This is a genomic window from Gluconobacter sp. Dm-73, from assembly GCF_018256215.1.
Taxonomy (GTDB): Bacteria; Pseudomonadota; Alphaproteobacteria; order Acetobacterales; family Acetobacteraceae; genus Gluconobacter; species Gluconobacter cadivus.
The window spans coordinates 1-56,171 of record NZ_JAERLW010000014.1; the positions used below are offsets into that span (position 1 = coordinate 1).

55 protein-coding genes, 2 tRNA genes, 1 pseudogene and 1 riboswitch (1 of these 59 running past the window's edge) are annotated in these 56,171 nt (G+C 59.6%); of the genes and pseudogenes, 32 read left to right on the plus strand and 26 right to left on the minus strand.

Features of this window, described 5'->3' with window-relative positions; all coding sequences use genetic code 11:
• Nucleotides 1-194, plus strand: a pseudogene (locus JK176_RS13515) (hypothetical protein); the annotation flags it as partial.
• A gap of 68 nt (nt 195-262) precedes the next feature.
• On the opposite strand, the gene serB reads toward JK176_RS13515, so the two are convergent.
• Complete coding sequence (gene serB / locus JK176_RS13520) at nt 263-1,156, minus strand: phosphoserine phosphatase SerB (protein WP_211588226.1); 894 nt, start codon at nt 1,154-1,156, stop codon at nt 263-265.
• Nucleotides 1,157-1,197: 41 nt separating this feature from the next.
• Between serB and miaA the strand changes: the two genes are divergently transcribed.
• From miaA to speE, 6 genes are all read left to right on the plus strand, one after another.
• Nucleotides 1,198-2,190: a tRNA (adenosine(37)-N6)-dimethylallyltransferase MiaA gene (miaA, locus tag JK176_RS13525; RefSeq protein ID WP_211588227.1), complete on the plus strand. Its 993-nt coding sequence runs from the start codon at nt 1,198-1,200 to the stop codon at nt 2,188-2,190.
• 30 nt (nt 2,191-2,220) lie between these two features.
• The gene (gene ilvB, locus JK176_RS13530; protein WP_211588228.1) at nt 2,221-4,014 is read left to right on the plus strand and encodes a biosynthetic-type acetolactate synthase large subunit; all 1,794 of its coding nucleotides are present in this window, start codon (nt 2,221-2,223) and stop codon (nt 4,012-4,014) included.
• Nucleotides 4,014-4,541: an acetolactate synthase small subunit gene (gene ilvN, locus JK176_RS13535; RefSeq protein WP_099285904.1), complete on the plus strand. Its 528-nt coding sequence runs from the start codon at nt 4,014-4,016 to the stop codon at nt 4,539-4,541. Before ilvB ends, ilvN begins: the two co-directional genes overlap by 1 nt.
• Nucleotides 4,541-5,560 (plus strand): ketol-acid reductoisomerase, encoded by a 1,020-nt coding sequence (gene ilvC, locus JK176_RS13540; protein WP_086647929.1) that lies wholly within the window; start codon nt 4,541-4,543, stop codon nt 5,558-5,560. The genes ilvN and ilvC overlap by 1 nt, the downstream gene beginning before the upstream one ends.
• 341 nt (nt 5,561-5,901) lie before the next feature.
• Nucleotides 5,902-6,381 (plus strand): adenosylmethionine decarboxylase, encoded by a 480-nt coding sequence (speD, locus tag JK176_RS13545; RefSeq protein ID WP_086647928.1) that lies wholly within the window; start codon nt 5,902-5,904, stop codon nt 6,379-6,381.
• Between the two features lie 63 nt (nt 6,382-6,444).
• Nucleotides 6,445-7,317 (plus strand): polyamine aminopropyltransferase, encoded by an 873-nt coding sequence (speE, locus tag JK176_RS13550; protein WP_062030593.1) that lies wholly within the window; start codon nt 6,445-6,447, stop codon nt 7,315-7,317.
• A gap of 35 nt (nt 7,318-7,352) precedes the next feature.
• Here the strand turns inward: speE and JK176_RS13555 are convergent, their stop codons facing one another.
• The 3 genes from JK176_RS13555 to JK176_RS13565 all read right to left on the minus strand — a co-directional run bounded on the left by JK176_RS13555 (nt 7,353) and on the right by JK176_RS13565 (nt 8,483).
• Complete coding sequence (locus tag JK176_RS13555) at nt 7,353-7,781, minus strand: MarR family winged helix-turn-helix transcriptional regulator (protein WP_211588229.1); 429 nt, start codon at nt 7,779-7,781, stop codon at nt 7,353-7,355.
• A 114-nt stretch (nt 7,782-7,895) separates the two neighbouring features.
• Nucleotides 7,896-8,177 carry a DUF333 domain-containing protein gene (locus JK176_RS13560; protein ID WP_211588230.1) on the minus strand — a complete coding sequence of 94 codons (282 nt, stop codon included), beginning with the start codon at nt 8,175-8,177 and terminating at the stop codon, nt 7,896-7,898.
• A gap of 3 nt (nt 8,178-8,180) precedes the next feature.
• A complete protein-coding gene (locus JK176_RS13565; protein WP_194262974.1) occupies nt 8,181-8,483 on the minus strand; it encodes a putative quinol monooxygenase in 303 nt (100 codons plus the stop codon).
• Between the two features lie 90 nt (nt 8,484-8,573).
• Nucleotides 8,574-8,663, plus strand: a riboswitch (glycine riboswitch).
• A 158-nt stretch (nt 8,664-8,821) separates the two neighbouring features.
• On the opposite strand from JK176_RS13565, the gene gcvT reads away from it, so the two are divergent.
• The 5 genes from gcvT to JK176_RS13590 all read left to right on the plus strand — a co-directional run bounded on the left by gcvT (nt 8,822) and on the right by JK176_RS13590 (nt 14,095).
• Nucleotides 8,822-9,955, plus strand: coding sequence for a glycine cleavage system aminomethyltransferase GcvT (gene gcvT / locus JK176_RS13570; RefSeq protein WP_211588231.1), 1,134 nt, complete (start codon nt 8,822-8,824; stop codon nt 9,953-9,955).
• A 36-nt stretch (nt 9,956-9,991) separates the two neighbouring features.
• On the plus strand, nt 9,992-10,351 hold the full coding sequence (gene gcvH, locus JK176_RS13575) for a glycine cleavage system protein GcvH (RefSeq protein ID WP_211588232.1): 360 nt from the start codon (nt 9,992-9,994) through the stop codon (nt 10,349-10,351).
• Between the two features lie 76 nt (nt 10,352-10,427).
• Nucleotides 10,428-13,283: an aminomethyl-transferring glycine dehydrogenase gene (gene gcvP / locus JK176_RS13580; protein WP_211588233.1), complete on the plus strand. Its 2,856-nt coding sequence runs from the start codon at nt 10,428-10,430 to the stop codon at nt 13,281-13,283.
• A gap of 199 nt (nt 13,284-13,482) precedes the next feature.
• Entirely contained in the window at nt 13,483-13,794 is a 312-nt protein-coding gene (locus JK176_RS13585; RefSeq protein ID WP_099285894.1) for a putative quinol monooxygenase, read from the plus strand.
• 88 nt (nt 13,795-13,882) lie between these two features.
• Nucleotides 13,883-14,095 carry a heavy-metal-associated domain-containing protein gene (locus JK176_RS13590; protein ID WP_211588234.1) on the plus strand — a complete coding sequence of 71 codons (213 nt, stop codon included), beginning with the start codon at nt 13,883-13,885 and terminating at the stop codon, nt 14,093-14,095.
• 23 nt (nt 14,096-14,118) lie between these two features.
• On the opposite strand, the gene JK176_RS13595 is transcribed toward JK176_RS13590, so the two are convergent.
• Both JK176_RS13595 and glnA read right to left on the minus strand, forming a co-directional pair.
• Entirely contained in the window at nt 14,119-14,748 is a 630-nt protein-coding gene (locus tag JK176_RS13595; RefSeq protein ID WP_211588235.1) for a trimeric intracellular cation channel family protein, read from the minus strand.
• Nucleotides 14,749-14,833: 85 nt separating this feature from the next.
• Complete coding sequence (gene glnA / locus JK176_RS13600) at nt 14,834-16,216, minus strand: type I glutamate--ammonia ligase (RefSeq protein ID WP_194263006.1); 1,383 nt, start codon at nt 16,214-16,216, stop codon at nt 14,834-14,836.
• A 343-nt stretch (nt 16,217-16,559) separates the two neighbouring features.
• Here glnA and JK176_RS13605 point away from each other — a divergent pair, with 343 nt between their 5' ends.
• From JK176_RS13605 to JK176_RS13620, 4 genes are all read left to right on the plus strand, one after another.
• A complete protein-coding gene (locus JK176_RS13605) occupies nt 16,560-17,186 on the plus strand; it encodes an HAAS signaling domain-containing protein (protein WP_211588236.1) in 627 nt (208 codons plus the stop codon).
• Between the two features lie 72 nt (nt 17,187-17,258).
• Nucleotides 17,259-18,422 carry an aminotransferase gene (locus tag JK176_RS13610; protein WP_211588237.1) on the plus strand — a complete coding sequence of 388 codons (1,164 nt, stop codon included), beginning with the start codon at nt 17,259-17,261 and terminating at the stop codon, nt 18,420-18,422.
• A gap of 40 nt (nt 18,423-18,462) precedes the next feature.
• Nucleotides 18,463-19,926, plus strand: coding sequence for a metalloprotease TldD (tldD, locus tag JK176_RS13615; protein ID WP_211588238.1), 1,464 nt, complete (start codon nt 18,463-18,465; stop codon nt 19,924-19,926).
• Nucleotides 19,927-19,965: 39 nt separating this feature from the next.
• Nucleotides 19,966-20,175: a hypothetical protein gene (locus JK176_RS13620; protein WP_211588239.1), complete on the plus strand. Its 210-nt coding sequence runs from the start codon at nt 19,966-19,968 to the stop codon at nt 20,173-20,175.
• Nucleotides 20,176-20,180: 5 nt separating this feature from the next.
• Here JK176_RS13620 and JK176_RS13625 read toward each other — a convergent pair whose 3' ends face one another.
• Complete coding sequence (locus JK176_RS13625; RefSeq protein WP_211588240.1) at nt 20,181-20,486, minus strand: YggT family protein; 306 nt, start codon at nt 20,484-20,486, stop codon at nt 20,181-20,183.
• Between the two features lie 143 nt (nt 20,487-20,629).
• Between JK176_RS13625 and JK176_RS13630 the strand changes: the two genes are divergently transcribed.
• Nucleotides 20,630-20,705 (plus strand) — tRNA-Ala (locus JK176_RS13630).
• A 166-nt stretch (nt 20,706-20,871) separates the two neighbouring features.
• Here JK176_RS13630 and JK176_RS13635 read toward each other — a convergent pair.
• The 9 genes from JK176_RS13635 to JK176_RS13675 form a co-directional block, all read right to left on the minus strand.
• Nucleotides 20,872-23,502 carry a glycosyltransferase family 2 protein gene (locus JK176_RS13635; RefSeq protein WP_249194511.1) on the minus strand — a complete coding sequence of 877 codons (2,631 nt, stop codon included), beginning with the start codon at nt 23,500-23,502 and terminating at the stop codon, nt 20,872-20,874.
• Between the two features lie 216 nt (nt 23,503-23,718).
• Nucleotides 23,719-25,371 (minus strand): glycosyltransferase family 39 protein, encoded by a 1,653-nt coding sequence (locus tag JK176_RS13640; protein WP_211588241.1) that lies wholly within the window; start codon nt 25,369-25,371, stop codon nt 23,719-23,721.
• Between the two features lie 73 nt (nt 25,372-25,444).
• Entirely contained in the window at nt 25,445-26,200 is a 756-nt protein-coding gene (locus JK176_RS13645; protein ID WP_249194512.1) for a glycosyltransferase family 2 protein, read from the minus strand.
• Between the two features lie 16 nt (nt 26,201-26,216).
• Nucleotides 26,217-26,717 carry a F0F1 ATP synthase subunit B gene (locus JK176_RS13650; RefSeq protein WP_211588266.1) on the minus strand — a complete coding sequence of 167 codons (501 nt, stop codon included), beginning with the start codon at nt 26,715-26,717 and terminating at the stop codon, nt 26,217-26,219.
• Between the two features lie 10 nt (nt 26,718-26,727).
• A complete protein-coding gene (locus JK176_RS13655; RefSeq protein WP_194262961.1) occupies nt 26,728-27,288 on the minus strand; it encodes a hypothetical protein in 561 nt (186 codons plus the stop codon).
• Nucleotides 27,289-27,296: 8 nt separating this feature from the next.
• Nucleotides 27,297-27,524, minus strand: coding sequence for an ATP synthase subunit C family protein (locus JK176_RS13660; protein WP_024717170.1), 228 nt, complete (start codon nt 27,522-27,524; stop codon nt 27,297-27,299).
• An 82-nt stretch (nt 27,525-27,606) separates the two neighbouring features.
• The gene (locus JK176_RS13665) at nt 27,607-28,356 is read right to left on the minus strand and encodes a F0F1 ATP synthase subunit A (protein ID WP_141353213.1); all 750 of its coding nucleotides are present in this window, start codon (nt 28,354-28,356) and stop codon (nt 27,607-27,609) included.
• Nucleotides 28,334-28,702 (minus strand): AtpZ/AtpI family protein, encoded by a 369-nt coding sequence (locus tag JK176_RS13670; RefSeq protein ID WP_194267410.1) that lies wholly within the window; start codon nt 28,700-28,702, stop codon nt 28,334-28,336. The genes JK176_RS13665 and JK176_RS13670 overlap by 23 nt, the downstream gene beginning before the upstream one ends.
• Before the next feature lie 143 nt (nt 28,703-28,845).
• Entirely contained in the window at nt 28,846-30,369 is a 1,524-nt protein-coding gene (locus tag JK176_RS13675) for a vitamin B12-dependent ribonucleotide reductase (RefSeq protein ID WP_211588243.1), read from the minus strand.
• Between the two features lie 197 nt (nt 30,370-30,566).
• Here JK176_RS13675 and mlaD point away from each other — a divergent pair, with 197 nt between their 5' ends.
• The 6 genes from mlaD to JK176_RS13705 are packed head-to-tail and all read left to right on the plus strand — an operon-like array spanning nt 30,567 to nt 34,622.
• Nucleotides 30,567-31,091 (plus strand): outer membrane lipid asymmetry maintenance protein MlaD, encoded by a 525-nt coding sequence (mlaD, locus tag JK176_RS13680; RefSeq protein ID WP_062030554.1) that lies wholly within the window; start codon nt 30,567-30,569, stop codon nt 31,089-31,091.
• Nucleotides 31,092-31,094: 3 nt separating this feature from the next.
• Nucleotides 31,095-31,337 (plus strand): hypothetical protein, encoded by a 243-nt coding sequence (locus tag JK176_RS13685; RefSeq protein WP_211588244.1) that lies wholly within the window; start codon nt 31,095-31,097, stop codon nt 31,335-31,337.
• Complete coding sequence (locus JK176_RS13690) at nt 31,334-32,014, plus strand: DUF2155 domain-containing protein (RefSeq protein ID WP_211588245.1); 681 nt, start codon at nt 31,334-31,336, stop codon at nt 32,012-32,014. Before JK176_RS13685 ends, JK176_RS13690 begins: the two co-directional genes overlap by 4 nt.
• Before the next feature lie 48 nt (nt 32,015-32,062).
• Nucleotides 32,063-32,785 carry a trehalose-phosphatase gene (gene otsB / locus JK176_RS13695; RefSeq protein ID WP_211588246.1) on the plus strand — a complete coding sequence of 241 codons (723 nt, stop codon included), beginning with the start codon at nt 32,063-32,065 and terminating at the stop codon, nt 32,783-32,785.
• On the plus strand, nt 32,773-34,116 hold the full coding sequence (locus tag JK176_RS13700) for a trehalose-6-phosphate synthase (RefSeq protein ID WP_194262955.1): 1,344 nt from the start codon (nt 32,773-32,775) through the stop codon (nt 34,114-34,116). The genes otsB and JK176_RS13700 overlap by 13 nt, the downstream gene beginning before the upstream one ends.
• Nucleotides 34,113-34,622 (plus strand): disulfide bond formation protein B, encoded by a 510-nt coding sequence (locus JK176_RS13705; protein ID WP_211588247.1) that lies wholly within the window; start codon nt 34,113-34,115, stop codon nt 34,620-34,622. Before JK176_RS13700 ends, JK176_RS13705 begins: the two co-directional genes overlap by 4 nt.
• Nucleotides 34,623-34,631: 9 nt before the next feature.
• On the opposite strand, the gene JK176_RS13710 is transcribed toward JK176_RS13705, so the two are convergent.
• Complete coding sequence (locus tag JK176_RS13710; RefSeq protein WP_198945444.1) at nt 34,632-34,802, minus strand: DUF1328 domain-containing protein; 171 nt, start codon at nt 34,800-34,802, stop codon at nt 34,632-34,634.
• Nucleotides 34,803-34,967: 165 nt separating this feature from the next.
• Here JK176_RS13710 and JK176_RS13715 point away from each other — a divergent pair, with 165 nt between their 5' ends.
• Nucleotides 34,968-37,001 (plus strand): NAD(+) synthase, encoded by a 2,034-nt coding sequence (locus tag JK176_RS13715; protein WP_211588248.1) that lies wholly within the window; start codon nt 34,968-34,970, stop codon nt 36,999-37,001.
• A 93-nt stretch (nt 37,002-37,094) separates the two neighbouring features.
• On the plus strand, nt 37,095-38,486 hold the full coding sequence (locus JK176_RS13720) for an NAD-dependent succinate-semialdehyde dehydrogenase (protein WP_211588249.1): 1,392 nt from the start codon (nt 37,095-37,097) through the stop codon (nt 38,484-38,486).
• Between the two features lie 113 nt (nt 38,487-38,599).
• On the opposite strand, the gene JK176_RS13725 is transcribed toward JK176_RS13720, so the two are convergent.
• Nucleotides 38,600-41,467 carry a glycosyltransferase gene (locus JK176_RS13725; RefSeq protein WP_349291938.1) on the minus strand — a complete coding sequence of 956 codons (2,868 nt, stop codon included), beginning with the start codon at nt 41,465-41,467 and terminating at the stop codon, nt 38,600-38,602.
• A 383-nt stretch (nt 41,468-41,850) separates the two neighbouring features.
• On the opposite strand from JK176_RS13725, the gene JK176_RS13730 reads away from it, so the two are divergent.
• Both JK176_RS13730 and JK176_RS13735 read left to right on the plus strand, forming a co-directional pair.
• A complete protein-coding gene (locus JK176_RS13730) occupies nt 41,851-43,230 on the plus strand; it encodes a calcium-binding protein (RefSeq protein WP_194262950.1) in 1,380 nt (459 codons plus the stop codon).
• A gap of 100 nt (nt 43,231-43,330) precedes the next feature.
• Nucleotides 43,331-46,018, plus strand: coding sequence for a glycosyltransferase (locus JK176_RS13735; protein ID WP_211588251.1), 2,688 nt, complete (start codon nt 43,331-43,333; stop codon nt 46,016-46,018).
• Here the strand turns inward: JK176_RS13735 and JK176_RS13740 are convergent.
• Nucleotides 46,015-46,905: a rhamnan synthesis F family protein gene (locus JK176_RS13740; protein ID WP_211588267.1), complete on the minus strand. Its 891-nt coding sequence runs from the start codon at nt 46,903-46,905 to the stop codon at nt 46,015-46,017. The two genes, JK176_RS13735 and JK176_RS13740, sit on opposite strands and share 4 nt — an antisense overlap.
• Nucleotides 46,906-47,085: 180 nt before the next feature.
• Here JK176_RS13740 and JK176_RS13745 point away from each other — a divergent pair, with 180 nt between their 5' ends.
• Entirely contained in the window at nt 47,086-47,355 is a 270-nt protein-coding gene (locus tag JK176_RS13745; protein WP_211588252.1) for an HU family DNA-binding protein, read from the plus strand.
• 7 nt (nt 47,356-47,362) lie between these two features.
• On the opposite strand, the gene JK176_RS13750 is transcribed toward JK176_RS13745, so the two are convergent.
• From JK176_RS13750 to JK176_RS13770, 5 genes are all read right to left on the minus strand, one after another.
• Nucleotides 47,363-47,437, minus strand: a tRNA-Gln gene (locus JK176_RS13750).
• A gap of 73 nt (nt 47,438-47,510) precedes the next feature.
• A complete protein-coding gene (locus tag JK176_RS13755) occupies nt 47,511-48,200 on the minus strand; it encodes a TetR family transcriptional regulator (RefSeq protein ID WP_206034869.1) in 690 nt (229 codons plus the stop codon).
• Between the two features lie 80 nt (nt 48,201-48,280).
• Nucleotides 48,281-49,111 (minus strand): pyrroline-5-carboxylate reductase, encoded by an 831-nt coding sequence (gene proC, locus JK176_RS13760; protein WP_283091986.1) that lies wholly within the window; start codon nt 49,109-49,111, stop codon nt 48,281-48,283.
• A complete protein-coding gene (locus JK176_RS13765) occupies nt 49,108-49,614 on the minus strand; it encodes a YbjN domain-containing protein (RefSeq protein WP_194262945.1) in 507 nt (168 codons plus the stop codon). The genes proC and JK176_RS13765 overlap by 4 nt, the downstream gene beginning before the upstream one ends.
• Nucleotides 49,615-49,791: 177 nt before the next feature.
• Entirely contained in the window at nt 49,792-50,082 is a 291-nt protein-coding gene (locus JK176_RS13770) for an accessory factor UbiK family protein (protein WP_099287288.1), read from the minus strand.
• A gap of 81 nt (nt 50,083-50,163) precedes the next feature.
• Between JK176_RS13770 and rfaD the strand changes: the two genes are divergently transcribed.
• The 3 genes from rfaD to pgeF are packed head-to-tail and all read left to right on the plus strand — an operon-like array spanning nt 50,164 to nt 52,749.
• Nucleotides 50,164-51,144 carry an ADP-glyceromanno-heptose 6-epimerase gene (rfaD, locus tag JK176_RS13775; protein ID WP_211588254.1) on the plus strand — a complete coding sequence of 327 codons (981 nt, stop codon included), beginning with the start codon at nt 50,164-50,166 and terminating at the stop codon, nt 51,142-51,144.
• Between the two features lie 26 nt (nt 51,145-51,170).
• On the plus strand, nt 51,171-51,977 hold the full coding sequence (gene lgt / locus JK176_RS13780) for a prolipoprotein diacylglyceryl transferase (protein WP_408874196.1): 807 nt from the start codon (nt 51,171-51,173) through the stop codon (nt 51,975-51,977).
• Nucleotides 51,970-52,749, plus strand: coding sequence for a peptidoglycan editing factor PgeF (pgeF, locus tag JK176_RS13785; protein WP_211588256.1), 780 nt, complete (start codon nt 51,970-51,972; stop codon nt 52,747-52,749). Before lgt ends, pgeF begins: the two co-directional genes overlap by 8 nt.
• On the opposite strand, the gene JK176_RS13790 is transcribed toward pgeF, so the two are convergent.
• Nucleotides 52,707-53,900 (minus strand): acyltransferase, encoded by a 1,194-nt coding sequence (locus JK176_RS13790; protein ID WP_211588257.1) that lies wholly within the window; start codon nt 53,898-53,900, stop codon nt 52,707-52,709. The two genes, pgeF and JK176_RS13790, sit on opposite strands and share 43 nt — an antisense overlap.
• 206 nt (nt 53,901-54,106) lie before the next feature.
• On the opposite strand from JK176_RS13790, the gene JK176_RS13795 reads away from it, so the two are divergent.
• The gene (locus tag JK176_RS13795) at nt 54,107-54,982 is read left to right on the plus strand and encodes an SDR family oxidoreductase (RefSeq protein ID WP_211588258.1); all 876 of its coding nucleotides are present in this window, start codon (nt 54,107-54,109) and stop codon (nt 54,980-54,982) included.
• Between the two features lie 15 nt (nt 54,983-54,997).
• On the opposite strand, the gene JK176_RS13800 is transcribed toward JK176_RS13795, so the two are convergent.
• Nucleotides 54,998-56,171 carry the 3' portion of an MFS transporter gene (locus JK176_RS13800; protein ID WP_211588259.1) on the minus strand. The gene runs 158 nt beyond the window's last position, so the window shows 1,174 of its 1,332 coding nt (coding positions 159-1,332); its start codon lies off the right edge, out of view; its stop codon occupies nt 54,998-55,000.

The window sequence follows — 56,171 nt, forward strand, 5'->3', positions numbered from 1 at the left end:
GGGGCGGTGGCTGGGGCTGGGGTGGCTGGGGCCTTGGTGTCGGTCTTGGCGTCGCGACCGGCATGGCGATCGAGGCTTCGCCTTATGGCTATGGTGGTGGGTATGGCGGCTATGGATATGCGCCGGGTTATGCTCCCGGTTATTACGCCGCGCCGTCCTATTCGGGTGTGCCGCCTTACACCTGGGGATACTGATCGTAAAAAAAGCCGCCGGAGAATCTCTCTCCGGCGGCTTTTTCGTATTCTGCGGGTTTGAGGCCCGGTCAGTCCGTGACGAAATCTTTCGCATGATAGCCCTGTGCGAAGAGATGCGCACGCAGGCTGGCGAAGTTGACCTGCGTGGGAATGATGCGGCGGACATTGAGTTTGGCGTGGAAGGCCAGACCAAGGCCCGCGCTGGCGAGCATGGGAATGTCGTTGGCGCCGTCGCCGGTTGTCAGGGCCGCACGGAGCTGCACGCCGCGCTCTGAGGTTAGGCGTTCGAGATGGTCGCGCTTGGCATCAGGGCCGAGGATCGGGGCCGCGAGACGGCCAGTGATTTTGCCGTCCTCGATTTCCAGTTCATTGCCGTAATTCTCGTCGAATCCGCAAAGCTCGGCCACGCGCTGGGTGAACCATGTGAAGCCGCCCGAGACGAGAGCCGTTCGGCCATTATGCTTGCGCATGGTCTGCACGAGTTCCCGGGCCCCTTCCGTCAGGGTGACGGATTCCCAGACCTGTTCGAGAACCGAAGCGGGCTTTCCGGCCAGAAGGGCCACGCGCTGTTCGAGTGCGGTTTCGAAATCCAACTCGCCGTTCATGGAGGCGCGGGTGATGGCCGCGACGTCTTCCCCACAGCCCAGAAGGTCCGCCAGTTCGTCGAGCGTTTCGCCGGTGACGATCGTGCTGTCCATGTCCGCGACGAGGACGGCCCGGCGGCGACCACGCGTTTTGAGAAGCAGCGCATCGACACGATAGGGCGCGAGCGTTGCGCGGATCGTGGTGATGTTGGCCGAACCGGGGCGCGGCGGCGGGCAGGGAATGTCGACCGCTTCGCCCGGAGACAGGACGATCGGCGCGTTACCCTTGACGAGCGCGCGGGCCATGTCGATGGCCTCGGGTTTGAGGGGGCCGGATTTCCGGTCGGCGATGAGGGTCAGGACGGCAGGAAGGGACATGAGATCTCGTAACGGTCCGGCACGTGTGGCAGGAGGGGAGAATGAACGCCCCGAAGACAACAAAAACTGCGATCATTGTGGCCGGACCGACGTGCTCCGGCAAGTCGGCACTGGCGCTCGATCTTGCGCGACGCTTTGACGGTACGGTTATCAACGCGGATTCCATGCAGGTTTACCGTGACCTGCGGATTCTGACGGCCCGGCCTGACGACGCGGATGAGGCGCTCGTGCCGCACCGGCTTTACGGCGTTCTGGATGCCGCTGTGCCGGGCAGTGTGGCTTGGTGGCGCTCCGAAGCCCTGCGGGAAATGGACGAGGCGTGGGCCGTGGGGCGCATGCCGATCCTGTGCGGCGGGACGGGGATGTATCTGCGGGCGCTGAAGGATGGTCTGGTGGAGGTGCCAGACCCCGGAGAGGCTGCGCGGACCGAAGCGCGGGGGCTGGCCGAAGAGATCGGGCCGGAGGCGCTGCATGCGCGTCTGATGCAGGTTGATCCTGAAACGGCGTCTGGTCTGCGCCCGAACGATACGCAGCGGATTTCGCGGGCCTGGGAGGTTTGGGCTGGGACGGGGCATGGGCTGGCCTGGTGGCGGTCGCAGCCGGGTCTGCCGCCTGCGCCGTGCCGGTTTGTGTCCGTTCGGCTGGACCCGGAACGGGAGGGGTTGCGCCGGGCGATCGATTTCAGATTCGGGCAGATGCTGGAGGCCGGGGCTCTGGAGGAAGTGTCCCGTCTGTTGGAGCGGGGGCTTGATCCGGTTCTACCTGCCATGCGTGCTCATGGCGTGCCTGAACTGGCCTCTGTTCTGCGGGGAGAAGAATCGCTTGAGGAAGCGCGGAAATCCGCGGTCCTTGCCATTGGGCGCTACACGCGGCGGCAGGCGACGTGGTTCCGGCATCATGCGTTGGGAAAAGAGGGTGATGCGATGATTTCGTTGCGCAGATATACCCATTGTACGCAAGATTCGGAAAGTCATTATGAAAAAATAGAGAACTTTATATCGGAACGAGTTGACGCCGCCGCGTTGTCGTCCTAAATCCCGCCGCTCATACCTTGGGAGGAAACGGTGACGGCTGCTGAAAGAGACGCAGGAACAGGCAACGAGGCGCTGAATGGCGCGGAAGTGCTTCTGCGCGTTCTCGATGAAGAGGGTGTGGAGGTCATATTCGGATATCCGGGTGGGGCTGTCCTTCCGATTTACGATGCTCTTTTCAAGCAGGACCGGATTCGACACATTCTTGTGCGTCACGAGCAGGCCGCCGTTCATGCGGCAGAAGCCTATGCGCGCTCGACGGGCAAGGTTGGCGTGGTTCTGGTGACGTCGGGTCCGGGGGCGACCAATGCCGTGACCGGGCTTGTGGACGCGCTGATGGATTCCATTCCGCTCGTCTGTCTGGCGGGACAGGTGCCGACGAAGCTGATCGGCAATGATGCGTTTCAGGAAGCCGACACGACGGGCATCACGCGTCCTGCGACCAAGCACAATTATCTCGTGCGGGAGCCCGGAACGCTGGCGCAGATCGTGCGTGAGGCGTTCGAGGTTGCGCGCTCGGGACGTCCGGGGCCGGTTCTGGTGGATCTGCCCAAGGACATCACCGTTGGCAAGGCACCTCTGACGAAGCCTGCACTGTCGCGCCTTCAGCGACTGCGTCATCAGGGCGGGCCGGATGCGGAGGCGATTGCCCGCACCCTTGAAGCCATGAAGACGGCGAAGCGTCCGCTCTTCTATACGGGCGGTGGCATCATCAATTCCGGGCCGGAAGCGTCGGACCTGCTGCGTCGTCTGGCGCGCAAGACCGGTTTTCCGGTGACGTCCACGCTGATGGGGCTGGGTGCGTTTCCGTCTCCTGATCCTCAGTTTCTGGGCATGCTGGGGATGCACGGTTCGGTTGAGGCGAACATGGCCACGCATGGCTGTGATCTGCTGATCGCTCTGGGATCGCGTTTCGATGATCGCGTGACGGGGCGTGTGGATGCGTTCTCGCCCAATTCGTTCAAGGTTCATGCCGATATCGACCCGAGCCAGATCGACAAGATTGTGCCGGTGGATGTGCGGATCGAAGGCGATGTGCGCGATACGCTTGAAGCGCTGCTCGAAGGCTGGGGAGAGACGCCTGCGCCGGATCTGTCGACCTGGTGGAACCAGATCGCGTCCTGGCGGAGTGTGGACGGGTTCGGCTTTACGCAGGACATGACGCCGTCTGCCGTCATCCGTCCGCAGCACGCCGTTCGCCGTCTGTATGAGCTGGCGAAGGAAACGGGCCGCGATACGTTCGTGTCCACCGAAGTCGGGCAGCACCAGATGTGGGCGGCCCAGCACTTCCAGTTCGACAAGCCGAACCGCTGGCTGACCTCCGGTGGTCTGGGAACGATGGGCTATGGTCTGCCAGCCGCCGTGGGCGCGCAGGTGGCGCATCCGGATGCGCTGGTGATCGACATCGCCGGTGAGGCGTCCACGCTCATGAACATTCAGGAACTGGGAACGATCGCGCAGTATCGCCTGCCGGTGAAGATCTTCATCCTGAACAACCACTATATGGGCATGGTTCGTCAGTGGCAGGAACTGCTTCACGGCTCGCGCTATTCGCAGTCCTACAGCGAGGCGCTTCCGGATTTCGTGAAGCTGGCCGAGGCGTTCCATGCGACCGGGATGCGGGCGACGCATGTGGGCGAACTGGATGACGTGATCCGTCGGATGCTGGCGCATGATGGGCCGGTCGTGGCCGATATCTGCGTGGCCGAGGGCGAGAACTGCTATCCGATGATCCCATCGGGTGCGGCGCACAACCAGATGCTGCTGGGTCCGGATCAGGATTCCGAAGCGGCGGGACTGACCGAAGAAGGGAAGATGCTGGTCTGATGACGGAGACAATCCAGAATTCGGTCATTTCCGTCCTGATCGAGGACGAAAGTGGCGCGCTGGCCCGCGTGGTGGGCCTGTTTTCCGGCCGTGGCTACAACATCGAGAGCCTGACGGTGGCGCTGGTGGATGCTGAGCAGAAGCTCTCGCGTATTACGGTGCTGACGTCGGGCACGCCGATGGTGATCCAGCAGATCAAGGCACAGCTCAAGCGTCTGATTCCGGTGCATGACGTCTGCGACCTGACGGAAGAAGGTCCGTATGTGGGGCGTGAGCTTGCGCTGGTGAAGGTTGTCTCGTCCGGCGAGCGTCGGACGGAGGCCCTGCGCATTGCGGATTCGTTCCGCGCACGCCCAGTGGATACGACGGCCACGAGTTTCGTGTTTGAACTGACGGGATCGCCCGAAAAGATCGACGCGTTCATCGAGTTGATGCGCTCCCTTGGTCTGGCCGAGGTTTCGCGCACCGGGATTGCCGCCATTGGGCGCGGTCCTTCAGTCTTTCACCTTAACAAGGAGCCTGTCTGATGCGGGTATATTATGATCGCGATGCCGATCTGAATCTGATCAAGAGCAAGAAAGTCGCGATCATCGGCTATGGCAGCCAGGGTCACGCTCACGCCAACAACCTCAAGGACAGCGGCCTGACGGATATCGTCATTGGCCTGCGTCCGACGTCTTCTGCCGTCAAGAAGGCTGAAGAGGCAGGCTTCAAGGTCATGTCCCCGGAAGACGCAGCCGCGTGGGCCGATGTGGTCATGGTTCTGACGCCGGATGAAGGCCAGGGCGCCCTGTACAAGGACAGCCTTGAGAAGAACCTGAAGCAGGGTGCAGCCCTTGCCTTCGCACATGGTCTGTCCATTCATTTCCGCATCATTGAAGCCCGTCCGGATCTGGACGTGTTCCTGATCGCGCCGAAGGGCCCGGGTCATACGGTCCGTTCCGAATACCAGCGTGGCGGTGGCGTGCCGTCCCTCGTGGCCGTGGCGCAGAACGCTTCGGGCAATGCGCTCGAAATCGCTCTGTCCTATGCCAGCGCCAACGGTGGCGGCCGTGCAGGCATCATCGAGACGACCTTCAAGGAAGAAGTCGAAACCGATCTGTTCGGCGAGCAGGCTGTTCTGTGCGGTGGCGTCGTTGACCTCATCCGCGCCGGTTTCGAGACGCTGGTTGAAGGCGGCTATGCGCCTGAAATGGCCTATTTCGAATGCCTGCACGAAATGAAGCTGATCGTGGATCTGATCTACGAAGGCGGCATCTCCAACATGAACTACTCCATCTCCAACACTGCGGAATATGGTGAGTACGTGACGGGTCCGCGGATCATCACGCCGGAAACCAAGGCCGAGATGAAGCGCGTTCTGACGGACATTCAGGACGGCACGTTCGTTCGCAACTTCATCCTTGAGAACCAGTCCGGTGGCGTTGGCTTCAAGGCCATCCGCGCCCGCAACGACGCACACCAGATCGAGAAGACCGGTGAGAAGCTGCGTGCGATGATGCCGTGGATTGCCAAGGGCAAGCTGGTCGACAAGACCAAGAACTGATCAGGCGGGTCTGAGGGGCCGGATTCGGCCTCTCTGGATCGGGACGTATCAGCGTCTGTCGGGCGTCGGGATTTGGGGGATTCGTTTCCCGCAGATCCGGCGCCCGAACTGTTTCCGGGGCTCGGGGATTTGTGAAATTTTTGGTCTCAGCCCTGTGTGCAGGAAAGGGAAAACCTCTTTCTCATGCAACAGGGACATGGGGCGAAAAAGATATGTGACATATTGGGGAATCGCCCCATAAAGTGCTTGCATCAGGGGGGAGGGGCCGGTAACTAGCGCGCTTCCTGGCCCAAGGGGGCATTTTTTGCCCAACAGGCTGTCTACTGGTTTGGGGGTACGTGATGAACGCACTTGCTCAACTGGGGATGGTATCGGAACTCCCGAGAGATATCCAGAACAGCGCCGCTCACTTCGTCGAGGATGAGCGCAAAGATTACTTCATTGAGCGTGATGGCGAGCGTTTTGCTGGCAATCACCTGCTGATCGATTTCTGGGACGCCCGGAATCTCGATGATCCGATGCGGATCGATGAAACGCTGTGTGAAGCTGCGGTTGCAGCTGGCGCGACGATTCTGCACAGCCATTTTCACCACTTCACGCCCAATGGCGGCGTGTCGGGCGTAATCGTGCTGGCGGAAAGCCATATTTCGATCCATACGTGGCCGGAACGGAATTATGCCGCTGTGGACGTGTTCATGTGCGGTGTGTGTGATCCGAACCTGTCGATTCCGGTGATGCAGCGCCTGTTCCAGGCTGGCCGGATCGAGGTCGATGCCGTTCGGCGCGGCCGCGTGCAGGACAAGGCCGCAAAGGCGGTCTGAACTGATGAAAGGGCCGGGACACCGGCCCTTTTTCAATATACTCCGACAAGGAAACGATGATCCATGGCTGAAACATGGCTCAACGAGACACTGTACCCGGACTGGGGACAGCGTTTTCTCGTTACGCGCGAACTCGCACGGGTAAAATCCGACTTTCAGGATGTGGTGGTGTTCGAAAGTTCCAGCCACGGCCGCGTGCTGGTTCTGGACGGCGTTATCCAGATCACCGAGCGTGACGAGTTCGTCTATCAGGAAATGCTGACGCATGTGCCGCTGCTGGCGCATCCCTGTGCGAAGCGTGTTCTGATCATCGGTGCGGGTGATGGTGGCGTTCTGCGTCGCGTGTTGCAGCATGAGACGGTCGAGAAGGCTGTCATGGTCGAGATCGACGGTGCGGTGATCGAGCTGTCCAAGCAGTATCTGCCGAACATTGCCGGAGATGCCTGGAACGACCCGCGGGCCGAGGTCATTGTCGGCGACGGCATCGACTATGTTCTGAAGGCGGCTGATGGCGCGTTCGATGTGATCATCGTCGACAGCACCGATCCGATCGGTGTGGGCGAAGTGCTGTTCACGGACGAGTTCTACAGCAACTGCGCGCGCATCCTGTCGGACGAAGGTCTGATCGTGAACCAGTGTGGCGTTCCGTTCATGCAGGCGGACGAACTGCATGAGACGAGCCTGCGTCGTGCGAAGTTTTTCCCGCATGTCGGTGCGTATGTGGCGGCTGTTCCGACCTATGTCGGCGGGTTCATGACGCTGGGTGTGGCCTCCAAGGGGCAGGCACCGAACACGCAGACGGTCGAGCAGATCCGCGCCCGTGCGGATGCTGCGAAGATCGTGGGTACGACGCGCTACTGGACGCCGGAGATCCATGTCGGGGCGTTCAACCTGCCGCCTTATATTGCCGAGCATCTTCCCAAGACCGGAAAATGATCCCGCGCCTGCCTCTTCATTAAAGGGGCAGGCGGTTACAGCTGCTCTTTCAGGCTGCTGTTGATCCGTTCCAGAAGTGTTACGAGAATATCGCGTTCGAGGGGTGTAAACCCCTTGAGTGCTGTGTCGGTTAAATGTTCCATAACAGGAATGATATTCCGGCTTTTCCGCTGACCGTCCAGTGTCAGGGTGACCAGTGTGCTGCGGCGGTCTGTTGGGTCTGGTTCGCGCCGGATCAGGTCGTCGCGTTCCATCCGGGCGAGAAGTGTCGTCATGCCCGGCTGTTCGATATCCGCAAAATCCGCGAGCGCTTTCTGATTGAGGGTCTTTCCGTCCTGCAAAGCCTGCAACACGGGGAGCTGGCCGATCCGGAGGCCGGTCTTTTTGAGTTCGCGTTCCAGCAGGAGTGTGAAGAGCCTGGTGTTGCGGGTGGTCAGGGCGCTCAAGGGAGAGGGGGCGGTCATGCGGATTCCGTGGATCATGTGGATAGAATACATAACATGTTATGTATTGAGGTTATGAAAAAACCCGGCGGCTCTTTCGGGCCTGACCGGGCTTGATCTGACCAGGCTGAAAAATCAGGGTGTCATTTTGGCCAGCGGGGCGACGCAGCGGTGCTCGCGATAGAGCGTCCATTCGTCGCAGATCTGGTTGGGCGGGAAGGTGCAGGTGCCGGTTTCGCCGCCCGCAGTCCGCACGTCGCCATGTCGCCCGCCCTGCTGCGTGCAATAGACGCTGGCGGGGTTGGGGATGCCGATCAGGCGCGTGCGCGGATTATGCTGCGGATGGGACGCGCAGGCGGACACCGTGCCGCACAGGAGGGTGATGGCGAGGAGGCGTTTCGTGTTTGAAAGATGCATTGTTCAGGGAGCCCTTTTCTTCAGGAAGCGGACGCTGCGTTCCTTGATGTCCAGTTCTTTTACAGCGTTTGCGAAGACCTCGAAATGCGGGGTCTTGAGGTGCTCTTCGAAGGCCGCGCGGTCGGTATAGACTTCCACTAGGATGACGGTGTCGGCTTCCGTTTCGGGGGAGAGGACCGTGAAGCTGTGGCAACCGGATTCGTCGGCGACGGAGCGTTCGCTATCATAGGCGCAGACCTTAAGAAATCTGTCATAGGTTGCAGGTGTGGTCTCGAATTCGGCAATGACCGTCAGTTCTCCAGCCATGGAGGTCTCCTTTGTGCATTTAAGGTCTCGGGACACAACGCAGGAGCGATCGTAACGATTGCGGAGTTTTTCGGAAACTGGCAGATTGGGGCGACCGACACGGGAGAGACCGGCCGAGAGGCTGGCGCCGAAGGAGCAACCGCCCCGGAAACTCTCAGGCCAAAGGACCGAGGCGGTCAGGACATTCTGGAGAGAGGTGCGCTTGACGCATCCGCCGACGGGATAGCGATCTCAGGCGAAAGGACAGAAGGGGCGACGTTTTTCCGGCCGCGTTCTGCGGAGTGCCGGGGGCGTCTGCATCTTCACGTCTTTAGAGAGAATGGACCGGGCTTTTTCGTATGAGCGATTCCCTCCAGCGTACTCCCCTTTACGATCTGAATCTGAAACTTGGCGCGAAAATGGTGCCGTTCGCAGGCTTTGAGATGCCGATCCAGTTCCCCGCGGGGCTGATGGCGGAGCATCTGCATACGCGCGAGAAGGCCGGTCTGTTTGACGTGTCCCATATGGGACAGATCCGCATTGCTGCGAAAAGCGGGGACGTGAAGGACGCTGCTGCGGCTCTGGAGACGCTGGTTCCTGCCGATTATGTCGGGCTTGCCGCCGGGCGTCAGCGTTATGGACTGCTGACCAATGACGAGGGTGGCATTCTGGACGATCTGATGGTCGCCAATATGGGCCATGATCTGCTGGTGGTCGTGAATGCCGGATGTAAGGTCCAGGACGCGGACCGGATCGAGAAGGCGCTGTCTGATCGGTGTGTTGTGACGCGTCAGTTTGATCGTGGGCTTATGGCGCTTCAGGGGCCGGCTGCGGAAGCGGCTCTGGCGCCGCTCTGCCCGGCCGTGAAGGACATGCGCTTCATGGATGTGATCGAGACGGAACTCGCGGGCGTGAAGGTGACGGTGTCGCGGTCCGGCTATACGGGCGAGGACGGGTTCGAGATCGGCTGTGCGGGCGCGGATTCCGAGAAGGTCGCACGCGCGATTCTGGCGCAGCCGGATGTGTTGCCGATTGGCCTGGGCGCGCGGGATTCGCTGCGTCTTGAGGCCGGCCTGTGCCTGTATGGCAATGACATTGATGTCATGACCACGCCGGCTGAAGCCTCGCTGGGCTGGGCGATCCAGAAGGCGCGCCGTGAGGGCGGTTCCCGCGCTGGTGGCTATCCGGGGGCGGAAGTCGTGCTGAAGCAGGCGCGCGATGGCGTGTCGCGCAAGCGCGTCGGTCTGTTGGCGGAAGGTCGGGCTCCGGTGCGGGCGGGGGCGAAGCTCTTTGCCGATGCCGAGGGGCAGAAGGAAATCGGGGTGGTCACGTCCGGGGCATTTGGCCCGAGCGTGAAGGCTCCTGTTGCGATGGGTTATGTCGCGTCGGATCATGCGGCGCTGGACACACCCGTCTTTGCGGAACTGCGGGGCAAGTATGTGCCGCTGCATGTGCGGGCGATGCCTTTCGTGGCACCCGGCTTCAAGCGCTGACCTTACAGTAGACTTTCAGATCAGGAAAAAGCAGCAATGACGACCTATTACACCAAGTCCCATGAGTGGATCCGCGTCGATGGCGAGCAGGCGACTGTTGGCATCACGACGCATGCCTCTGAAGAGCTGGGCGAGCTGGTGTTCGTTGAAGCCAAGGACGAGGGCACGGAAGTTGCTGCCGGTGATGCGGCTGCGGTTGTCGAGTCCGTGAAGGCGGCGTCCGACATCTATGCACCGGTTGCTGGCACGCTGGCGGGCTTCAACGACGCGCTATCCGATGATCCGACGCTGGTGGGCCGCGATGCGGAAGGCGAGGGCTGGATCTTCCGCATGACGGTTTCCAACCCGGACGACCTCAAGAGCCTGCTGACGGCCGAGCAGTACAAGAGCCTCTAATGCTTGAGGGGTCTGCGCTGGCAGGCCCCGTTTTTCTTTCAGCCTGCCCCGAATTCCTGCCTCCGCTTTTCATGAAATGCCAGAGAACCTGCCTGTGACGACCTTGTGGCCTGCCCAGACCGAAGATTTCAGCTCCCGCCATATCGGCCCGCGTCCTTCCGAAATCGGGGAGATGCTGCGGGTCGTTGGCGCGTCCAGTCTCGATGACCTGATTGACCGGACCATTCCGGCCGCCATTCTCGATCGCGGGGATCACGGGATTGGTGCGGCCCTGACCGAGCAGGATGCGCTGGTGCGTCTGCGTCAGATTGCGTCGCGCAATCAGGTTCTGACCTCCATGATCGGGCAGGGTTATTACGATACGGTTCTGCCGCCGGTCATCCAGCGGAACATTCTTGAAAATCCGGCCTGGTACACGGCCTATACGCCGTATCAGCCCGAAATCAGTCAGGGCCGTCTTGAGGCGCTGCTGAACTTCCAGACGCTGGTGGCGGATCTGACGGGGCTCGACATCGCCAATGCGTCCCTGCTGGACGAGGGCACGGCCTGTGCGGAAGCCATGGCGCTGGCGCAGCGCGTGGGTAAGTCGAAAGCAACGGCGTTCTTCGTGGATGCGGATACGCACCCACAGACGGTTGCCGTGATCCGCACACGCGCTGAGCCGCTGGGCTGGGATGTCGTGGTCGGCGATCCGGAGACGGATCTGGATGCATCTTCCGTGTTTGGTGCGCTGCTGTCCTATCCGGGCTCTTCAGGGCGCGTGCGGGATCTGCGCGGCGTGATTGCGGCGCTGCATGAGAAGGGCGCGATTGCCGCTCTGGCCTCTGATCCGCTGGCGCTCGTGGTGCTGGAAAGCCCGGGTGCGCTGGGCGCGGATATCGCGATCGGCTCGATGCAGCGTTATGGCGTGCCGATGGGGGCTGGTGGCCCGCATGCGGGGTTCATGGCGACGCGCGATGCGTTCAAGCGGCATATGCCGGGGCGTCTGGTTGGCGTGTCGCGTGACAGTGCGGGCAAGCCGGCCTATCGTCTGGCACTTCAGACGCGCGAACAGCATATCCGCCGCGAGAAGGCCACATCCAACATCTGCACGGCGCAGGCGCTTCTGGCGATCATCGCGTCCATGTATGCGGTGTATCATGGTCCGGAAGGGCTGAAGGCGATTGCCGCGCGTACGCACCGGATGGCGGTGATCCTGTCTGCCGGGCTGAAATCTCTGGGCGCAAATGTTGAGACGGACGTGTTCTTCGACACGATCACCGTTCAGGCGGGTGCGTCTGCGCCGCAGGTTCTGGCGTGGGCCGTGGCGTCCGGCATCAATCTGCGTGATGCGGGGAATGGCCGGATTGGCGTGTCCTGTGACGAGACCACGACGCCGGAAACGATCCGTGCGGTCTGGGCGGCGTTTGCGGGTGAGGGTGCGGATCTGGCGTCTGTCGAGCAGGCGCTCGATTTGACGGATGCACTGCCGGAGGGGCTGTCGCGGACGGCGCCGCTGCTGACGCATCCTGTGTTCCATGCGCACCGTTCCGAGACGGATCTGCTGCGCTACATGCGTGCGCTGGCGGATAAGGATCTGGCGCTGGATCGGACGATGATCCCGCTGGGCTCCTGCACGATGAAGCTCAATGCGACGGCTGAGATGATCCCCATCACCTGGCCGGAATTTTCGCGGATTCATCCCTTCGCGCCCGTCGATCAGGTTCAGGGTTATGCCGAGCTGTTTGCGTATCTGGAGCGCACGCTCTGCGCGATTTCGGGGTATGACGCCGTGTCGCTTCAGCCGAATTCCGGCGCACAGGGCGAGTATGCCGGGCTTCTGGCCATCCGGGGTTATCACCGCGCGCGTGGGGACGAGAACCGCGACGTCTGCCTGATTCCGGCGTCCGCGCACGGGACCAATCCGGCTTCGGCCCAGATGGTCGGGATGCGGGTTGTCGTTGTGGCCTGCGATGAGAATGGCAATGTGGATGTCGAGGATCTGAAGGCCAAGATCGCGCAGCATGACGGGCGCGTGGCGGCTATCATGATTACCTACCCGTCCACGCATGGCGTGTTCGAGGAGCGGGTCGTCGAGATCTGCGAGCTTGTCCACGAAGCGGGTGGTCAGGTTTATCTGGATGGCGCGAACCTTAATGCGCAGGTTGGTCTGGCGCGTCCGGGGCTGTATGGCGCGGATGTGTCGCACTTCAACCTGCACAAGACGTTCTGCATTCCGCATGGCGGCGGCGGACCGGGCATGGGGCCGATCGGTGTGGGCAAGCATCTCGCTCCGTATCTGCCGGGGCAGCATGGCATTGCGGTGTCCGCGGCGCCTTACGGCTCCGCGTCCATTCTGCCGATCTCTGCTGCCTACATCATGATGATGGGCGACGCGGGACTGCGTCAGGCGACGACGATGGCGATTCTGAATGCGAACTACATCGCGTCGCGTCTGGAAGGGCACTACCCGGTTCTGTATCGCGGCACGAACGGCTTTACGGCGCATGAATGCATCGTGGATCTGCGACCGCTGAAGGATACGGTCGGTGTGACGGTGGATGATATCGCCAAGCGTCTGATCGACCACGGGTTCCATGCACCAACCGTCAGCTTCCCGGTGGCGGGGACGTTCATGATTGAGCCGACGGAATCCGAAGGGAAGGGCGAACTGGATCGCTTCTGCGATGCGATGATCGCCATTCGCGCGGAGATTGCCGAAGTCGAAGCCGGGCGTGTGGCGATGGAGGCTAGCCCGCTGCGGTTTGCGCCGCATACCACGGCGGATCTGGCGGGGGCGTGGGACCGGTCATACAGCCGTGAGGCGGGCTGCTTCCCCGGCGGTGTGGATACGTCGAAATACTGGTCGCCGGTTGGGCGTCTGGATAATGCCTGGGGGGACCGGAACCTCGTCTGTTCCTGCCCGGATATTTCGACCTACGCTGAAGGCTGAACAGCTTTTTCAGTCTGGTATTCAAAGAAAAGGCGTCTTCCTTCGGGAGGGCGCTTTTTTGCCGTCCGGGCTCTTTTGTTGTGATACCCGGCATGGGTTCTTTCTCACAAAACTGTGCGGTATGGTTTCACGTGAAACACTGCCCGTCTGCGGAAAGGTCGCGGCCGGGCAGTTGTCATTGTTGATGAGGAATTCCCCCATGAGTCAGACGGTTCACATCACGGCTGTTGTGACGGTCGCAGCGGACCACGCGGCGGCGGCAGAACATGCTTTTGCGGCCTGTATCGTGTCTTCGCGCAAGGAAGAAGCCTGCCGTCAGTATGTGGTTAGCAGGGATATCGAAAAGACTGGTCGGCTTGTGGTTTCCGAAGTCTGGACGTCGGAAGCCGGGTTCGAGGCGCATCTGGCGTCACCGCATTTCAAGGCTTTGGGTGAGGCACTTGGAAAACTGGATGCGCAGCTCGACATCATGAAAGTCCGGCCGCTGGACGAGGCAGCAGACGCGGTCTGAAAAAGCGGTTTTCATTTCTGCGGGAATATGCCCCATTTCGGGGGTCGACTGCTTTGCGGAGCAGCCTTTGAAGACAGGAGAGTCTCTTATGGTTTCGATGGTGACGTTCAAGGTTGACGGGATGTCGTGCAACGGATGTTCGGGCAAGTTGCAGTCTGCCCTGTCCAATGTTCCGGGTGTGTCGTCCGCGCAGGTGACGCTCGATCCGGGACAGGCTGCCATTCAGTACGATGAGCAGAAAGTGACGCCGGTGGCGTTGCAGCATGTTGTCGAAGATGTTGGGTTCGACGTTATCGCCTGAGAGACGTTTGAAGGGCCTGCCGCCTATCGTTTGTAATGCGGCAGGCCGAGTCCTTTGATGAGGGCTACGGCGCGCAGGCTGAAGCCAGCTACGACGGCAATCGCGGCCGCAAGGCTTGTATTAAGGCCCAATGCCGTCAGGGAGACATAGCTTCCTGACGCCAGAGCGACGGCTGTCACGTAAAGTTCCGGTCGGATGATGATGGACGGCACGCCTGCCAGCACGTCCCGGAAAATACCGCCCATGCAGGCGCTGACAATTCCCATGAGAGCTGCCGGGATCAGCGGAATGCCATAGGCCAGTGCTTTGGCTGAACCAAAAACGCCATAGGCTGCGATTCCAAGTCCGTCGAACCATTCCACCGCCAGGGCTGGCCAGAATCGTGCGGGGGTGAACCAGACGGCGATTGCTGAAAGCAGGCAGGCGGCAAGCGGGACGGAAGTGTGCATCCAGAAAACGGGTGCGCCGATCAGCAGGTCTCGTACCGTTCCGCCGCCGACGCCCGTAATGGCAGCGAAGAACATGAAGGTTACGATTGTCAGGCGCGCGCGGGCGGCTTCGATCGCACCGGAAATCGCGAAGACGATAGTGCCCGCGATGTCGAGAACTGGCAGGGCGGACGAGGAGAACGCCTCAAGGGCAGGAGGGATCATCGGGTCGTCTTGGAATGGTGTGTTGAAAACAGAAAAGCCCGGCGCAAAGGCCGGGCTTTCCGTTAAAGCGATGTTGTGACCCGGATCAGACCGAGTAGTACATCTCGAACTCTACCGGATGCGGCGTGTGTTCGAACTTGTAGACTTCCGGCCACTTGATGTCGATGTAGCTTTCGATCTGGTCCTTGGTGAAGACGCCGCCTTCGAGAAGGAATGCGTGGTCTTCCTGAAGGGCTTCGAGCGCTTCACGGAGCGAACCACAGACCGTCGGGATCTGGGCCAGTTCTTCCTTCGGCAGTTCGTACAGATCCTTGTCCATGGCGTCGCCCGGGTGGATCTTGTTGCGGATGCCGTCAAGGCCGGCCATCAGCATGGCGGCAAAGGCGAGATACGGGTTTGCCATCGGGTCCGGGAAGCGGACTTCGACGCGCTTGGCCTTCGGGTTGGTTGCGTGCGGGATACGACACGACGCCGAACGGTTCGCGGCGGAGTAGGCCAGAAGCACGGGCGCTTCGAAGCCCGGGATCAGGCGCTTGTAGGAGTTGGTGGACGGGTTCGTAAAGGCGTTCAGGGCCTTCGCGTGCTTGATGATGCCACCGATGTAGAACAGCGCGTCTTCGGACAGGTCTGCATACTTGTCACCGGCGAAGGTCGGCTTGCCGTCCTTCCAGATGGATTGGTGAACATGCATGCCCGAGCCGTTGTCGCCCGCAATTGGCTTCGGCATGAACGTGGCCGTCTTGCCGTAGGAGTGGGCAACGTTGTGCACGCAGTACTTGTAGATCTGCATGAAGTCTGCGGACTTCACGAGCGTGTCGAACTTCGTGCCGAGTTCGTGCTGCGACTGTGCGACTTCGTGGTGATGCTTTTCGATCGGCAGGCCCATTTCGCCCATCGTCGAGAGCATTTCGGCGCGCAGGTCATGCTCGCTGTCCACAGGCGGGACCGGGAAGTAGCCACCCTTGACGACAGGGCGGTGACCCATGTTGCCTTCCGGATATGCCTTCAGGGATGCGCCGGGGCCTTCGATGCTGTCGAGCTGATACGTGCCGAAATTCGGGCCTGTGCCGAACTGTACGTTGTCGAAGATGAAGAACTCGGCTTCCGGACCGAAGAATGCCGTGTCACCGAAGCCAGCCGACTTAAGGTAGGCTTCTGCGAGCTTGGCGGTCGAGCGCGGATCGCGGTTGTAGAAATTGCCCGTCTTTGGATCAATGATGTCGCAGAACAGGATCAGCTGCGGCTTGGCCGAGAACGGGTCCATGACGGCCGTTTCCGGGTCCGGAAGCAGGACCATGTCGGACTCGTTGATGGCTTTCCAGCCCTGGATGGAAGAGCCGTCGAACATGAAGCCTTCAACGAAGGTGTCGTCTTCGATGGTTGAGACCGTCTGGGTCGTGTGGTGCCACTTGCCCTTGGGGTCCGTGAAGCGCAGATCGACGAATTCCGCCGCGTGCTCCTGGATCATCTCGAAGACGCGGGCTACAGCCAGCGGGTTCGGAGCGGGCGGCTTGCCGGACGCTGCCGGAGCAGCCTTGGGCGCTGCGGCCTTTGCGGGACGGCGCGCCGGAGCGGCCTTCGGTTTCACGGTAGAGGAAGTGGGGGCTTTCTTGGCCATCGATCTGTCGCCTTGCATCGTGTAAACGGCTGCAAAACGATTAAGCGACAAATGCCCGTCTGTCGAGTATGGGAAATTACGCCATTCTGCGGATTTGGGGTAGAATCTTGCGGAAGCGGATCAAAGCTTTCCACGTCTGGTCCGAAACTTGCATGCAAAGAGGGCAGCGAGACTCTTTTTGGGAAATATCCTCATGACCCGTGCTGCCGAATCTCTGGATGGCTGGAAAGACAGTGATCTGCTGTCCCTGCCGGTTGAACGTTATCTGCATGAATTCAGGGGCGGCCTGCTGAGCCTGCCCGAGAGCGAGCGCGATCTGATTGTTTCTGAAGTGCGGGCGCAGGTTGCAGCGCAGGCACGGTTGGGCGATGGGGCCGTACAGGCGCTTTTGGAAAAACTGGGAAAGCCGGACGTGCTCGCCGCACGCTTTACGATCCGGCATGAGCTGTCGGTCGGAGTGCAGCAGTCCAATCCGTTTGCTCTGCTTTGGGTGCTGCTACGACTGGCTGCGGGAAGCCTTTTGGCGTTCACAGGTGGTCTTGTTGTCATCGTGTTCGGTCTGACGGGGCTTCTGCTCACGGCGATGCCTGCGTTGCGGTTTTTTGTTCCGCAGGACGTGTTCGTCAGGAATGACGGCCTGTTTACGATCACGGTTACGACAGGTGATGCACCGAAAAATGCCATCCCTCTTTCATGGGCGGCGGCCTTTGTGTCCTGTGGTGTCGGCATTGTTCTGATCGTGCTGGCGATGCTTCTGATGCGGGGGCTGGGGCAGATCCTGCTGCGCGATATGCGTCGGAAAACACGGATGCGGGACTAAAGGCTTTTCAGCCCCGCGCTGGCCTGCAATGGTGAGGGGCTTTGTGTTTTTCGTGTGCTCTGGACCTCATCAATGAAAACTCCGAATCAGTATCTTGCGGGTCTTCCGACGACCATTTTCACGATCATGTCCCAGCTTGCCGTGAAGCACGGAGCGATCAATCTGGGGCAGGGGTTCCCGGATACGGAGGGGCCGCAGGATATTATTCAGGTGGCTGCGGAGGCGCTCCAGGACGGGCGTAACCAGTATGCGCCGCTGACGGGACTGCCTGAGCTGCGCGAGGCTGTGGCGTCTTCCAACCGGCGTTTCTATGGGCTGGAGGTTGATCCGGCGACGGAAGTGGTTGTGACATCCGGGGCGACCGAAGCGCTGGCGGCTTGCCTCATGGCGGTGGTGGAGCCGGGGGATGAGGTGGTGGTGATCGAGCCGCTTTATGACACCTATCTGCCAGCACTCAGCCTTCTGGGAGCCGTTCCGCGCTGTGTGCGGCTCCAGCCGCCGCACTGGTCGCTGCCGAAAGCGGAACTTCGGGCGGCGTTTGGGCCGAAGACAAAGGCGATCATGCTTAACTCGCCGATGAATCCGTCGGGGAAGGTTTTTGTCCGCGAGGAGCTTGAACTGATTGCGGATCTGGTGCGGGAGCATGATGCGTATGCGATCTGCGACGAGGTTTATGAGCACCTGACGTTTCACGTGAAACACATGCCTCTGATGACGCTGCCGGGAATGCGTGAGCGGTGCATGCGGATCGGAAGTGCGGGCAAGAGTTTTTCCCTGACGGGATGGAAAGTCGGCTATGTGACCGCACCGGCCTCCTTGGCATCGGTGGTGGCCAAGGCGCATCAGGTTCTGGTGTTCGCGACCGCGCCGAACCTTCAGCGGGCCGTGGCTTATGGATTGAACAAGGACGAGAGCTATTATCAGGCTCTGTCGGCTCAGATGGAAACGCAGCGGGATCTGTTGCGGGACGGTCTGCATCGTCTGGGCTTTGAGACGTTGCCCGCCGATGGGAGCTATTTCATCGTGGCGGATATCTCGCGTCATGCGGAGGGGCGGAGCGATGTGGACTTCGCGCGCTGGCTGGTTGAGCATGCAGGGGTCGCGACGATCCCGGTTTCAGCCTTCTATGACCCTGAGGGGGATGCTCCGCCGCAGAACCTGATCCGGTTCGCATTCTGCAAAAAGCCCGAGATCCTGTCTGAAGCCTTGAAACGGCTGGAAAAAGCCCTTTCTTAAAAGCTCGGTTCTGTCACCTGTTTCTGTCTGGAGATTTTTCATGTCTGTTGCTGCTGATGCTCTGGGTGCTCTTGCGACGACCGATGCCCTGTTTTTCGGGCGGCCTGATTCAAAGTTGACCCGTGAGGACGCCAAGGTGCTCGTTGATCGGGGGCTTGAGGGTGTGGATGACGGTGAGCTTTTTCTGGAATACCGGGAAAACGAGAGCATCAGTCTGGATGACGGGACGATCCGTTCGGCCAGTTTCAATACGTCTTCAGGGTTTGGTTTGCGGGCTGTTCTGGGAACGGAGACGGCGTTTGCCCATGCTGACGATATCAGCCGCGAGGCTCTGGCGCGGGCTGTCAGTACAGTAGGGGCCGTTCGGCAGGGACGGAGTGGTGTTATGGCGCCGGGGCCGCAGGCCACAAACCAGCGGCTTTACGGAGACTCCCGTCCGCTTGAAGGGACGGATTTTGCGGCCCGGGCTGCGGTTCTGAGCGAAATTGATGCCTATGCGCGAGGATTGGATTCCCGTGTGGTGCAGGTCAGCGCCGTGCTGAGTTCCGAATGGCAGGCGGTGCAGATCATGCGTCGGGCGGATGTCGGGGACGATGTTGCGGATCTGCGGCCTCTGGTGCGGATGAACGTATCGGTTGTTGTGGAAAAGAATGGTCAGCGCGAGAGCGGAAGCTGTGGTCTGGGCGGCCGTTACGAGCTGGATCGTCTGCTGGCCCCGGAAACGTGGCGTGATGCGGTCGACAAGGCGCTGAAGCAGGCCCTGATTACGCTGGAAGCGACCCCCGCGCCCGCTGGGGAAATGGATGTGGTGCTTGGGCCGGGTTGGCCGGGCATTCTGCTGCATGAAGCCGTAGGTCATGGGTTGGAAGGAGATTTTAACCGTAAAGGGACGTCATCCTTTTCGGGAATGATCGGCAAACGTGTGGCCTCTCCGGGTGTGACAGTGGTTGACGACGGAACACTGCCCGAATGCCGGGGATCGCTCAGTGTTGATGACGAAGGTACGCCGACGTCCCGGACGGTGTTGATCGAGGATGGGATTCTCATCGGCTATCTTCAGGATCGGCTGAATGGGCGTCTGATGGGAACGAAATCGACCGGAAACGGGCGTCGTCAGTCCTATGCTCACGCTCCGATGCCACGCATGACCAATACGCTGATGCTGGAAGGGAGTGCCACGACGGACGAGATGATCCGTTCGATCAAGCGGGGGCTCTACGCCGTGAATTTTGGTGGCGGGCAGGTTGATATCACGTCGGGGAAATTCGTGTTCGCGGCTTCGGAAGCCTATCTGGTGGAAGACGGGAAAATCATCCGTCCGGTCAAGGGGGCGACCCTGATTGGAAATGGGGCGGATGCCATGAACCAGATTTCCATGATCGGGTCCGATGTGGCGCTTGATCCGGGGATTGGAACTTGCGGCAAGGCTGGTCAGGGTGTGCCGGTGGTCGTTGGTCAGCCGACCCTGAAAATTTCGGGTCTGACGGTAGGTGGTACGGGCTGATACGGAAAATCTTGGTCGGAAAGGCGAAAGCAATCAGCGATGGGACATAATTACGCAAAGCCGTTAACGGCTGAGGCCCGCATGGAACGGCTTTTCTCCCGCCTTCCTGATGATTGGAACGTCAAGATGGAGCGCCGGCGGGGAGAAAAATGGTCGGTTCTGATGCAGCGTCCGGACGGGATGCTGCATCAGGAAACTGCTGACAGTCTTATTGAAACGCTGGAAGAGGTGTGGCGCGCCCTGAGATAAAACTCTCAGAAGCTGCTCTGGGTTGCGAGCATGAAAAAGATCCGGTTTACGGCGGGATAGACCAGAAACTGGATCAGCAGCAGGACCACCATGGGCGCAAAATCTACGCCACTTGTGTTGGGCAGGATACTGCGGATCGGCGCCATGACAGGCTCGACGATTTTGGCCAATGTGTTGAAAATGGAATAGAAAAAGCGATTGCGGATATCGAGGATGCCGAAACCAAGCAGCATCGACAAAATGCAATACGCCAGAAGAATCCATACGAAAGCCTGGATCAGCATCAGGATAATGGTGTGCAGGGCAACCATGCAAAAACCTCGTCGAATGTCGGTTAGGGCAGCCGAAAGGCCGGTCGGAAAACGCTTGTAGCCATAGCAATAGCACAGAACAACATCCTGCGCTCAGGTCTGCTTGACAGCGTGCAGGAAGAGGAGAACTATCGTTCAACCGTGGGGCTGTAGCTCAGATGGGAGAGCGCCTCGTTCGCAATGAGGAGGTCAGGGGTTCGATTCCCCTCAGCTCCACCACGGTTCTTCCTCTTCTTTAAATAAAGCAGTGTGCGAAAATTGCTTTTTCCTGTCGCTGACCCTTCCGGAAATGCGTCTTCGATTTTCCATACAAAATAGGCCATATGCTGCACGATGTTTGCGCAGCATATGGCCTGTCGGATTTATTGATTAGGGAAAATTGTTGTTATTTAGCCGATTTGGCGGCGGCAGGCTTTTTGGTTCGGGTTTTAGTCTGAGTTTTTCTCGTCGCGGGCTTTTCCGTGGCAGGAGAGACCTTTTTCGGTTCAACTGTGAATGTCGGGGCATCCCAGAGAGGGCGAATTTTCTTTCTGGAAGAGGCGAGAGGGGGATAACGCGTTTCATCCACGCCCGGGATTGTCAGATCATAAAAGACCTGTCGATCGAGGGTGAAATGTGGGTTGTAAAATGGGTCCGTACGGAGCGTTTTGCCCCATTTTTCAATCATGAACTGCGTTTCGTGGAAGAAGCGGCGCTCTGTTGAGGGGCGATCGTCGCTGCCGCGGCTCAGGCTTTCATGATGCTCCGCACAGAAGTCAGGTGTCCAGATGACCTTGTAACCAGCGTCGCGAACTTTCAGGCACAGATCGATATCGTTGAACGCGACTTTGAGATGTTCTTCATCAAAGCCTCCAACCAGTTCGAAGGCCGGACGACGGATCAACATTCCGGCTGCGGTTACAGCCGAAATTTCCTGTGGGAAGTAGGCACGACCGGCATAACCGCCTTCGTTTCGCGGGATGCCGACATGGGCATGGCCGGCGACATCACCGATCCCGAGAAGGACTCCGGCATGCTGGACGGTCTGATTAGGATAGACGAATTTACCACCAACGATCGCGACCTGTGGATCTGCGAGAGCTTCGTTGACCAGAATTTCGAGCCAGTTTTCCTGTTCAACAAAGACGTCGTTGTTGAGGAATAGAAGAAAATCAGACGTTTCGTCTTTTGCTGCGAGATTGTTGATGCGGGAATAGTTGAAGGGTTCTTTGACAGTCAGAATCTCGACATTGGGAATTTCGTCGACTTTTTTTGCAAAAGCCTCTGCTTCTTTCGTGATAGACCAGTTGTTGATCAGAATGACCTTGTAGTTCGGATAGCGGGTATATTTCCGGATGGCATCCAGGCATCGCTCGGTGGTGGGAATTTCATCCTTGTAGGGGATGATGATCGTGACCGACGGAGACTGATTGAACTGCCAGTCCACTGTGTAGAGTGTCATTCCCATTTGGGAATCGACATTGGCAGGCAGATTACGACGTCCAAGGTGATCGTTTACGGCCTTAATGCCTGCATCAATGGCGTAACGCTTATTGCCAATGTCGGAGGCCGTCGAATTTGCGGTGATGCGCCAGTGATAGAGAATTTCAGGAACGTGATGAATTTTTTCAGCAGGGATATGCTCGGAGGCGCGGAGCAGGAAATCATGGTCCTGTGCGCCGTCATAGTCCTTGTTGAGGCCGCCGACTTTCTGCAGGGCAGAATGACGGATCATCACGAAATGGCATACGTAGTTGACGCCGAGAAGAAGCCGGTAGTTCCAGTCGGTCTTGAAGGCGGGTTCTCGGTAATAACCGCTGGCGTCAATTTTATCTTCGTCTGAATAGATCAGATCGGCGCGGCTTCTCGTCGCTTCCCGCAGCATGTATTCGACAGCGACATCTGCAAGCAGATCATCATGATCGAAGAATGCGACCCATTCACCCTGAGCAGCTTCGAGGCCCGCATTGGTCGCAATGCTGATGCCGCCATTCTTTTCTTGGAATATTGGCTTGATGCGAGGGTCAGCCTTGGCAAAATCTTCGATGACGGCGCGCAGCTCGGCATTTTTGCTACAGTCATCAACAAGGATGAGTTCCCAGTTCTGCCACGTCTGGGCACGGACACTTTCGATAGCTGCTGTGAAATCCGTAAGATCCGGATTCCAGACCGGGCAGACAATACTGACCAGTGGGTCTCCGGCGATGAGATCATTATCGCGGGTGCGATCGACATATTTTCGCAGAACCGGGAAGTAGGCCGTTGCCCAGGAATGATAATCGGCAATGGTAAATCCGGGTTGGGGAAGAATTTCCCGGACCTTGCGACGCAGACGGGTCAATTCCACATGTAGAGCGTCAATCTGATCAATCACGTCTATAATTAGAGATTCGTTTGCGTCCGTAACAAAACTGGTCAGGCAGGGGCTGTTGGTCACTTCCAGCATGTCGGGCAGGACGTAGAAACGGAATTCTTGCTCGTAGGGTTTGCGATACAGATCCGGCGGCGAAAACTGGAAACCGCAATAGGGATCGCAGGACAGCGCTTTTCCGACGTCCCCACGATATCTGTTGGCTTCGATTTGGGCAATTTTCTGACCATTGCAGGTCACGAGAATTTGTTGGTTTCCCTTCCATCCTTCAATGTCGTTGCCGCAGACAACCCAGCCGCTCAAGGCGCCTTGTTTCAGACCATCGACAAAGGAACGTGTTTCTACCGGAAGCCTGCCAGAGAATGAGATATGCTCCAGCTTCTGATTTTGTGAGTAGAGTTCAATTTGTTTGAGGCGGTTTTTGAAGGTGATATTATGTTTTTCGCCATCCAGAAGGCTGGGAGGCATTGGTATCTGGAAGCCGGTATTTTTGGATGGAATGCCGGAAGCGTGAACATCGTCACGCAGATCTGTACAATGGAACTGAAGAAATTCCTGACCATCTGCCAACGCGTGAAGGAATACAGGCTGTGATGGATTTTCGGTATCTGTTGCCCATCCTCGGATGCCATGAACAGAAAATTCATCAATCTGGCAGATAATCATTAATTTTCCCCTGACAAGTTATTAATATTTTAATTCTGAAATAGTATTTCAATCCTAGAATAAAAACTGTCGCCTTCAAAGACTTAGTCCAGATGATTTTTTCTCATCAAATATCGGAGTGTAAGGCATGAAAAGCTCCAGTATCATGATACGCAAGACGTGCCATTAAGATCCCGTATTTTCTCAAGTGTCGTCTGAATTTTAAAATGTGCGGGTTTATCGAGGCGCAAAAAGCCCTAAATCAAGATGGTGCCCGTTTGAATAATTGACGCCTTGGAGGCGACCATATTCAACACTATCGAGGCCATATTTGGTTAAGGCGTCATTAAACGCGGCCTCATCGCGGCGATCAATCAACGCCAGACTACATTGTGGATGGTCGTGTAGATACTCTGCGGCGGCTGCTGGCCCGATAAGTTGGGTGTTGGGACCCGCAAGAAAGACAAGACTTGGTTCTGAATAAGATGAAGACACGAGGATGCTGTTCGTACAAGGGCGAACATTCTCGAAAAGGTCAGCGATTCTGGGGCTGAGACGGATAGTCTGCAGGTTAGGGATAACGCCCAGAAAGAGACCTGCATGAGCGATGACTGCGGCGCCCATGGCGCAGAAGGCGGCCTGTTTGCGCTCCTGTTTCAGCAGCATTACGACGGCGCCGAGCATCAATGGCAGGGCGCCACCCAGCGCGATAAAGGCTGAGGGAGAGACTGTATGTTCAAGTCTATAGAGCGCGACACTCCCAGCGAAGCAGAACGCGAGACCGACAATCGTCCATAAGACGCCGTAAGCACCGAGCAGGGCTTTGGCCCATCGCGGGGTCGTGGGGATGGGCCAGAGCATCAGACTGGCTGCGGTGAGAATGGCAATCGCCGGATAGGTTGGCAGGACGTAGTGGGGGAGTTTGGTCGCGATTAGTTCGAACACCAGCCAGTGGGGAAGAATCCAGCTCAACAGGAAGCGGACCTGTGGCAGTTTTCTGTTCTTCCAGACGGCCGGGATGGCGAGGGCGGCAAAAAGCGATCCGGGCCAGAAGGCCAGTCCGAAGACCAGAAGGTGAAAGCCGGGGGGAAGCCCGTGGGCTTCCTGACCATGAGCCACCTTGCCAAGAAAGTTACGCCCGACCGCGCGGGCAAAGAAGTCTCCGCCGCTGATGACTTCAATGGCGACGCACCAGGGAACGACGACGGCAAGCATGATGAGCCAGCCCCAGCGGGGGCGAAGACGAGACCACCATGACCGGTCGCGCTCCATCAGCCACAGGGCCAGCGGGGTACCGAATCCCGGAATGAGGACGACGGGGCCCTTGAGCATGAGGCCCACACCCAGAGCGAGCCAGTAGGCAATGGCCACCCGGAGATGCGTTGGGCGATTTTTCTGCCGATCTGTAAAGGCGCATAAAAGCGCGGCCTGAATGCAGAGGATGTCGAGCAGCAGGACGGTGTCGATGGTCGCCATATGGCTTTCGGCGACGAACAGGGTAGAGACCATTAACAGGCCAGCGGCCATCAGGCCGGTGGGACCTCCGAAGAGGGTCGCGCCGATCCAGGCTGTTAACGGTATGATCGTCGCTGCGGCGAGCAGGCTTGGAATCCGGTACGGCCAGGTTTTGCGTAGAACGGAAGGACCGAAGATTTTTTCTGCTGCTGCTGTTGAGGCTGCTTCCAGCCAGTAGATTCCGGCCGGTTGCAGATAGCGTGGCTTGTCCTGAAAGCGGACGTCGATGAAGTTGTGCGAGAGGAGCATCTGTTCCGATGCTTCCATGTAGCGCGGTTCGTCCCGATCAAGCGGCGGAAGTGTCGTGCGGCCTGGTAGGGCGAGCAGAAAGGCAAGCAGCCCCAGAAAAGCATAATGCCGGAGGTTCAGGATCATGGGCACTCTCCGCGCCGTTCTGTCAGGCCGGACGTGCGGCAGGGAACCGCGGCAGCGGGACCCGGTGACGGTTTCAGTGTTCGGTCAGGTGATCGGGTAGGTGCGTGCGGTTCTGGAGCCACATGACGCCCAGAAGGTCACGGATTCCCACGAGAGCCCGGTTGAAATTGGTATATTTCGAGCTGCCATGCAGTCTGGCGCGATGCTGGACTTCGATGCAGATCAGAGGCGCGCCGTAATGTCCCAGCAGGGCGGGTAGGAAGCGGTGGACGCCTTCAAACTGTGGGATTTTTAGAAAGAGGTCGCGCGGGAAGAGCTTGAGCGGTGCGCCTGTATCGGGGCAGCCGTCGTTCAGGAGGCGACGGCGCAACCCGTTTGCGAAGCGCGTGGCGATCCGGCGGGACAGACGGTCATTGCGCTTGCGCCGGACGCCCACCACCAGAGGCGGTGCACCTTGCGTCGATGTTGCACGCTCCAGCATTGTCAGAATGGCGGAAGGGTCATCCTGCCCGTCGCCGTCAATGGTGGCGATCCACTGTCCGTTGGCAGCAGTAATGCCGGTCCGGAGGGCGGCTGATTTTCCGAGGCGCTTCGGATGGCTGATGATGCGCAGGCGGGGCAGTAGCGTTTGCCGGGCTTCCAGAAGCTTTTTGACGGTGGCGTCTGTGCTGCCGTCGTCAATGGCCAGAATTTCTATTGAAGAGTCGGCACCGAAGGTTTCGGCCAGTTCCTGACAGACGGGGAGGATGTTATCCGCCTCGTTCAGAACGGCCATGACGACGGAAAGCCTTGTGGGCTGTCCGTCGTCATGAAAGGAACCTTGCACCATGGAGGTGGGCATCGGATCAGGCAGCGGAGCGCCGAAGGGCTTCCGGCAGACTGTTGATGCTCTGGTCGAGCAGGCTGGAGGCGATGTCGGGGCTTTCCGTCAGGCGGGTTGACACGACGTCGCGGGCTGCGGCGACTGCGATCTGGGCAGCGCGATCCTGAATTTCACGGATGGCCGAGCGTTCGGCAGCGTGAATCCGATCCTGCGCCATTTTCTCGTAGCGGGCTGCGGCGGCTTCGGCATCCTTGCGGGCGCGTTCTGCCAGAGCGGCGGCTTCGGCCTCGGAGCGTGCCAGCATGGCCTGTGTTTCGGCCAGGGTCTTTTCACGCTCGCGGGTGGCATCTTCTAGCATCTGCTCGGCTTCGCGACGCAGGCGGGCTGCTTCATCAAGGTCGTGACGGACGCTTTCAGCGCGGGCGTCCAGATGGCCGGTGATGGCGATCCAGAGCTTGCGTCCGAAAATGACGAAGAACAGGACGAAGGCGAGGGCGGTCCAGAACCGGGGATCGTGGAACATCATCGTCTCCTTAGGCGCTGACGCGTTTGACGGCGCTGGCGACAGTCTGTTCGTCCTGCGTGCCGATCAGACGCGCAACCAGATCCTGTGTGGTGCTGGTGGCGATCTCGGACAGGCTGGACAGGGCCTGTTCACGGGACTGGGTGATTCGGGTCTCGGCGTTTGCGATCTCGGCTTCGAGACGTTTGGCCGTTTCCGCAGCGTGAGCATCCGCGCTGGCGCGGGCTTCGCTCTGGATCCGCTCCACGTGGGCGCGGGCCTGCTCGGCTGCTTCATGACGGGCGCTAAGGAGTTCCGCGCTGGCGCGGTCAGCCTCGGCTTTAGCCTTGCGGGCAACATCCAGATCGCTCTGGATGCGGGTCCGACGGTTGGTCAGGACCCGTTCGACACGCGGCAGTGCGAAGCGGCTCAGGCCGAGATAGAAGCCGCCGAAAATGACGGCTCCCCAGACGACCTGTCCGATCAGCAGCGGATCGTGAAAGTTCAGCTGTGGCATGCCCGCAGCCACGGCACGGCCCGGCACGGCCGCAAGCGGAGCGGCGAACAGGAAGAGGCGTGGCGTACGGTACATGTTCGACCTCAGGCGAACAGGATCAGGAACGCGATCAGCAGGGCGAACAGCGCGACGGCTTCCGTCAGCGCGAAGCCCAGCATGCCGATGCCGAAGACATGCGGACGCGAAGCCGGGTTGCGGGCAACCGAGCTGATCAGCGTGGAGAAGATGTTGCCGAGACCCATGCCGACACCGGCGAGGGCGAAAACGGCAATACCGGCACCGAGGTCACGGGCGGCCTGGGCGATGCTGATGCCGAATTCGTGAGCGGCTTGAACGTCCATTGTCAGGTTCCTTGTTGGGTCGATTAAAGGGTTAGTGCGAAGCGGGTGTGGCTCAGTGAGCGACGGCCTCACGCAGATAGATGCAGGTGAGGATGGCGAACACATAGGCCTGCAGCACACCCACCAGCAGTTCGAGGGCCGTCAGCGCGATGTTGATCGCGATCGGGGCGATGGCCAGAACGTGGCCGAATGCGCCCAGACCGGCGAGCATGATCGTAAAGCCGGCAAACACTTCCAGAAGCACGTGACCCGCCACCATGTTGGCGAAAAGTCGGATCGACAGGCTGACCGGACGCGAAAGGAAAGAGATGAGCTCGATCGGCACCAGCAGCGGAGCAAGCCAGACAGGCGTTCCAGCGGGCAGGAAGTGCTTGAGGAAGCCGACACCCTGAAAACGGATGGAAGCAAGGATCGAGATGACGAACACCATGATGGCCAGACCGAAGGTCACAGCGATATGGCTGGTGTACGTGAAGGAGAAAGGCAGCAGACCGAGATAGTTGCCGGCCAGAATGAAGAAGAAGATCGCGAAGACGAACGGGAAGAACGTCGCGCCGTTTTCGCCGATCGTGCTGACGGCGAGGTCATGAACGAAGTCGTAGCTGATCTCAGCAGCGGCCTGAAGGCGACCCGGCACAACGGCGGCAGGACGCATTCCGACATACAGGAAAACGAGAACGATGGCGACGGCGATCAGCATGAACAGCGGTGACTGCGAGAACCGCAGGGCTTCTCCCAGATGTCCGAGAACCGGATGGAGCTCGAACTGTCCGAGCGCGTCAATCGTCGATCCGGCTGCCACGCTGGCTTCTCCCGTCATCTTTCGGTCCGGACACCATGTCCGAATCCTTCAAAACCCGCCAGACATTCAACATGCCGGCACCACATCCTGCCAGGGCGAAAACGGACAGGAACAAAGCCCTGTACCCGAACCAGTGACCCAAGGCGTAGCCTATGGCTACACCGACCGCGAGCCCGGCCACAAGGTCGGTTCCCACGCGGATCGCCAGTCCAAGGGATGACATGGAACTTTCATCATTGCCCGTGTCGGTTACGGCGAATTCCCCTGAGCGGGGATCGAGCTTCTGACGGGCGCGCTTGAGGCGTTCGTCGAAGTTTCCGTCGTTACCGGCAGGGGCGTGTCCCATGAGATCTGATCCCTTACCCTGTACGCATCGTTTTCACCCGGTCATTCAACCGGATTCCTTCTCAGCGCAGGCGCTAGCTACCGGCGAGTCCGTTGACTGTCAATGTATTCTGCTCGCCGGAGCCTCTGAAACCCGTTTTCGTCTTAGCTGACCAGTTTCAGCCGTCGTCCCCGGTCCTTCCATTCCGGGCTTTCGCCGGAGCTGCGCCCGAAAGGGAGCATGGGGGCGGGATCTTCCGAACTGGGTTCGAGGCGCGGGGCGTCGGGCATGGGCTGACCCAGATAGGCGTCCGACAGTGTGCGGAAGGCATAATCCAGCATTGAGGTCGCATAGGCGGTGGAGGGATCGCCTTCCACGGTGCCTGCGGGGCCGAAGCGCGTATAAGCGAATCGCTCCACGAAGGATTCCAATGGGGCGCCATATTGCAGGCCGATGCTGACGGCATGACCCAGGCAGTCCATCAAGCCACGGGCCATGGGGCTTTCGCGGGGCGGGGTGATGCTGATTTCGCCGAGCGTCCCGTCTTCGAACTCGCTGGTGCGCATGAAAAGGCTGTGTCCTCCCACTGCGGCACGCTGGGTGAAGCCGGTCTGGCGCATCGGAAGCGGACGACGCACGCCGCGGGCCAGTCTGGCCTGAAGGTCGGCGAGATCAGGTTCGGGAACGGCGGGCAGGAAATCCACGGCGTTTTTGAGGGCCGCGTGCATGGCGCCTTGTGCTTCGGGGCGAACGGGCGGCAGCGGGGTTTCGCCCGCAAGCGCCAGTGCGAGTGCGGATTCGGGCGTCAGGCCGCGGCAGGCCAGCCGGGCCAGTGTGGAGGCGCGCAGATGTCCGTCTTCGCGCAGGGGGGAGAAGGCCGGGGCGAGACCGCAGGTTTCCACACCCAGAAGGCCCTCGGTCGGACCGGGAGAAGAAAAGCCGGTTTCGATCGGGCAGAAGTGCCGACCATCTTCCGTATTGTAGGCCGAAGCGGCGGCGGCGCGCAGGTCTGCCAGCGGGGATTCCGGGATGGCGGGCGGCGGCAGTTTCGTTCCGGCGCGGGCAACCGTGGTGGCGAGTGCTGACAGGGCGCGGGCCGCATTCCGGGCGTCATCGCTGTCATAGTCGAGGCCGAGGGCCGCCAGACAGGCGTCAAGATCCGTCAGGAGGACGAGACCTGCGGCTTCGTCTTCAGGCTTCGCGGGCAGATCGAACAAAGGCAGCTCGCCGGTACGTTCGATCCGTGTTGCGGCATGAAGGCGGCGCAGGGCGTCGCAGGCCAGACGCAGGCAGGCGACGAAATGTTCCGTGGCGAATCCGGAATCCTGCACGAAGCTGGACAGGCGGATGGTGAAGCCGGGCGCTTCGTCCGGTTGGCACTGCCACAGCGCCGTATTGGGTGCCATCTGCTGCATCAGAAGAAGATAGGAGAGGCTGCGTCCCGGAGCGGGGGTGTTCGCTGGGGTGCCGGGCAGAGGGGGGCACGCGTCGATCGTGTCCACCCAGCGTGCGGCTTCAGCGGCAAGTCTGACCGGGCCGCCGTTCAGGGTGATGCGCGCAAGGGCCTGTGCGGCCTCGTCATCCCAGGCAGCGGGAAGGGTGACGGAGCGCATAACGCTGTCGTCGGGGTCGGTCATGACCTGAAGCGTCCTCATGCGAACGCCGGTCCAGTGAAGGCGAGCTGTCATGACGTAAATCTACGCCCTGTGCCGGTTGGCCCGTAAGCCGGAAAAGGGCCTCTGGATGGGCGCTAATGGGTGGGAACATGGGGATATGGGGGATAACATTTTCCCCACGCCTGATCGGGACGATTTCTGCGGGGGGATTGGACGCGGGAAGCGGAGTCGGGTAGTGCAGGAAGGATGATTTTCACGAGGGTATTGTCATGACCGCTGTTACGGTCCGCCATGACCGGCTGGAGCTTCTGGCCGGGTTCGCAGTCCTTGTCTGCCTTGCAGGACTTCTGGTGGCGGCGATGGTCGGGCATCATCAGGGCAATGACGGAGGCTATCCGGTTCATGCCTCGTTCAGCCAGATTGACGGGCTGAATGTGGGGTCCGACGTGCGTCTGGCCGGAATTACCGTTGGCCATGTGACGGGCACGACGGTCGATCCGAAGACGTTTCAGGCGCAGGTGACGTTCACGCTGGCGCCCGATGTGAAGCTGCCCACGGATTCCGCTGCGATCGTGACGTCTGACAGTCTGTTGGGCGGCAAATATATTGCGCTGTCTCCGGGGGGGGCGGATTCGCTGGTAAAGCCCGGCGGTGTCATGACGGAAACCCAAGGCTCCATTAGTCTGGAGCAGCTTCTGAGCAAGTTCATTTTCTCCGTGACGGATTCTTTGCAGAAGAGCCAGAAAGCTGCTGCGTCCAAGCCGGCTGCGGGCAGTCTGTCGGACGAGCCCTGAGCCATGACGCAGGCGCGTGAGGGTGCTTTTCTGTGGGTCGACCATGAGGGGAACCCCGTGTCCTGTGTGGAGAAGGTGCAGATCCTGCGCGAGAACGATGCGGAACTGCGTCAGGCTCTTCAGGATGCTTTTGAAGACGGGGTTCTGATGGGGGTTGCGCCACAGGCGATGTTGCAGACGTTTCAGGCCATGCTGTCGGATCTGAAAAATCCTTTGCAGGGGCGCTCCGGGGGAAAACCGTCATGATGAAGCGGTATGTGGGCGTCGCATTGCTGTGTGGCGCGGCAGGGTTTTTGGTGTCCGGTGCAGCGCAGGCTGCGGTGGGTGTCGCGCCTCCGGCCATGTATCCGGCTGCGACCTGGCAAGGCCAGTCACAGGCGGTTCTGCGTGTGCTGGATCGACTGGACGGTCATCTGGAGCTTCTGACGGTTCCGGTTGGCGGGAGTGCGACCTATCGCAGTCTTGCTGTTGCAGTCGAGGCCTGTGTGACCCGGCCGCAGACGCTGGCGACGGATGCTGGTGTTCTGCTGCATCTGAAGGACAGCAGCGATCCTCAGCGGCCATCTTTTGACGGGTGGATGCTGGCGCAGGAACCTTCTGTCGCAACTTATGGCAGCCCTTTGTACGATGTGCGCGTTGTGTCGTGTGCGGGTGTGCCGACGGCACCGCAGGCGGGTCCTCTGCCTGTGGTGAAGGCTCCCGTGCTCGCCGGTGCGGAGGTTCCGGTGGAAGAAGGCGGCGATGCTCCGGCATCCCCGCCCGGCTCCGCCTCAGGTGGTCCTGTACCGCTTGCTCCGGACAGTCATAATCCCATTCCGCTCGCACCGACCTCCGGTGCGGCACCGTCTTTGGCTCCGGCTGCGCCAGCGCAGTCGTCGGGGCAGCCGTTACCGCCTCCTCAGGCCGATCCCGGTCTCGAATAATGTTGGACGGGGCGGAATGACCCAGAAACAGGAAGAAATGACAGCTTCATGATTCAGGTTCCCTTTTCTCCGTCCCGGGCGGCTCTGCTGCTTGATTTCGACGGAACCCTTGTCGATATCGCTCCCACTCCTGAAGGTGTACATGTCCCGGAAGGGCTGACGGCCGATCTGCTGCGGCTGCGCGAGATGCTCGATGGTGCGCTGGCGATCATCACGGGACGCCCCATTGCCCAGATTGATCATTTTCTTCCGGGGATTCCTTATGCTGTGGCAGGGGAACATGGTGTTGCGGTGCGCCCGGCGCCGGATCAGGACGTGCGCCAGCGTGCGCTGCCTCTGGTTCCGTCCGACTGGACCGAGAAAAGCGCGGAACTCGCTGCTCGGTATCCCGGGGCCAGCATTGAACACAAAAAAGCTGGAATGGTGCTGCATTATCGCCAAGCTCCCGAGGCGGAATCGGCGTTTCGGGATCTGACGTCGGTCTGGCCCGTGGAAAGCCACGGGTTTCATCTTCAGGACGCGCAGATGGCCATCGAGCTTCGGCCTCTGGGAATCGACAAGGGCAAGGCGCTTGAGGAACTGATGGCGGAGCCGCCTTTCAGGGGGCGTCTTCCGCTGTTTGCCGGCGATGATGTCACAGACCGGGATGGGGTGAGGGCTGCGCGCCAGATGGGTGGTGCGGGCTGGCTCATTCCTGATGATTTTCCAGATGCGGCCACGTTCCGGCGCTGGCTGCACGAGCTTTCGGAGGGACGCGGATGGGGCGCCTGATCATTGTATCGAACCGCACACCCGCTCCAGGGGAGCGGACACAGCCTGCGGGCGGGCTGACGGTTGGCCTGTATGATGCTGTCCAGACGCGTGAGACTGTCTGGGTTGGATGGTCGGGTCATCAGCATGCGGATGCGGCCGATCGGCCTGTCCAGCGCGAGCAGGTTGGAAACGTCAATTATGTGACGTTTGACCTGACGCAGAAGCAGCATGACCGGTTCTATTTGAATTTTTCCAATGGTGTGCTCTGGCCCTTGTGCCATTACCGCACCAATCTGATCCGCTACACCCGTGAGGATTGCGACGTCTATTATGAGGCGAACCGGGTTTTTGCGGATCGGTTGATCGCACTGCTGGAGCCGGGTGATACGATCTGGATCCATGACTATCATCTGTTCCCGCTGGGCCAGATGCTGCGTGACAGGGGCGTGACGGGGCGGATCGGATTTTTTCTGCATATTCCGTTCCCGCCCTGGAGCGTGGCGCGGCTTCTTCCCAAGCTCGACATGCTGCTGACCGGTCTGGCGGCCTGCGATCTGATTGGTGTTCAGACGGTCGAGGACGAGGCCAATCTCAGAGGGTGCTTCGAGGCCTATGGGCTGAAAGCTGCTGTGAAGGCTGTACCGATCGGGATTGATCCTGTGAGTTTCCGCCAGCAGGCGATTGAAAGCGCGGTCTCCGACGAGGTCGTGAAGATCGTCGATACGCTGGAAGGGACGCGGCTGATTATCGGGGTGGACCGGCTGGATTATTCCAAGGGTCTGCCGGAACGGATGAAGGGGTTCGAAGCTCTTCTGAAAAACTATCCCGAGCATCGCGGGCAGGTGACGTTCCTTCAGGTCACGCCGGTGTCACGGGGTGGGGTGGAAAGTTACCGACTGCTCAAGGAAGAACTGGACGGGCTGGTCGGGACGATCAATGGTGCTTATGGCACGCCGGACTGGGTGCCGATCCGCTATACGACCTGGCCGATCGGGCGCGATATTCTGGCGGGTCTGTATCGGATGGCGGATGTGGGGTTCGTCACGCCGTTGCGCGATGGCATGAATCTGGTGGCCAAGGAGTTCATTGCGGCTCAGGACGAGGAAGATCCCGGCGTTCTGGTGTTGTCGCGGTTTGCGGGAGCGGCTCCGGAAATGCCTGAAGCGCTGCTGATCAACCCGCTGGATGCCGAAGGCATGGCGGATGCGCTGCATATTGGCCTGACCATGGACGTCAAGGCCCGTCATGCGGCATGGTCGGCGATGTATGAGGAAGTTTCCCGCAATACCGCAGGAAGCTGGTCCAAGCAGTTCCTTGATAGTCTGGAGGAAATCCGTTCGTGCCCATGAACAGACCACGCCGCCCCGTTTCCACGACTGCGTTGGGTGGCTTTTATGTTCTGGCCGGAGCGGTGGCGCTTGGGGTTGTCTGGTTTGCCGAACACTGGCTGAAGCTCGCGCCCTGCGAGCTTTGTCTGTGGGAGCGGCGTCCGTGGTGGGTGCTGATCGGGATTGGCGTGGTCACAGCTCTGCTTCCGAGGCGTTATGCGCGATATATGGTTTTTGCCGGGCTTTTATGCCTTATGACCAGCATTGGTCTGGCCGTGCTGCATGCAGGTGTGGAACACAAGTTCTGGCCAAGTCCCGCGCCTGAATGCCGTGCCCCGTCTTTTCACGGAGGTAGTTTCAAGGACTGGATGGCGGCGATGCCCGCCCGGCCGAACAAGCCATGTGATTCGCCGGATTATCTGTTCGGGCTGCCCGTTTCCATGACGGAGCTGGGTGGTCTGTATGCTGTCGCGGTTTTTGTTATTGCCCTGATCGGGAGCGTCCGTATGGGACGCTCCCGACGCTGAGAGCTGTGCTCAGAGGCGTGTGCCGCGTCCGCGGCCGAAGATGAGGCTGATGACCAGCAGCACCAGGAAAATGAAGAAAAGGATCTTGCCGATATAGGCAAAATCTGCCGAAATTCCGCCAAAGCCCAGCACCGCAGCAAACAGGGCCAGGATCAGGAAGGCAATGGTCCAGCGTAGCAGGTCCATGAAATGTCTCCTTTGTCAGTCGCGCCCTCCGACGGAGAAGCGGGGTTTGAAAAGGTGAACGGTGGCGGAGTTCACGGGTTCATTTTCGCAACATCCGTTTTGTGTGGGAGCCGGGTGCCGGGCTCCTGTTGTTCGTAAAGCCGTCGCCGGAGGATCGCCATGACCCTGTTCCGCTCTTTGTATCATCAGGGATTTGTTCGGATCGCAGCCTGTACGCTGCCGGTGACGCTTGCTGATCCGCTGAAAAATGCGGAGCGGACGCTGGGCGTTTTGCAGGACTGTGACCGGCAGGGTGTGGCGGCGGTGGTTTTCCCTGAACTGGGGCTGACGGGCTATACGCTGGACGATCTGCGGTTTCAGGACGTGGTTCTGGATGGGGCGCTTGAGGCGCTTCGGTGTGTTGTCGCGGGATCGCGGGATTTGTTGTCCGTTGCAGTGGTGGGGGTGCCGCTGGTGCGGGACGGTCTGCTCTATAATTGTGCGGCGGTTGTGCATCGGGGGCGGGTTCTGGGTGTGGTGCCAAAATCGCATCTGCCGCGCTATCGTGAGTTTTATGAGCCCCGGCATTTCACGTCCGGGCTTCGGACTACGGGGAGCATTCGCTTGTTTGGGGGGGATGTGCCGTTTGGCGCGGATCTGCTGTTTCAGGCGGAGGATGTTCGTGGGCTGACGCTCGGCGTGGAAATCTGTGAAGATCTGTGGGTGGCGTCTCCGCCGAGTGGAAAGCTCGCGGAAGCAGGTGCGATGGTGATTCTCAACCCGTCAGCTTCTCCGGTGACGATCGGGCGGACGGATGATCGGTCGCTGTTGTGTCAGGCGCAATCCATGCGGACGCTGACAGCCTATGCTTATGCGGCGGCAGGCGAGGGAGAATCCACGACGGATCTGGCGTGGGACGGGCAGGTCTCGATTCATGAGGCCGGGCGACTTCTGGCGCAGTCGGATCGTTTTCCGCAGGGAGAGCGGCTGGTTGTGGCGGATGTGGATCTGGATCTGCTGCGGCAGGAGCGGATGCGGACCGGGCAGTTCGGGCAGGCGGGGCAGGAGTTCCGGACTGTCGGGTTCACGCTCCAGCCTCCGATGACGGATCTGGGGCTCAAACGGGAGGTTGTGCGGTTTCCGTTTGTGCCATCCGATGCGCGTACGTTGGCGCGGGACTGTTACGAGGGCTGGACCATTCAAGTCAGTGCGTTGCGGCGGCGATTGCAGGCCAGTGGCGCGCAGCGGGCTGTGATTGGGGTGTCAGGCGGACTGGACAGTACGCTCGCGCTTCTGGTGGCGGTGCGGGCGGCGGATGAGCTTGGCTGGCCGCGGACGCATGTTCTGGCCTACACGATGCCCGGATTTGCGACGGGAAGTGAAAGCCGCTCTCTGGCTCATGCGCTCATGAAGGCGCTGGGTGTTGAAGTGAACGAGCTGGATATCCGGCCTACGGCGCAGACCATGCTGGCGGGGATCAGCCATCCCTTTGCGGAAGGGAAGCCTGTTCATGACATCACGTTCGAGAACGTGCAGGCGGGGTTGCGGACCGATTTCCTGTTCCGGATCGCCAATTACCGCAATGGAATTGTGATCGGGACCGGCGATCTGTCGGAATTGGCGTTGGGCTGGTGTACTTACGGCGTGGGGGACCAGATGTCCCATTACAACGTCAATGCCGGGATGCCGAAGACGCTGATTCAGCATGTCATCCGCTGGCTGGCGCATGAAGGCAAGCTGGGTGAAGGGGTTGGGCCCGTTCTGGAGCAGATTGTCAGCGCGGAGATCACGCCCGAGCTGGTCCCTGATACCGGGCAGGGCGTTCAGAGTACGGAGCAGACGATCGGGCCGTATCCGCTTCAGGATTTCACGCTCTATTATGTTCTGCGTCATGGGTTCCGGCCGTCACGGATCGCGTTTCTGGCAGAGGTCGCTTGGGGTGACGCATCTCGGGGGGGCTGGCCCGCGCACTATCCTGAAGATCGGAAAATTGCCTACGATCTGGCGCAGATCCGGTATTGGCTGGAAATTTTTCTTCGGCGGTTTTTTGGGACGAGCCAGTTCAAGCGCTCCGCCATGCCCAATGGGCCGAAACTGGTGGCGGGAGGATCTCTTTCCCCACGGGGAGACTGGCGCGCGCCCTCTGATGGGACGGCCACGGCGTGGCTTGAGGAGTTATGGGATAATATCCCTGAAACGAACACAGCTCTGTGAACTTTTGGGAGGAATGATTGTTAGGGGGTTTTGTCTTTTGGCATTCGTGCCAATATGTCTCAAACACGTCACCTTACAGGAATATGACTCATCATGGCTTATGCTACGATCAACCCTTATACCGGTGAGACGCTCAAGACTTTCCCGGATGCCACCGATCAGGAAGTCCAGACCGCGCTGACCGAAGCCTATGATGCGTTCAAGAGCTGGCGTCATACCTCCTTCGCCGAGCGTGCGAAGATTATGACCGCCGCCGCCAATATCCTTCGTCGTGATATCGACAAGTATTCCCGTCTTCTGACGCTGGAAATGGGCAAGATTTACGCCGAAGCCAAGGCCGAGACGATCCTGTCGGCTGAAATCTTCGAATATTATGCCAAGCATGCCGAAGAGCTTCTCAAGTCCGAGAAGCTGCCGGTTGCGGACCCGAACTCGGGCGACGCCGTGCTGATCCATCAGCCGCAGGGCATTGTTTTCGCAATCGAGCCGTGGAACTTCCCGTTCTACCAGATCGCCCGCATCATTGCGCCGCAGCTTTCTGCTGGTAACACGGTCATTCTCAAGCACGCTTCCAACGTGCCGCAGTGTGCGGCTGCGTTCGATGATATGATGAAGGAAGCCGGGCTGCCGAAGGGCGGGTTCCGCAACCTGTATGCCGCTCGTCATCACACCGAGACAATCCTCAAGGATCCGCGCGTCTGTGGCGTGGCTCTGACGGGGTCCGAAGGCGCAGGCGCTATTGTTGCCGGGATTGCAGCACAGGCCCTGAAGAAGTCCACGATGGAGCTGGGCGGTTCCGATGCTTTCGTCGTTCTGGACGATGCGGATCTGGAAAAGACCGCGAAATGGGCCGCTTTCGGTCGTCACTGGAATGCCGGTCAGGTCTGCGTGTCCGCTAAGCGTCTGATCGTGGCGGATGCCGTCTATGATCGTTTCCTTGAGCTGTACAAGGCGGAAGTTCTCAAGCTGAAGGCTGGCGATCCGATGGATGCGTCCACCACGCTGGCACCGCTGTCGTCGCAGAAGGCTGCGGACGATCTGAAGGCTCAGGTCGAAGAAGCCAAGAAGCATGGTGCGGTTGTCGAGGCGATTGGCCCGTCGGTGCCGGAGAAGGGTGCGTTCTTCCAGCCGCTGCTGATGACCAACCTGCACGAGAACAATGAAGCTCGTCTGTGGGAGTTCTTTGGTCCGGTCACGCAGCTCTATCGTGCCAAGGATGATGCGGACGCCATTCGCATTGCCAATGACTCGCCGTTCGGTCTGGGTGGTTCGGTCTTCACGAAGGATACCGCGCGCGGCGTGAAGGTTGCCGAGCAGATCTATACGGGCATGGTCTATATCAACCATCCGACGATGGTGAAGGCTGACCTGCCGTTCGGTGGCGTGGCCCGTTCGGGTTATGGCCGCGAGCTGATCGGTCTGGGCATCAAGGAATTCGTCAATCACAAGCTGATCGACGTTGTGGATATCGACGCACCGTTCTGATTGGGGCGTGTCGGGCTTCTTTCGAGGAGCCCGGTTCGATCTTTCAGGTTATGAAAAACCCGCTTCCGGAGCTGTCCAGGAGCGGGTTTTTTTGTATCCGGTCTGGAATAGCCTCAGTTTCTCCGGGGTTTTGCCTGTTCGGCGCTGAGGCGGATCCACGGATGGCGTGCCTGAACGAAGGCCACGACGCGGGCTTTGTGAGCGTCTTTTTCAGTCGAGGCATTTGTCATGGATGTCTCATGCTGGCGATAATCAGCTAGAATCTGCGGGACATGATGGCCGGGCAGGCCGCGTTCCGCCATGGAGCACCACAGATCGAAATCCTCCCATCCCATTGCTTCACGTGAAACATAGTAGCCGCCGACAGCAGCCCAGGCCCATTTCGTGACCATGGCCATCGCGTCGATGCGATTTCCGGAAACGAGGGAGAGCGGGTTGAAGGGTAGGTCTCCCAGAAGTTCGGGGGTGCCTGGCTGGTGGTGGGTGTCAGCAGTCATGTCCATTAGGACTGGGCCGTTTTCGTTGAAACAGGCGATGAGCGGATAGGCATAGGCCGTGCCGTTATTCATGGACTCCAGAAGTGTTTCACAGGCTTCGGGGCGCAGGATGTTGTCGGCATCGAGTTGCATGACATGGACCGTTTCGGCTGCATCCATGCCGATATTTCGTGCGCCGCCCAGTCCGGCATTCGTGAGAGACTGGCGCAGGATCAGGCGATTGAAGCGTTCGCGGTGTCGTTCCATCCATGTTGTGGCCAGAGCGAGCGAACCGTCGGAAGATCCGTCGTCCACGACGATCAGATCAAGCACGGGCAGTGTTTGGGCGGCAACGGATTCCAGTGCGTCCAGAAGATGTGCCTCGTAATTATAGGAGGTGATGACGACCGTGACCGGGGCTTCTCCTAAGGCATCATGATGAAAAATGGTCTGGCTGGCGGGGATGACGGGCAGTTCCGGCGGGGCAAGGCGATCTCTGGCCAGATGTGTCTCGGCGGCGCGGGCCGCTGCGTCGTCCCCGTTCAGGGAGGTGAGTGCGAGTTTCATTCGCTGGGCCTGAGCCTGCGGACCGAAGGGCCAGAGAATGGAATGATAGGCATCCCGTGCCATCCGGATGCGCCGTTCAGGGTGGTCGATCAGTTCTAGCAGAGCGTCGTGCCATTCGGACGAGCTATCGGCGAGAAAGCCGGTTTCTCCGTGATGGATGACGCGCTGGAATGGGCCTGTAGGGGATGCGACTGTTGCCACACCGGACAGGGCGGCCTCGAAGAACTTGATCTCGCTTTTGGCTTCGCAGAAGACATTCCCTGTTTCCAGCGGTGCGATGGAGATGTCGAACCGTGCGAACTCGTCCTGCAGTTCTGCGAGCGGCACCATGTCGCGCCATTCGATTTGGTCCTGCACGGGGATCAGGCTGGGAAATTCTTCCACGAGCAGAATGGGGCGATGCGTTTCGGGTTCGCGAAACAGCACAAGCCGGGCTTGTGGGCGTTGATGCAGGATATCTGCGATGGTCGGACAGATGGGTGCGAAATCCCGCTGATGTGTCCGCGAGCCTGCGGCGTAGCCGATGCGGACCAGTCCGTCTCCGGCATTGACGCGTCCTGGCTCTCCACGCATGCGCAGGGCTATCCGGGCCCGTTTCAGCGAGGCCATATCATAAATATTGGGCAAAAGGTGAACGACGGGGCGCAGACTGTGCATGGCAAAGACAAGCTCCGCCGTCGTGGTTGAGCCCTGATCGCAGCGCAGGAAAGTGCGACGCATGTCCGAGAAGCAGCGCTCGATCTGTTCTTCTGTAGCGCCGATTGAGCGGATGCCATCAATCAGGTCCACGCGCGCATAATGCGGTACGAAGACGATATCGTCGGCGTCAAAGATGGTGACGACATTTTCAGATCTGGCGAGATCGAAAATCGTACTGACATGACCACTATATTCAACCCGCCAGAACACCATGACGTCCGCCCAGTGGATGTCGTCATAGCCAACTGAAGCACAGGGCAGGACTCTGGCGTCGAAGCCTGCATCCCGGGCGGCGGCTGCATTTCGGTCGCAGCGGTAGAGAACGCCGGGAGTGTTTGGCTCGCCGGCAATGAACAGGACGCGGGAGACGGAAAAAGGCGCGGGGGGAGAGACGATGACGTCTTCATCGGCTGCTGACTCCTGACTCGGAGTCTCGATGGGTGCAGGCCGTGGAAGAAGAGAGCGTTTCAGGCGACGGCAGACCCGAAGCCAGAAAGGAGGGACCGGGACGGGGGAAGGTTCAATGGAAGGAGCGGGGAGGTGGGGGGTGCTCTTTTCCTCCGAGTGGGTGTCTGAAAGGGCCACGGCCTTTTTGTTGGACAGCATCCGGAGTGAAACACGCAGGTCCTGAATGAGGTGTGTTTTCTCCAGAGAGTCCTGCTGTACGCTGTGTATTTTAGCGCGCAGGAGGCGCGTCTTACGATTGTTACGAAGAAGCTGCTGGATGGCGTGACGGTAATCCCTGCTTTCCGAAGTGTCGGAAAGAAGAAAGCCCAGAAAGGGGGAGTCGCCTGCGTGAGTGAGGACGTTTTCTGGAGTAAACGCAAAGAATCCTTCGGAGTGTTGGTTTCCAAAATGCAGGACAGGAACTGAAGAAGAGCTCCCTGCTGTTTCTCCTGTAACTTGAAGCAGGATGGGGGGGGGGAGGGCATCGTTCTGAAGTGCGTGGGACACGATCCGGATATCGCTGGCCGGAAGCGATGTTTCCAGAAACGAACGAAGACTCCGGTGCGTCAGTCTGAAGAGGCATGGCGAATAGTCGATCCGGGCAGCTGAGATACCCTTTTCCTCGGTTAGAATGATCATCAACCAGGCGATCAAGTGAATGTGATCAATCAGATCCTGTCGATTGGAAGAAATTGGATCATCAGTCTTTTCTGATGTCAGCAGAAGCGCCAGACGCGCCAGAAAATGGTCGGTCGTTGAAGGGGGTGGAGAAGGCGGTTTGGGAAAATTCACGAGCAGGCCTGTGAGGATCGGTTTTTCTGCGGAAGGTGGTATGTCTTGAAAATAGAGACATGCCATTTTTCTAAGGATTGAAGCGTGTGTCTTAATATTTATTTCTTATGAAATTAACATTGACGGAACTTTTTCGATATAAAAGGATTTGATTGAAGAGTTGGGTGATCCACTCTTTTCCGTGTTCATATAATGGAAACGGAGAACTCTTTGTCGGCGCTGCCTTTCGAATCTGTAAATGTCGGATCATGAATCCTTGTATCGTGCGCAAAGTTGATTGCTTTTGACAATCCGGCTCTGGTATGTGCAAGACTCGTCGCTCGATCATTTGGGTGGTCCGAGGGCCGCCGGTGCGAGGCAACCTTTTTTAGGAGTGCACAGTAATGGGTACCATTACTACAGTCGTTGGCGCCTCCGGCCAGACCTTCGCGGTCACGGTCAATGGTGGGCAGACCCAGCTGCTGGCGCAGCAGTACCAGACTGCTCTTTCCACCCTCCACACCAGTGGCGGGCTTGATTCTTATGACCTGGTCGCCGGTAGTAACTCTGCTACGGGGACCAATCCGGGCCATGGCCTGATCAGCCAGGGCGGTAATTACTCCGTCTCTGGTGGCACCACCCAGTATATCTCCATTGGCAGTTATTCCGAGTCCGGTCAGGACACGCTGAATTCTGCCGTGAGCCTGGATGTGTCGGGTAGCACGGCCAGCAATATCAGTGTTCTTGCTGGCGATTATGCCGGTGTCACGTTCAAGGCTGGTAACCAGAACGGTACGTTCGTTGGCGGTGTTGGAAACAACACGTTCGATGGCGGAAGCTCTTCCGGTAACTGGACCGTTGCGACGGGTGACGGTAACGACACCATTACGGGCACCAGCGGCAATAACACCATCAGTGCTGGTCTGGGCAACAATAAAATCGTTCTGGGCAGCGGGACGAATGTCGTTCGTTCCGAAGGTCAGGACACCATCGACGGCGTGACCGGTACGGATACGGTTACGCTGCTCGGCGGTAGCTCTGTAGTGACGCTGGGTGCCAACGCAACGGTTTACGACACGACGTCGCACAACACCGTTTCGGGTGGCAACAACAGCTTCATCACGGGTGGCAGCTCCAGCACCTACTTCTCGACCGGCGCTATCAGCACCGTTTCGGGTGGTCTGAACGACACGATCTCAGCTTCTGCTGATATCTGGCAGATCCGTGGTACGTCCAATTCCATCACGGCTTCGGGCTCGCTCACGTTCCTGAACGGCACGGGTGCAACGACCGTTTCTGCCGGTGCGTCCACACTGTTCGGTGCTTCGGGTCTCGACCTGCTGCTGGTTGGCGGTTCTGCAAGCTCGACCAACCTGTTTGTTGGTGGTGACGGCAACGAGACCGTGTCGGCCGCGTCTTCCAATGGCACGCTGCACGCCTTCGCTGGCAAGGGTAACGAGACTATCATCGGTGGTTCTGCTTCCGACACACTGGTTGGTGGTTCGGGCGCGGCGACCCTCACGGGTGGTTCGGGTGCTGCAAACCTGTTCGCCCTGAACAAGGGTGCTGCCGGTGGTGATTACACGATCACCGACTTTGGTAGCGCTGCCGGCAACCTGATGGCTCTGTACCAGTATGGCCTTCAGAACAACAACGGTCTGGCGAACGTCCTGTCGAATGCTACGGTTGCTGGTGGTAACTCCACGATCGCACTGTCCGACAACTCCAAGATCACGTTCGTGGGCATCAGTGATCTGAAAGCTTCGGACTTCACACTGAGCTGATTACGGTCTCTGTCATCTGACAGAGCTGTAATGTTCGGGAAGGCCGGGTCCGCGAGGGTCCGGCCTTTCGTGTTTCTGCCCTTTTTGAAAGCCTGACGGAATGCGCGATGACGCGCGCGACTCACTGACTGAAAGCTATCGAAGTGCGGCCCGTCTGAACGGGTTGAGAGCAGAAGAGCTGCAGAGAGAAAATCAACAGCTTCTTCGACAGATTTCTTTGATTCAGGCCTCCCTGTCTTGGCGTGTGACGCTTCCTCTGCGTGCTGTTCGTGCGCTGATGTTGGGAAAATCGCTGTCTGGTAGGCCTGTGCGGGATTTGCCGGGACGGTTTGTGCGTCTGTGGGGGCGGGATGGGTTGGCCGGCATTCAGAAAGCCGTCACTCATCGCTTGCGGCGTTTGCAGCGGGTCCATGCTAAAGCGCAGAATGGTCTTCCTGAAGTGGGAGACGATGCGGAACATCTGCATCCCTATAAAGCTGCTTCCGGGCACCAGTCAGATGGATTACAGCCTAAGGTCTTGATTATCGCAGAGCTTAGTCTGCGACAGTGTGCCAAATACCGCGTTTGGCAGAAGCGGGATTTTCTGACGGCGCTGGGCTGGTCGGTTCAGGTTGTTGACTGGCGCGATATTGCTGAGGCCATGTCTGCGCTGCAGCTTTGCACACAGGTTATTTTTTATCGGGTTCCCGGATTTGAAGATGTTCTGAAACTTGTTCAGGAGGCCCACCGGCTGGAACTGTCGCCGCGATGGGAAGTCGATGATCTGATTTTCGATGAAGAGGAATATCGCCAGAACGGGAATATCGAAACGCTGCCCGCAGCAGAACGCGATCTTCTGCTGTCCGGGGTGGTGTTGTTTCGCCGGTGTATGTTGGCCTGTGGCCGGGGTATTGCCTCGACTGAAGCGCTGGCTGGGGCCATGCGTAAGGCGGGTCTGTCGGATGTAGTGGTTCTGGAGAATGCTCTGGATGTGGAAACGCTGAAAGTTGCGGCGGCACTGCCGCGGCATTCGGGTTCAGAGCGTTTGTGGGTCTCCTATGGATCTGGAACCAACACCCACGATGCGGATTTCAGGCAAGCAGAGTCAGGTCTGCTGGCTGCGATGGCTGAAGAACCCCGGCTTTGCCTGAGGGTGATCGGCCAGTTGCAGCTTTCCCCGGCATTTGAGCGGTTTGGGGACCGGGTCGAACGTCTGACCGAACTCTCCTACGCTGACTATCTCAAAGCTCTGTCGCAGACGGATATTGCGATTGCGCCGTTGGAACCGACGCTGTTCAACGACTGCAAGAGCAACATCAAGTTTCTTGAAGCCGCGATTGTCCGGGTGGCCGCGATCTGCTCTCCCCGGGCAGCCTTTCTGACGGTGGTGCGGGATGGACAGAATGGATGTTTGGCGGCGGATGTCGCAGCATGGCGGGATGCCTTTCTCAGACTGGCGCGGGACGACGATTACCGACGGTGTCTGGCGGAGGCCGCGTATAAAGACGTGATGGCCCGCTACGCGCCGGAGGCGATGGTTCAGACACAGGCCCAGCTTCTGTTTGGGGTTCCAGCCGTTCAGGAGGCGCAGGATCTCAGAGTCCTTATGGCGAATGTCTACTTTGCCCCCCGGTCTTTCGGGGGTGCCACGATTGTGGCTGAGGAGATGGGGCGTCGGTTGGTGCGTAAAGGGGTGAAGGTCAGTGTTCTGACGTCCCGCTCCAGCGTTGCGGATCTTCCTGATGGCGATATTCGCTACGATGTGGATGGCATGACGGTTTTTGCCTCGGTTCTGCCGGATGATCAGGGTGGACTGGGGCAACTGGATAATCCGGCCATGGCGGCGAGGTTCTCGGAAATTCTGGAAGCCTGTCAGCCTGATGTGGTTCATGTTCATGCCGCGCAGGGACTTGGAGTCGGGCTTTTGCGGGTGTGTCAGGAGAAGGGGGTTCCCTATGTTCTGACGCTGCATGATGCCTGGTGGTTGTGTGAGCGCCAGTTCATGGTGCGCGCTGACGAGCGTTACTGTTTCCAGACGACCATTGACCCCGCTGTCTGTCAGGCCTGTGTGCCGGGTGCGCGGCATCTTGCGGATCGGGCAGTGGTGATGCGACAGGCCTTGAATGGCGCGGCTCTGTTGATCAGCCCATCGCAGGCGCATCGTGAGTTGTATCTGGCGAACGGGATTGCACCCGAGCGGATCGTGGTCAACCGGAACGGGTTTTGCTGGCCTGAGCGTCCGCGCAGGAAGCGGACTGCCGGGGGGGCGCTGCGGTTTGGGTTTGTCGGGGGGACAGAGGCCGTCAAGGGCTATGGTCTGCTGAAAGAGGCAATGCAGTCCCTGTCCCGGAGCGACTGGGAGCTTGTGTTGGTTGATAACAAACTCAATCTAGGGTTCCAGTCGATTTTTCCTGAAGACTGGTCTGTGCGGGGTCGGCTGCGTGTTGTCCCGGCTTATACGCAATCAGGACTGGATGATTTTTACGATCAGATCGACGTGCTGCTTTTTCCGTCTCAATGGAAGGAAAGCTACGGCCTGACGGTGCGCGAGGCGTTGGCACGGGATGTCTGGGTGGTGACGACCTCTCCAGGGGGGCAGTCCGAAGACGTGGTAGATGGGGTGAACGGAACCTGCCTGCCGCTGGATGGCAAAGCCAAGACGCTGGCCGAAGCTGTCTCGGCGTTGTTGGATGCGCCTGAACGCTTTGCAGATTACGCCAATCCTTTTCGGGAGCGGCTTGCGACCTATGATATGCAGGCAGACGAGCTTTATGGCTTTTTGAAACAGGCGTCCGGTCGAACGATCTAACGTCCGAGGAGCAGAGCGGTGAGGGCATGGCGTCGGTCTTCGCTGGCGAGTGCCTGGACCGCACGGGCTCGCAGGCTTGCCCGAGCAGAGTGGTTGCGAGGCGGTGTTGCGGCCAGATAGGCCGCGATCCAGTCCGGATTAAAAAACGTTGGATCGGGGATTTCCGCGCGCCAGAGATGGATGGAGGCGATGCCGCTCGGATTGTCGCGCAGAAGCTCCGTTTTGATGAACGGGGCATTGCCCGATTGCAGGACGGTTCGCCAGTCCGCATGCATAGGATTGATTGCTAAAAGACGCGCCAGACCCCGGGTGCTGCTCCAGGAGGCTCCTGTGGAGAGACTGGCGGCCTTGATGGCTAGTCCGAGGCCGAGTTCTCCGTGCAGGACGATTTCGTCCTTGGTCATGTCGTTGAACGGCTGGTTGAAAATGCGTTGGATCGCCGGATGATGCAGGGCGTCGTGCGTCATGCACAGGAACCATGACTGGAGATGGGACACGACTGCCTCTGAGCGGACCATGCCCCAGACCTGAAACTTCTTTTCTCGCATCCGGTTCATGATGGGACGCAGAGGGAGGAGGGGGCCGAAGACGCTGTCGTTGGTGAAAAGAATTTCTGTTGCGTTGTCCGCATATCCCTTGGAGAGCAGGAACTGCCACGCTCCGAAGTCCAGTCCGGTATTGGGGCGGGGATGGACAGCCGCGGGGATTGGAGCGGCGGGGTTTGCAAGATCGTCCCGCAGGAGCTGGGCGGTGGCGTCCGAGAGGCCTGAGGCTGCGATATGAATTGTGAAACCGCAGGAGGCGATCTGGTTGAGGAGATGCCGTGTGTGTGGCGCTAGCCTGCTGTCAGGATTGTAATAGGCAAACAGGCAGACACGCATTGGTATTGACCCGATGGAGAAAGAAAGAAACGTTAAATTTATGATATTATGGTTGTTTATGAGCTGGATCTATATGAAATATTATGACACCTCGGAAAGGTGGGCCATTCGCCCGTTAGTTCGCTTGAGCAGAATTTCTGTACCGGAAAGACCCGATCTGTACTGAGTAAATCCGGAGTTTCATTCATGAGCAAAGCTTTTCTTGCCGCAGTTCTTCAGGATTCCATGAATTGCACCGGTGTGGTTGCCCAGAGGGCCGTCAATGACATGCTTGAGGCGATTATCGAGGAATTACGGGAAGAAGGGGGATTTACGCTGCCGTCTTTCGGAACATTCACGGTTTGCGAAACCAGAGCACGGCAGGCCGTTAACCCGAGAACGGGAGAGGCTGTGGCGGTTTCTGCGGGGCGGACCGTGCGGTTCAAGGCCAGTCCGGGGCTGAAGCAGTCTGTCTGAAAGAGAATGGCTGGGGTGGGAGGATTCGAACCTCCGCATGGCGGAATCAAAATCCGCTGCCTTACCGCTTGGCTACACCCCAATCGATGCGCTTCTTTGGAAGCGCATGCTTTTGGCCTTCTAGTCCGAACCGGTTGCCTTCGTAAAGTCCGAAGTCAGGATTCCAGTTCAAGATCGTGATCGGGCAGACCGGTTGTGTTCAGGGCCTCGTCCATTTTGCGTCGTGCTGAGGGTTTGAGAATGCCGTAACGCTCTGCACGATCCAGCGCGCTATCAAGGGCGGCCATGGTGGCGGCCAGATCCGGGCTCTCGTCTTTTTCCCAGGCCCGCATGGCATGGGCCCAGACAGCGGCCAGAGCATTGATACGCAGGACACCACCAAAGCCCGTACAGTCGATCCCGGCAGCCTCTGCCAGCCATTTCATGGAATCAAGAGTGGTGCCGGCCAGAAAGGCAGCCAGAGCAGGGTCGTAGGGCACGGCCTGAAAAACAGCACGGACGCCTTCGCGATATTCCTGAAAGATATCGAAGCGGCGCATGATCAGGTCGAAGAGATATTCCCGCAGCGTGCCGCCATTGCCGTCGTCACGCAGGGCGCTGGCATCGGCCAGACGCCCGAGTTGGAGCAGGAGGAGGGCTTTGACGGGGTAGCGTTTGCGGACCGTCTCGACCGGAAGGTCGGCGTCCCGGGCGGCATCCACGAGTGAAAAGCGGTGCCAGCCTTCGCTTGCAGCCAAGGACAGGGCGGACTGGAGAAGGGCGGCGTCGAAGGCTTCCTGTGCCAGATCCGGCGGACCACTCAGTGCCATGTCGTCGGATTCAAAGGGGTCCTGCCGTCCGTCCATACGGGTCTCCTGTCGAAAGCTTCTGGTTTATGGTGGGAGCGTTGCGGTCTGCCGACAAGCTCTCTCCCATAAAGAAACTGTCAGCCAGCGAGTTCGTCGGCCCGTTTTGTAGCAGCGTCAATAGCTTTTGGAACTGTTTGGGGCCAGGCATCGGGTTTCATGAGGACGGCCAGAGCCGCGGCGGTGGTGCCGTTGGGGCTGGTGACGGCCTTGCGGAGGTCTTCGGCGCTTTCTGGCAGATCGTCGAGCATGCGTCCTGCGCCATAGATTGTTCCACGAGCCAGACGTCGGGCGACATTTGGTGCCAGACCATGTTGCTGCCCCGCTTTTTCCAGAAGCTCGGCCAGCAGAAACACATAGGCGGGGCCGGAGCCGGAAATGGCGGTGACGACCGACAGATCGTCTTCGTTCTCGACCGGTACGACGTCTCCGACCGCAAAAAGTAGATCGTGACAGATGGATTTCTGCTCAGGAGTGGCGGCGGCCGAAGCATAGAGGCCGCTGATCCCGGCACCGACCGAGGAAGGGGTATTGGGCATGGCGCGCAGGATCGGAATGTCCGCGCCTGCAAGTCGCGCAGAGTCCGAAAGTGTCTCGCAGGTGCGTCCGGCCATGACCGAGAGAATGGCGGCACCGTTCATGCGGGGCCCCAGAGCCTTTCCAAGGGCATTGATCACGATTTCGGCAACGCTTGGTTTGACGGCGAGGACGATGATGTCGGGTTGAAAATCGGCAGGGATTTCGGCGGCTGTCCTGACGATGGTGACCGTATCGTCCGAGCCGGTTCGGTGTCGGTCGAGGACGACGAGGCGTGGCGGTGTGGGGGAGGCGAGCCAGCCGTCGAGCAGCGCGCCTCCCATCTTGCCGCACCCTGCAAGAAGGATTGAAGGGACGGAGGATGGCACGGTCAGGCGTCTCCCACACAGTCAAGCATGGCGGCGTCTATGGCCTCCTGCGGTGTTTTTCCGCCCCAGAGCGCGAACTGGAAGGCGGGATAGAATCGCTCACATTCGGACATCGCGATTTCCACGAGGTCTTCCATGCTTTCGCCGGGCAGCGTCTGCACGCCGCGCAGTAGCAGCGTATGTCGGTAGGAGGGCGTGCCTGTGTCGGGATCGACGGCGAAATGGCCGATCCAGAGGCGGTTATTGGCAAGGGAAACGAGTTCGTGGACGGCCGGACGGCGCTTTGCGGGGGAGCGCAGGTCCATGATGCAGTTCAGATGCAGGGCCGACAGTTCGTCGGACCATGTGAAATACAGGGAATAGTCGCACCACTGTCCGGGGGCCTGGGCGGCCATTTCGGACGGGCCGAGGCGTTCGAACTCCCATTCATAGAGGCCCATGACCTGTTCCATCAGGTCGAGCGGATGGGATTCTGTTTCATTGGTGAGTGAGGTGCTCAGGGCAGGCATGGCGGGTCTCCCAAGGCCGTGGAGCCTGGCACCGGCCTGGCGCCGGTGCGGCGCTCCAGATGTCTGCGGCCGGAAGCGGAAAATCCGCTCCCGACATCAATACGTTATGGAGCCTTTGCCCTGGGTGCAAGCATTACGTGTTACAATAACTACACGGTCTGGGGTGACTGTTGCAGATTAGCCCTGCGGGCCGCCTTTTTCTTCGGTTGCGAGCTCTTCGACAGCTGCGAGGCGCGATTCGATTGCGGCCAGACGCTGCTCGGCTGCGTCCTGCGCCATGCGCGCACGGGTTGCCATTTCCTGTACCGCGTCAAATTCGTCACGGCGCACGAGGTCGAGGCTGTTGAGGATTTCGTCCACCCGGGTGCGGACGATGGCATGAAGCTCCTCGCGGGCGCCGGTCACGGCGGAAAATGCGTTACCGGCAAGGCCAGCGAGGTCGTCGAAAAAGCGGGGTCTGTCAGCCATGATGAAGTTCCTGCTGTTCTGCGGCGTGTCGTGTCGGGCGCGTCGCTTGGATCGTTATCGGGGGCAGACTATACAGGAAGGATGATTATCGTCACCGGCGGGGCCGGATTCATTGGTTCGTGTCTTCATGCCGCCCTGCGTCGCCGGAGCTTGCGGACGGTTGTGGTTGACCGGCTCAGGGACGGGGTAAAGTGGCGTAATCTGGCGTCCCATGCGCCAGATCGCATCATCACGCCTGATGAGTTGGAAGGTTTCCTTGCGTCCGAACCGGATGTCGAAGCCGTGTTCCACATGGGGGGGATCAGCGCCACGACGGCGCGGGATGGAGACCTCGTCTGGTCGAGCAACGTGGCCCTGTCGCAGATGCTGTGGCGTTGGTGCGCGGCGCGGGGCGTGCGGATGATCTATGCGTCTTCCGCCGCGACGTATGGGGCGGCGGATCGGCCGGAGATGTTCCATGACGGGCTGGAGGGTATCGACAGCCTGAGGCCGTTGAACCTGTATGGTTGGTCCAAGCAGGCGTTTGATTTGTGGGTGAAGCGGGAAGTTGAAACCGGAGCGCCTGTGCCGCCGCAATGGGCAGGCCTCAAGTTCTTCAACGTCTATGGGCCGAACGAATACCACAAAGGGTCAATGATCTCTGTCGTGAAGGTCAAATACGACGAGGTGGTGCAGGATCGTGCGGCAAAGCTGTTCCGCTCGGACGTGCCGGGACTGGCTGACGGGCAGCAGCAGCGGGACTTCATCTGGGTCGGGGACGTTGTCAACGTCATGCTCTGGCTGTTCGACCATCCGCAGGTCAGCGGGCTGTTCAACTGCGGAACCGGTGTGGCGCGGAGTTATCTCGATCTGGCGCATGCGGTCTGTGACGCTGCGAAGCGGGCGCGGGATGTCGAGTTCGTGGACATGCCCGAGAAACTACGCGGGCAGTACCAGTCTTTTACCTGTGCGGATATGAGCCGGCTGCGCGCTGCGGGTTATGATGCGCCGTTTACGTCTCTTGAAGATGGAATCGGGCAGTATGTGCGCGACTATCTTTCCCGTTCCCACCCCAATCTCTGAGAGCCGATTCCGTGAGCCATCCTCTGATCTTTCCTAATTTTGATCCGGTTGCCTTTCATGTCGGCCCTCTTGCGGTGCGCTGGTATGCGCTGGCTTACATGGTGTCGTTCATCATTGCGCTGCCGATTGCGAAGCGTCTGAACCGTCTGTCGCCGGAAGTGGCGACGAAAGAGCAGGTCGATGACTTCCTGTTCTACGCCATCCTCGGCGTGCTTCTGGGCGGGCGGCTGGGTTATGTCCTTTTCTATCGGCCGATGGATTATTTTTCGCATCCGCTGGAAATCTTCAAGACGTGGGATGGCGGGATGTCGTTTCATGGCGGGGCGCTGGGCGTCATTCTGGCGCTGGCCTATTTCAGCTGGAAGAACCGTCTGAGCTTTCTGGCCTTTGCGGACCGGATCGTGCCGGTGGTGCCGATCGGGCTGGGGCTTGGTCGTTGTGCGAATTTCGTGAACGGGGAGTTGTGGGGGCGCCCAGCATCTCCGGATCTGCCCTGGGCGATGATTTTCCCGACCGGTGGGCCGATTCCGCGTCATCCGTCCGAATTGTATGAAGCCCTGACCGAGGGCGTGCTCCTGCTATGCGTCATGCTATTTGCGACCAGTCGTCCGGCGGCGCGCGAGCGGTTCGGGTTCCTGTCGGGGCTGTTTCTGTTCGGTTATGCCTGCGCACGGAGTTTCTGCGAGTTTTTCCGTCAGCCGGATGCGAATATCGGGTTCCTGTCCGGGGGCACCACGATGGGGCAGTTGCTGTGCATTCCGATGGCGCTCGCGGGGATGGGGCTCATGGTTTACGCGATGCGGCGCCCGGCGCAGGTGTCGGCACATGTCTGAATCCGTGCTGACGGGATCTGTTCTCAAGGTGCCGCATGGGTTCTTCACGCGGCTCGGGGGCGTCTCTCCGGCGCCGTATGACAGTCTGAACTGTTCGCTGTCCTCCCAGGACGATCCTACGAATGTGACGGAAAACCGGGCGCGTGTGGCGCGGACGCTCGGGGTGGAGCCGGATCATCTGCTGGGGCTGAAGCAGACGCATAGTGACATCACTGTGCCTGTGACAACCGAAACGCCCCTGTGGGTGGCGGGCACCGGGCAGGTTGGGGATGCGCTGGTGACGGACCGGCCTGAGATCGGCGTCGGTGTGATTACGGCGGATTGCGGACCGGTGCTGCTGTCTTCTGAGGATGGGCGGATCGTGGGTGCGGCCCATGCGGGCTGGCGTGGCGCTGCGGGCGGGATTCTGGAATCCGTGGTGGCGCAGATGGTTGCGCTGGGGGCTGTGGGGATTCGGGCTGTTGTCGGGCCTTGCATTGCACCGGCGAGCTATGAAGTTGGGCCGGATATGCGCGATGCTGTTCTGGCTTATGGGGCGGAGGGGGAAATCTTTTTCCGTTCAGCGCCTCGCGCCGGGCATTTCCTGTTTGATCTGCCGGGCTATTGCGGGTTTCGTCTGGAACAGGCCGGGGTCCGGACCGTACAGATTTTGGGCGTCGATACGCTGACAGACCAGCGTTTCTTCAGCCATCGCCGCCGGACCCTCGCAGGGGGCGGCCATATCGGACATCAGATTTCGGCGATCCGCCCGCTGGCCTCCCCACTGGGCTGAGGGCGGCGAAGGCCGGATTTCTCCAGCAGCCAGCGATCGGCGGGGCGTGAGAGGAGACGGTCCACGAGGGTGCCGAGGCAGAAGGACAGGCCGAGGGTCGGGAGGAACCAGACCCAGCCGAACGTCCAGTTTTCGCCAGTGGCCTTGAACAGGTGGACTATCGGCATGACCACGAACATGTGACTGAGATAGATTTCGTAGCTCAGTCTGCCCCACTGACGAGGCCATGTCAGAAACCGGCTTGCGGTCGCCTTGCCCCAGCCGTTGTAGAAGGCCAGCAATAGAGCCGCGCAGGATATTGTAAAGAACAGCGGGGCGCCGTAGTTCAGGGTCTGCCAGAGGATATGGCTGTCCAGCAGATAGAGCCCGACACCGAATGCTCCGGTCCAGCCCAGCCAAAGCGTGAGACGCGCGAACATGGCAGGCGGTATTTGGTGTGCGAGCAGGGCTGTGCAGACGCCCATGGCGATTGCGGAAATTCCCGGTCCATAGGCTTCGTCCTGCCAGATTTCCGAAGCGTCTCGGATCTGCCATTCCGCAAAAGGCAGGGACAGGGCGAGCAGCGCGAACATGCAGACGAGAAGTTTGGGGCCGACCAGTTTCGGGACGCGTCCGATCAGAAGACAGAGGATCGGGAAGGCCAGATAGAACAGTTCCTCGACCGACAGTGACCAGAGTACGTCCCAGTTGGCCGGGAGGTAGTTCGTTCGGGCTTCGTAGAGGTTCAGATGCATGAAAAGGGTGGCGAAAATGGCGCCGGGCAGAGTCTGGCCCTCATGGTGGAAGAGGAAGTCAGGTGCTCCCGCGAGGTTGAGCGCGGCGAGAACTCCTAACAGGACCAGCAGGCATGGCAGGATTCGGCAGGCGCGACGTCCGGAAAAGGCGAGGATGTTGATGCCGCCCAGACTGCCCCAGCGCCGCATTGTGTGATCGGTGATCAGGAAGCCTGAAATGACGAAGAAGATTTTCACACCTTTGGCGCCATCCCACGTCAGGGCTTTCAGTAGAAAGGCTGGGAAAACTGCGGCAAGGCCGGTGTGCATCAGGGGAATGCGCGAAGCGAGATGATGGATGACGACGAGGATGATGGAGAGGCCTCTGAGGAGGTCTATCCCCGGATTGCGCTGCGCACCTGTCGTGACTGTCTGCACTTTGAGATCCCATTCTGCGAAAGCAGAACGTTTCTGTAATGGAAATCAGGCATGATTCCGTTCGGATTGCGACAGATGTGCAAAAAGAGGCTGAAGATACCCTCTGCCTCTCTATTTTGTCTCAGAGAGGGAAAATTTCTGAACCCGTCCGGAAGACGCGCCGTTAAGGAGGCAACTCTGTTCCATGACGACACAGGAGTGTTTCCATGCCAGCCGATCCCCGCACCTGCTATCCGCGCCCACCTTTCAAAGGTCAGACGCAGGCTTTCCCCGGTCTTTCGGAGAAGATGGTTCCGAAGCCTGATTATGGGGAAAAAACCTATAAGGGGTCCGGCAAGCTGACGGGACTTGCGGCTCTGATTACGGGGGGCGACTCCGGTATCGGTCGGGCTGCGGCGTTGGCTTTTGCCCGCGAAGGGGCGGATGTCGCGATTTCGTATCTGGAGACGGAGACGGATGATGCGCGGGAGATCAAAGCCCAGATCGAAGCTGAAGGCCGGACCTGTCTTCTGCTGCCGGGCGATATCCGTGAGGCAGCGCACTGTCGCGAGATGATCCGCAAAACTGTCGAGGCTTTCGGAAAGCTCGACATTCTCGTGAATAATGCGGCTTTCCAGAAAGCCCGTGCGAAGCTGGAAGAGATTTCAGATGAGGAGTGGAAACGCCATTTCTCCACGAATACGGATGCCTTGTTTCATCTGACAAAAGCTGCATTGCCGCATCTTCAGGCGGGCGCATCCATCATCAATACGTCTTCGGTCAATCTCAAGACGGCGCCAGAGCTGCTGGTACCATATTCCATGACAAAGGCGGCAATCGCGAATTTCACGTCCAGCATGGCGCAGCAGCTCGCCGGACGAGGCATCCGGGTCAATGCGGTGATGCCGGGTCCGATCTGGACGCCGTTTATTGTAACGGGCATGCCGGAAGACGAACAGGAACATCTCGGTTCCGATGTGCCTTTGGGCCGTCCCGGGCAGCCCGCTGAACTGGCGGGTGCATATGTCTACTTTGCCGATCCGCTGAACAGCTACACCACGGGGGCGCTTCTGGCAGTAAACGGTGGTGTGCCGATGATCTGAGATGGACGCCTGAGTTCAGCTCTTTGCAAACGCCTGCTCGTCGTCGAGCGGGCGTTTTTCTGTTCTGGGTCCGAAGAGGAGCGTGACGGTGGCACCGGACAGGAGGATCAGGGTGGTCAGGCCGAAGACGCCGGGAAAGCCGGCGATCGGGTAAAGCCAGCCGATCAGGACGGGTGAGGCGATGGCGCCGAGACGTGCGATAGCAGAAGCAAGGCCCATGCCGCGGGCGCGCAGAGCGGTCGGGAAGAGCTCGGGAGTGTAGGCGTAAATGCCGCCGAAAGTGCCGTTCATGAAAAAGGACAGTAGGATGCCGAAGATCAGGACCTCGGTGGGGGTCTGGCTGGCCGCCATACCGATGGCGCTGAGTGCTCCGGCGACCATGAAAAGCGCCACGGTTCCGCGTCGTCCCAAGCGGTCGGTGAGCAGGGCAGCGCAGGCATAGCCGGGAAGCTGGGCGAAATAGATCGAGATGGCGTAACCGAAGCTGCGGGTGATCGTCATGCCGCGTTCGATCATCAGGGTCGGGATCCAGGTGAAGAAGGCGTAGAAGCTGAAAGTGATGGCCAGCCACATTGCCCAGCTCATGAAGGTAGAGCGCCGCAGTTTCGGGGCGAACAGATCCCGGACCGGGCGCAGGGAAGGGGTGCCACGGTCGGTCGTGGTGGTCAGGCCGACCGCAAGGCCTGCACTTTCCTCAATGTCGCCGACGATGCGGCAGGCTTCTGCCGTTTGGCCGCGCTCGTCGAGCCAGCGGGGCGATTCAGGTAGGGCGCGCCGCCACCACAGCAGCATCAGGACCGGAAATCCCGTCAGGGCCAGAGCCCAGCGCCAGCCATCGTCCATGGCGGGGACAAGCATGAATCCCAAAAGTGCTGCCGTGACGTAGCCGAAAGAGTAGAACCCGGTCAGGGCTGCGGTGAAGGCTCCCCGATAGCGGGCGGCGACGAACTCGCTGAGATAGGGTGCGATGATGGTGGCTTCCGCACCCGCGCCGATTCCGGACAGCAGGCGGCACAGGAAGAAGGCGGTGAAGGAGGACGATCCGGCTGAGAGCAGGGAGCCGATGGCATAGATGGCCAGTGCGCTCATCATGACGCGGCGGCGGCCGGAGCGGTCTCCCCACCAGCCGGATAGCAGGGCGCCCAGCCCGTAGCCGAGATAGGTCGCGCTCCCCAGTAGTCCCAGCGCC

Bases quoted from the DNA above. Each gene is read 5' to 3' on its own strand.
- JK176_RS13585 (WP_099285894.1), top strand. From the start codon at position 13,483: ATGAGTCAGACGGTTCACATCACGGCTGTTGTGACGGTCGCAGCGGAC.
- JK176_RS13605 (WP_211588236.1), top strand. From the start codon at position 16,560: ATGACCCGTGCTGCCGAATCTCTGGATGGCTGGAAAGACAGTGATCTG.
- JK176_RS13565 (WP_194262974.1), bottom strand. From the start codon at position 8,483: ATGGCTGGAGAACTGACGGTCATTGCCGAATTCGAGACCACACCTGCA.
- mlaD (WP_062030554.1), top strand. From the start codon at position 30,567: ATGACCGCTGTTACGGTCCGCCATGACCGGCTGGAGCTTCTGGCCGGG.
- JK176_RS13705 (WP_211588247.1), top strand. From the start codon at position 34,113: ATGAACAGACCACGCCGCCCCGTTTCCACGACTGCGTTGGGTGGCTTT.
- JK176_RS13645 (WP_249194512.1), bottom strand. From the start codon at position 26,200: ATGGTGCAAGGTTCCTTTCATGACGACGGACAGCCCACAAGGCTTTCC.
- JK176_RS13655 (WP_194262961.1), bottom strand. From the start codon at position 27,288: ATGTACCGTACGCCACGCCTCTTCCTGTTCGCCGCTCCGCTTGCGGCC.
- JK176_RS13730 (WP_194262950.1), top strand. From the start codon at position 41,851: ATGGGTACCATTACTACAGTCGTTGGCGCCTCCGGCCAGACCTTCGCG.
- speE (WP_062030593.1), top strand. From the start codon at position 6,445: ATGGCTGAAACATGGCTCAACGAGACACTGTACCCGGACTGGGGACAG.
- JK176_RS13745 (WP_211588252.1), top strand. From the start codon at position 47,086: ATGAGCAAAGCTTTTCTTGCCGCAGTTCTTCAGGATTCCATGAATTGC.
- JK176_RS13765 (WP_194262945.1), bottom strand. From the start codon at position 49,614: ATGCCTGCCCTGAGCACCTCACTCACCAATGAAACAGAATCCCATCCG.
- ilvC (WP_086647929.1), top strand. From the start codon at position 4,541: ATGCGGGTATATTATGATCGCGATGCCGATCTGAATCTGATCAAGAGC.
- JK176_RS13560 (WP_211588230.1), bottom strand. From the start codon at position 8,177: ATGCATCTTTCAAACACGAAACGCCTCCTCGCCATCACCCTCCTGTGC.
- JK176_RS13690 (WP_211588245.1), top strand. From the start codon at position 31,334: ATGATGAAGCGGTATGTGGGCGTCGCATTGCTGTGTGGCGCGGCAGGG.
- JK176_RS13675 (WP_211588243.1), bottom strand. From the start codon at position 30,369: ATGACAGCTCGCCTTCACTGGACCGGCGTTCGCATGAGGACGCTTCAG.
- gcvH (WP_211588232.1), top strand. From the start codon at position 9,992: ATGACGACCTATTACACCAAGTCCCATGAGTGGATCCGCGTCGATGGC.
- JK176_RS13770 (WP_099287288.1), bottom strand. From the start codon at position 50,082: ATGGCTGACAGACCCCGCTTTTTCGACGACCTCGCTGGCCTTGCCGGT.
- JK176_RS13635 (WP_249194511.1), bottom strand. From the start codon at position 23,502: ATGATTATCTGCCAGATTGATGAATTTTCTGTTCATGGCATCCGAGGA.
- JK176_RS13650 (WP_211588266.1), bottom strand. From the start codon at position 26,717: ATGTTCCACGATCCCCGGTTCTGGACCGCCCTCGCCTTCGTCCTGTTC.
- glnA (WP_194263006.1), bottom strand. From the start codon at position 16,216: ATGATCCAGGAGCACGCGGCGGAATTCGTCGATCTGCGCTTCACGGAC.
- gcvT (WP_211588231.1), top strand. From the start codon at position 8,822: ATGAGCGATTCCCTCCAGCGTACTCCCCTTTACGATCTGAATCTGAAA.
- miaA (WP_211588227.1), top strand. From the start codon at position 1,198: ATGAACGCCCCGAAGACAACAAAAACTGCGATCATTGTGGCCGGACCG.
- JK176_RS13685 (WP_211588244.1), top strand. From the start codon at position 31,095: ATGACGCAGGCGCGTGAGGGTGCTTTTCTGTGGGTCGACCATGAGGGG.
- gcvP (WP_211588233.1), top strand. From the start codon at position 10,428: ATGCCAGAGAACCTGCCTGTGACGACCTTGTGGCCTGCCCAGACCGAA.
- JK176_RS13700 (WP_194262955.1), top strand. From the start codon at position 32,773: ATGGGGCGCCTGATCATTGTATCGAACCGCACACCCGCTCCAGGGGAG.
- JK176_RS13720 (WP_211588249.1), top strand. From the start codon at position 37,095: ATGGCTTATGCTACGATCAACCCTTATACCGGTGAGACGCTCAAGACT.
- JK176_RS13590 (WP_211588234.1), top strand. From the start codon at position 13,883: ATGGTTTCGATGGTGACGTTCAAGGTTGACGGGATGTCGTGCAACGGA.
- JK176_RS13795 (WP_211588258.1), top strand. From the start codon at position 54,107: ATGCCAGCCGATCCCCGCACCTGCTATCCGCGCCCACCTTTCAAAGGT.
- tldD (WP_211588238.1), top strand. From the start codon at position 18,463: ATGTCTGTTGCTGCTGATGCTCTGGGTGCTCTTGCGACGACCGATGCC.
- rfaD (WP_211588254.1), top strand. From the start codon at position 50,164: ATGATTATCGTCACCGGCGGGGCCGGATTCATTGGTTCGTGTCTTCAT.
- JK176_RS13640 (WP_211588241.1), bottom strand. From the start codon at position 25,371: ATGATCCTGAACCTCCGGCATTATGCTTTTCTGGGGCTGCTTGCCTTT.
- serB (WP_211588226.1), bottom strand. From the start codon at position 1,156: ATGTCCCTTCCTGCCGTCCTGACCCTCATCGCCGACCGGAAATCCGGC.
- JK176_RS13610 (WP_211588237.1), top strand. From the start codon at position 17,259: ATGAAAACTCCGAATCAGTATCTTGCGGGTCTTCCGACGACCATTTTC.
- pgeF (WP_211588256.1), top strand. From the start codon at position 51,970: ATGTCTGAATCCGTGCTGACGGGATCTGTTCTCAAGGTGCCGCATGGG.
- speD (WP_086647928.1), top strand. From the start codon at position 5,902: ATGAACGCACTTGCTCAACTGGGGATGGTATCGGAACTCCCGAGAGAT.
- JK176_RS13620 (WP_211588239.1), top strand. From the start codon at position 19,966: ATGGGACATAATTACGCAAAGCCGTTAACGGCTGAGGCCCGCATGGAA.
- JK176_RS13735 (WP_211588251.1), top strand. From the start codon at position 43,331: ATGCGCGATGACGCGCGCGACTCACTGACTGAAAGCTATCGAAGTGCG.
- JK176_RS13555 (WP_211588229.1), bottom strand. From the start codon at position 7,781: ATGACCGCCCCCTCTCCCTTGAGCGCCCTGACCACCCGCAACACCAGG.
- JK176_RS13595 (WP_211588235.1), bottom strand. From the start codon at position 14,748: ATGATCCCTCCTGCCCTTGAGGCGTTCTCCTCGTCCGCCCTGCCAGTT.
- JK176_RS13670 (WP_194267410.1), bottom strand. From the start codon at position 28,702: ATGGGACACGCCCCTGCCGGTAACGACGGAAACTTCGACGAACGCCTC.
- JK176_RS13755 (WP_206034869.1), bottom strand. From the start codon at position 48,200: ATGGACGGACGGCAGGACCCCTTTGAATCCGACGACATGGCACTGAGT.
- ilvN (WP_099285904.1), top strand. From the start codon at position 4,014: ATGACGGAGACAATCCAGAATTCGGTCATTTCCGTCCTGATCGAGGAC.
- otsB (WP_211588246.1), top strand. From the start codon at position 32,063: ATGATTCAGGTTCCCTTTTCTCCGTCCCGGGCGGCTCTGCTGCTTGAT.
- JK176_RS13715 (WP_211588248.1), top strand. From the start codon at position 34,968: ATGACCCTGTTCCGCTCTTTGTATCATCAGGGATTTGTTCGGATCGCA.
- JK176_RS13625 (WP_211588240.1), bottom strand. From the start codon at position 20,486: ATGGTTGCCCTGCACACCATTATCCTGATGCTGATCCAGGCTTTCGTA.